This is a genomic window from Ligilactobacillus pabuli, from assembly GCF_022836475.1.
GTDB lineage: Bacteria > Bacillota > Bacilli > Lactobacillales > Lactobacillaceae > Ligilactobacillus > Ligilactobacillus pabuli.
This window is the reverse complement of sequence record NZ_BQXH01000006.1, coordinates 1689-59359: the sequence shown is the minus strand read 5'-3', so window position 1 is coordinate 59359 and position 57671 is coordinate 1689. Positions and strand designations below refer to the sequence as shown.

The 57671-nt window shown below is 40.9% G+C and carries 46 protein-coding genes, 2 tRNA genes, 2 pseudogenes, 1 CRISPR repeat array and 1 other annotated feature (1 of these 52 only partly in view); of the genes and pseudogenes, 41 read left to right on the top strand and 9 right to left on the bottom strand.

The genetic code is table 11. From position 1 onward, the window contains the following. The 8 genes and pseudogenes from LPAF129_RS04335 to LPAF129_RS04300 all read left to right on the top strand — a co-directional run. Window positions 1-941: pseudogene (locus LPAF129_RS04335) on the top strand (PTS sugar transporter subunit IIC) (it extends 416 nt beyond the left edge of the window). A gap of 174 nt (window positions 942-1115) precedes the next feature. Further along, window positions 1116-1535: a DUF3284 domain-containing protein gene (locus tag LPAF129_RS04330; RefSeq protein WP_244054934.1), complete on the top strand. Its 420-nt coding sequence runs from the start codon at window positions 1116-1118 to the stop codon at window positions 1533-1535. A 172-nt stretch (window positions 1536-1707) separates the two neighbouring features. Next, a complete protein-coding gene (locus tag LPAF129_RS04325; RefSeq protein ID WP_244054933.1) occupies window positions 1708-2802 on the top strand; it encodes a DUF871 domain-containing protein in 1095 nt (364 codons plus the stop codon). A 281-nt stretch (window positions 2803-3083) separates the two neighbouring features. Then, entirely contained in the window at window positions 3084-4268 is a 1185-nt protein-coding gene (locus tag LPAF129_RS04320) for a GNAT family N-acetyltransferase (protein ID WP_244054932.1), read from the top strand. 157 nt (window positions 4269-4425) lie between these two features. Further along, window positions 4426-4875, top strand: coding sequence for a DUF3290 domain-containing protein (locus LPAF129_RS04315; RefSeq protein WP_244054931.1), 450 nt, complete (start codon window positions 4426-4428; stop codon window positions 4873-4875). 4 nt (window positions 4876-4879) lie between these two features. Next, window positions 4880-5518 (top strand): DUF421 domain-containing protein, encoded by a 639-nt coding sequence (locus LPAF129_RS04310; protein ID WP_244054930.1) that lies wholly within the window; start codon window positions 4880-4882, stop codon window positions 5516-5518. Between the two features lie 293 nt (window positions 5519-5811). After that, on the top strand, window positions 5812-6678 hold the full coding sequence (locus LPAF129_RS04305; RefSeq protein ID WP_244054929.1) for an FAD synthetase family protein: 867 nt from the start codon (window positions 5812-5814) through the stop codon (window positions 6676-6678). Between the two features lie 75 nt (window positions 6679-6753). Continuing rightward, window positions 6754-7659: a LysR family transcriptional regulator gene (locus tag LPAF129_RS04300; RefSeq protein ID WP_244054928.1), complete on the top strand. Its 906-nt coding sequence runs from the start codon at window positions 6754-6756 to the stop codon at window positions 7657-7659. A gap of 123 nt (window positions 7660-7782) precedes the next feature. On the opposite strand, the gene LPAF129_RS04295 is transcribed toward LPAF129_RS04300, so the two are convergent. After that, window positions 7783-8280, bottom strand: coding sequence for a DoxX family membrane protein (locus LPAF129_RS04295; protein WP_244054927.1), 498 nt, complete (start codon window positions 8278-8280; stop codon window positions 7783-7785). A 431-nt stretch (window positions 8281-8711) separates the two neighbouring features. On the opposite strand from LPAF129_RS04295, the gene glpK reads away from it, so the two are divergent. From glpK to LPAF129_RS04280, 3 genes are all read left to right on the top strand, one after another. Further along, window positions 8712-10232 carry a glycerol kinase GlpK gene (gene glpK, locus LPAF129_RS04290; protein ID WP_244054926.1) on the top strand — a complete coding sequence of 507 codons (1521 nt, stop codon included), beginning with the start codon at window positions 8712-8714 and terminating at the stop codon, window positions 10230-10232. Window positions 10233-10285: 53 nt separating this feature from the next. After that, window positions 10286-12043, top strand: coding sequence for an FAD-dependent oxidoreductase (locus tag LPAF129_RS04285; RefSeq protein ID WP_244054925.1), 1758 nt, complete (start codon window positions 10286-10288; stop codon window positions 12041-12043). Between the two features lie 73 nt (window positions 12044-12116). Next, window positions 12117-12515 carry a flavodoxin family protein gene (locus tag LPAF129_RS04280; protein WP_244054924.1) on the top strand — a complete coding sequence of 133 codons (399 nt, stop codon included), beginning with the start codon at window positions 12117-12119 and terminating at the stop codon, window positions 12513-12515. Window positions 12516-12976: 461 nt separating this feature from the next. Here the strand turns inward: LPAF129_RS04280 and LPAF129_RS04275 are convergent. Then, a tRNA-Lys gene (locus tag LPAF129_RS04275) sits at window positions 12977-13049 on the bottom strand. Window positions 13050-13350: 301 nt separating this feature from the next. Between LPAF129_RS04275 and LPAF129_RS04270 the strand changes: the two genes are divergently transcribed. The 5 genes and pseudogenes from LPAF129_RS04270 to LPAF129_RS04250 all read left to right on the top strand — a co-directional run. Beyond that, a complete protein-coding gene (locus LPAF129_RS04270) occupies window positions 13351-14175 on the top strand; it encodes a transporter substrate-binding domain-containing protein (RefSeq protein ID WP_244054923.1) in 825 nt (274 codons plus the stop codon). A gap of 97 nt (window positions 14176-14272) precedes the next feature. Then, window positions 14273-14968 (top strand): amino acid ABC transporter permease, encoded by a 696-nt coding sequence (locus LPAF129_RS04265; RefSeq protein ID WP_244054922.1) that lies wholly within the window; start codon window positions 14273-14275, stop codon window positions 14966-14968. A gap of 24 nt (window positions 14969-14992) precedes the next feature. Then, window positions 14993-16162, top strand: coding sequence for an aminotransferase class I/II-fold pyridoxal phosphate-dependent enzyme (locus tag LPAF129_RS04260; RefSeq protein WP_244054921.1), 1170 nt, complete (start codon window positions 14993-14995; stop codon window positions 16160-16162). Window positions 16163-16177: 15 nt separating this feature from the next. After that, window positions 16178-17182 carry a D-2-hydroxyacid dehydrogenase gene (locus LPAF129_RS04255; RefSeq protein WP_244054920.1) on the top strand — a complete coding sequence of 335 codons (1005 nt, stop codon included), beginning with the start codon at window positions 16178-16180 and terminating at the stop codon, window positions 17180-17182. Between the two features lie 148 nt (window positions 17183-17330). Then, window positions 17331-17429: pseudogene (locus LPAF129_RS04250) on the top strand (AbrB/MazE/SpoVT family DNA-binding domain-containing protein); the annotation flags it as partial. A gap of 218 nt (window positions 17430-17647) precedes the next feature. Here LPAF129_RS04250 and LPAF129_RS04245 read toward each other — a convergent pair. Then, window positions 17648-17720 (bottom strand) — tRNA-Lys (locus LPAF129_RS04245). A 210-nt stretch (window positions 17721-17930) separates the two neighbouring features. Between LPAF129_RS04245 and LPAF129_RS04240 the strand changes: the two genes are divergently transcribed. Next, the gene (locus tag LPAF129_RS04240) at window positions 17931-18404 is read left to right on the top strand and encodes a GNAT family N-acetyltransferase (protein ID WP_244054919.1); all 474 of its coding nucleotides are present in this window, start codon (window positions 17931-17933) and stop codon (window positions 18402-18404) included. A gap of 87 nt (window positions 18405-18491) precedes the next feature. Here the strand turns inward: LPAF129_RS04240 and LPAF129_RS04235 are convergent, their stop codons facing one another. Next, complete coding sequence (locus LPAF129_RS04235; RefSeq protein WP_244054918.1) at window positions 18492-19058, bottom strand: ECF transporter S component; 567 nt, start codon at window positions 19056-19058, stop codon at window positions 18492-18494. Further along, window positions 19048-19908 carry a pyridoxamine kinase gene (locus LPAF129_RS04230; protein WP_244054917.1) on the bottom strand — a complete coding sequence of 287 codons (861 nt, stop codon included), beginning with the start codon at window positions 19906-19908 and terminating at the stop codon, window positions 19048-19050. The genes LPAF129_RS04235 and LPAF129_RS04230 overlap by 11 nt, the downstream gene beginning before the upstream one ends. Window positions 19909-20593: 685 nt before the next feature. On the opposite strand from LPAF129_RS04230, the gene yycF reads away from it, so the two are divergent. The 4 genes from yycF to LPAF129_RS04210 all read left to right on the top strand — a co-directional run bounded on the left by yycF (window position 20594) and on the right by LPAF129_RS04210 (window position 25681). Beyond that, window positions 20594-21307, top strand: a complete 714-nt coding sequence (yycF, locus tag LPAF129_RS04225; RefSeq protein WP_309296497.1) for a response regulator YycF — start codon at window positions 20594-20596, stop codon at window positions 21305-21307. Between the two features lie 378 nt (window positions 21308-21685). Beyond that, window positions 21686-23563, top strand: coding sequence for a cell wall metabolism sensor histidine kinase WalK (walK, locus tag LPAF129_RS04220; protein WP_244054916.1), 1878 nt, complete (start codon window positions 21686-21688; stop codon window positions 23561-23563). Next, on the top strand, window positions 23547-24872 hold the full coding sequence (locus LPAF129_RS04215; protein WP_244054915.1) for a YycH family regulatory protein: 1326 nt from the start codon (window positions 23547-23549) through the stop codon (window positions 24870-24872). Before walK ends, LPAF129_RS04215 begins: the two co-directional genes overlap by 17 nt. A gap of 14 nt (window positions 24873-24886) precedes the next feature. Next, window positions 24887-25681 carry a two-component system regulatory protein YycI gene (locus LPAF129_RS04210; protein ID WP_244054914.1) on the top strand — a complete coding sequence of 265 codons (795 nt, stop codon included), beginning with the start codon at window positions 24887-24889 and terminating at the stop codon, window positions 25679-25681. A gap of 216 nt (window positions 25682-25897) precedes the next feature. On the opposite strand, the gene LPAF129_RS04205 is transcribed toward LPAF129_RS04210, so the two are convergent. Beyond that, window positions 25898-26275, bottom strand: coding sequence for a DUF1634 domain-containing protein (locus tag LPAF129_RS04205; RefSeq protein ID WP_244054913.1), 378 nt, complete (start codon window positions 26273-26275; stop codon window positions 25898-25900). Beyond that, on the bottom strand, window positions 26276-27121 hold the full coding sequence (locus tag LPAF129_RS04200) for a sulfite exporter TauE/SafE family protein (RefSeq protein ID WP_244054912.1): 846 nt from the start codon (window positions 27119-27121) through the stop codon (window positions 26276-26278). 218 nt (window positions 27122-27339) lie between these two features. On the opposite strand from LPAF129_RS04200, the gene LPAF129_RS04195 reads away from it, so the two are divergent. The 8 genes from LPAF129_RS04195 to csn2 all read left to right on the top strand — a co-directional run bounded on the left by LPAF129_RS04195 (window position 27340) and on the right by csn2 (window position 37574). Beyond that, complete coding sequence (locus LPAF129_RS04195) at window positions 27340-28155, top strand: MBL fold metallo-hydrolase (protein ID WP_244054911.1); 816 nt, start codon at window positions 27340-27342, stop codon at window positions 28153-28155. Window positions 28156-28458: 303 nt separating this feature from the next. Then, window positions 28459-29781: a S1C family serine protease gene (locus LPAF129_RS04190; protein WP_244054910.1), complete on the top strand. Its 1323-nt coding sequence runs from the start codon at window positions 28459-28461 to the stop codon at window positions 29779-29781. A gap of 520 nt (window positions 29782-30301) precedes the next feature. Further along, window positions 30302-30781, top strand: a complete 480-nt coding sequence (gene rlmH, locus LPAF129_RS04185) for a 23S rRNA (pseudouridine(1915)-N(3))-methyltransferase RlmH (RefSeq protein WP_244054909.1) — start codon at window positions 30302-30304, stop codon at window positions 30779-30781. A 51-nt stretch (window positions 30782-30832) separates the two neighbouring features. Then, window positions 30833-31180 carry a DUF1516 family protein gene (locus LPAF129_RS04180; RefSeq protein ID WP_244054908.1) on the top strand — a complete coding sequence of 116 codons (348 nt, stop codon included), beginning with the start codon at window positions 30833-30835 and terminating at the stop codon, window positions 31178-31180. 237 nt (window positions 31181-31417) lie between these two features. Then, the gene (gene cas9 / locus LPAF129_RS04175; protein WP_244054907.1) at window positions 31418-35506 is read left to right on the top strand and encodes a type II CRISPR RNA-guided endonuclease Cas9; all 4089 of its coding nucleotides are present in this window, start codon (window positions 31418-31420) and stop codon (window positions 35504-35506) included. A gap of 214 nt (window positions 35507-35720) precedes the next feature. Continuing rightward, a complete protein-coding gene (cas1, locus tag LPAF129_RS04170; RefSeq protein WP_244054980.1) occupies window positions 35721-36626 on the top strand; it encodes a type II CRISPR-associated endonuclease Cas1 in 906 nt (301 codons plus the stop codon). Further along, window positions 36604-36909, top strand: a complete 306-nt coding sequence (gene cas2, locus LPAF129_RS04165) for a CRISPR-associated endonuclease Cas2 (RefSeq protein WP_244054906.1) — start codon at window positions 36604-36606, stop codon at window positions 36907-36909. The genes cas1 and cas2 overlap by 23 nt, the downstream gene beginning before the upstream one ends. Further along, on the top strand, window positions 36906-37574 hold the full coding sequence (gene csn2 / locus LPAF129_RS04160; protein WP_244054905.1) for a type II-A CRISPR-associated protein Csn2: 669 nt from the start codon (window positions 36906-36908) through the stop codon (window positions 37572-37574). The genes cas2 and csn2 overlap by 4 nt, the downstream gene beginning before the upstream one ends. A gap of 51 nt (window positions 37575-37625) precedes the next feature. Further along, window positions 37626-39244: direct repeats of the CRISPR family, unit length 36 nt; unit sequence GTTTTAGAAAGACGTTAAACCAATAAGGTACTGATC. A gap of 123 nt (window positions 39245-39367) precedes the next feature. Here csn2 and LPAF129_RS04155 read toward each other — a convergent pair. Further along, a complete protein-coding gene (locus LPAF129_RS04155) occupies window positions 39368-40726 on the bottom strand; it encodes a threonine/serine exporter family protein (RefSeq protein WP_244054904.1) in 1359 nt (452 codons plus the stop codon). A gap of 170 nt (window positions 40727-40896) precedes the next feature. On the opposite strand from LPAF129_RS04155, the gene LPAF129_RS04150 reads away from it, so the two are divergent. From LPAF129_RS04150 to spxB, 6 genes are all read left to right on the top strand, one after another. Then, on the top strand, window positions 40897-42459 hold the full coding sequence (locus LPAF129_RS04150) for a ClC family H(+)/Cl(-) exchange transporter (protein ID WP_244054903.1): 1563 nt from the start codon (window positions 40897-40899) through the stop codon (window positions 42457-42459). 405 nt (window positions 42460-42864) lie between these two features. After that, entirely contained in the window at window positions 42865-43143 is a 279-nt protein-coding gene (locus LPAF129_RS04145; RefSeq protein ID WP_244054902.1) for a hypothetical protein, read from the top strand. A gap of 259 nt (window positions 43144-43402) precedes the next feature. Further along, complete coding sequence (locus LPAF129_RS04140) at window positions 43403-43951, top strand: NADPH-dependent FMN reductase (protein ID WP_244054901.1); 549 nt, start codon at window positions 43403-43405, stop codon at window positions 43949-43951. A 282-nt stretch (window positions 43952-44233) separates the two neighbouring features. Next, window positions 44234-44821 carry a pentapeptide repeat-containing protein gene (locus LPAF129_RS04135; RefSeq protein WP_244054900.1) on the top strand — a complete coding sequence of 196 codons (588 nt, stop codon included), beginning with the start codon at window positions 44234-44236 and terminating at the stop codon, window positions 44819-44821. 251 nt (window positions 44822-45072) lie between these two features. Continuing rightward, window positions 45073-46017: an AraC family transcriptional regulator gene (locus tag LPAF129_RS04130; protein ID WP_244054899.1), complete on the top strand. Its 945-nt coding sequence runs from the start codon at window positions 45073-45075 to the stop codon at window positions 46015-46017. 360 nt (window positions 46018-46377) lie between these two features. Beyond that, complete coding sequence (gene spxB, locus LPAF129_RS04125) at window positions 46378-48210, top strand: pyruvate oxidase (protein ID WP_244054898.1); 1833 nt, start codon at window positions 46378-46380, stop codon at window positions 48208-48210. A 568-nt stretch (window positions 48211-48778) separates the two neighbouring features. Here spxB and LPAF129_RS04120 read toward each other — a convergent pair. Further along, window positions 48779-50134 carry a DHA2 family efflux MFS transporter permease subunit gene (locus LPAF129_RS04120; RefSeq protein WP_244054897.1) on the bottom strand — a complete coding sequence of 452 codons (1356 nt, stop codon included), beginning with the start codon at window positions 50132-50134 and terminating at the stop codon, window positions 48779-48781. A gap of 549 nt (window positions 50135-50683) precedes the next feature. Beyond that, window positions 50684-50927, top strand: a binding site (T-box leader). A gap of 85 nt (window positions 50928-51012) precedes the next feature. Here LPAF129_RS04120 and LPAF129_RS04115 point away from each other — a divergent pair. From LPAF129_RS04115 to LPAF129_RS04090, 6 genes are all read left to right on the top strand, one after another. Then, the gene (locus LPAF129_RS04115) at window positions 51013-52455 is read left to right on the top strand and encodes an APC family permease (protein ID WP_244054896.1); all 1443 of its coding nucleotides are present in this window, start codon (window positions 51013-51015) and stop codon (window positions 52453-52455) included. Window positions 52456-52468: 13 nt separating this feature from the next. Next, entirely contained in the window at window positions 52469-53806 is a 1338-nt protein-coding gene (locus LPAF129_RS04110) for an aspartate aminotransferase family protein (RefSeq protein WP_244054895.1), read from the top strand. Between the two features lie 197 nt (window positions 53807-54003). Further along, entirely contained in the window at window positions 54004-54225 is a 222-nt protein-coding gene (locus tag LPAF129_RS04105) for a hypothetical protein (protein ID WP_244054894.1), read from the top strand. Window positions 54226-54353: 128 nt separating this feature from the next. Continuing rightward, complete coding sequence (locus LPAF129_RS04100) at window positions 54354-55292, top strand: nucleoside hydrolase (protein WP_244054893.1); 939 nt, start codon at window positions 54354-54356, stop codon at window positions 55290-55292. A 969-nt stretch (window positions 55293-56261) separates the two neighbouring features. After that, window positions 56262-57455 (top strand): quaternary amine ABC transporter ATP-binding protein, encoded by a 1194-nt coding sequence (locus LPAF129_RS04095; protein ID WP_244054892.1) that lies wholly within the window; start codon window positions 56262-56264, stop codon window positions 57453-57455. Beyond that, the coding region (locus LPAF129_RS04090) for a glycine/betaine ABC transporter permease (protein ID WP_244054891.1) at window positions 57455-57671 on the top strand (217 nt) is incomplete at its 3' end. The genes LPAF129_RS04095 and LPAF129_RS04090, both read left to right, overlap by 1 nt.

The following is a 57671-nucleotide window of genomic DNA, read 5'->3' as shown; positions in this document are numbered from 1 at the left end:
GGCCTTAACTGATGCTGGTGCCGCTGTGACTGGCAAAGATGTCTCCATGTGGGGGTTACTTTAACTTCGGTCAATTTTTTGGCTCAACCGGCTTCTTTACAGTCATGATCATGGGGGCAATTTCTTCCACGATTTATATCTGGTTGATGAAGAAAAATATTACGATCAAGATGCCTGATTCAGTTCCGCCTGCAGTTGCGAATGCCTTTACTGGAATCATTCCAGCAACAGCCGCTTTATATGTTTCCGGAATCATTGGTTACATCTTTAGCAAAGTTGGCACAACAGTGATTGAATTTGTCGCTAAGACTTTACAAGATCCATTGTTGAATCTGAGCCAAGGCTTTGGTGCGGTGATTTTGATGGTGATTTTGGTCCAAATTTTCTGGTTCTTTGGAATTCACGGAACCAACGTTTTGGGTCCAGTTATGGACAGTATTTGGTTAACAGCTCAGTTAGCTAACATTAATGCTTTCCAACAAGGCAAGGCCTTACCATACTTGTGGACTAGAAACAGTTTTGACCTTTACGGCTGGATCGGTGGTGCTGGTTCGACCTTACTATTACTATTGGCTATTTTGATGTTCTCGAAGCGTGATGATCAACGAGCAGTTGCCAAACTGTCACTTGCGCCAGGATTTTTTAACATCAATGAACCAGTGATGTTTGGGATGCCAATTGTTTTAGACCCAATTTACTTTATTCCATTCATTTTGGCACCAACAGTAATGGTTTCAATTGCCTACGGTGCAGTGACACTTGGTTGGGTCGAACCAATCAAGAACCAAATTATTTGGTCAATGCCACCAGTGATCAACGTTTTGATCGCTACGATGGACTGGCGTGCGGTGGTATTGCAGCTCTTTAATATGTTTATTGGCTTTATGATTTATGTACCATTTGTTAAGGCAGCTAACAAATTGAGTCCAGCTAAAGGATGAAAGCAGTCAAAAACTTGCTAGTTTTCGCACTGGGAATAAGTTTAGCACTGATCTTTTGCAGTTCCATGTTTAAGCTGCCGACCCGGTTGTGGGTCCTTGGAATTGGAGTAGTTTGTACGATGATCACGGGCTGCTTATTACACAGCGTTCGAAAAGAGGAAGGAAGAGACAAGCATGAAAATTAGCATGACTTTAGATGCGCCGGCGGAATTTTTGTACCATGAATTGATCGAATCAGCATTAGAGGATATTCGTTCACAGGTGGGTAAGAAGATTTCGTGGCGTGATTTACCTGGCTATACCTATGAGAAAAAATGGTCAACTGGCAAAGTAGCGCAGATGCACATTGATTCTGCGACACCAAGTCAAGTCTATGGTTATACCATGACGACTGGTGACCAAGAATTTGTCGTTGAATATCGGTTAGAACCGAAAAACGAGCGGCAAACGCAGTTAGAGTATTCCGAGGATAATCATGCCAAAGACGCTAAAGCCGGTGCTAATCAAAGAATCGGGACCTTTGCCTTTGGCTGGCTGCATAAAAGAAGATTCAAAAAAATGGCCAGAAAGATGGCAGAGCAGTATTATAAGTAGTGAACGACCTGAAACGGAAGGCCACGAGCATTATCGGGCTTGCTGTTTAAGACGGTTTAGGTCTTGAGCAGCAAGTGGGATAAGCGGAATGGCCTGTTTCAAGGGAGTTGTCCTAGTAGTGAACGACTAGCAGATGCACGAGAGATGATTAGCAGAGATGAGAGGTTAAGCAATGAGACAATTAGGTGTTTCGATTTACCCAGAGCAAAGTACGTTTGAACAAGATCAACAGTATTTAAAGTTAGCCCAACAGTATGGCTATTCTCGGATTTTTACTTCCCTATTGCAGTTAAAGGGTGAAGGCGGCGCAGATATTTTAGCGCAGTTTAAAAAGACTGTGGCTTATGGTAATGAGCTAGGCTTTAAAACTGTAGTGGATGTTAATCCGGAACTCTTTGCGGAATTGGGCTTGGAGTATACCGACTTACATGTTCTCCGTGATTTAGGTGTTTGGGGCATGCGGTTAGACGAAGGGTTTACGGGCAGAGAAGAAGCACAAATGACGCATAATCCCTATGGTTTAAAGATTGAGTTGAATATGAGTCAGGGTACGAATTACCTGGATAGCATTATGGCATATGCGCCTGAATTGGATAATTTGATTGGCTGCCATAACTTTTATCCGCAAGAATATACTGGTTTAAGCGATGAGATTTTTATGGATTATTCGCAAAAATATCGGCAATATTCCTTGCATACGGCTGCGTTTGTTTCATCTCATGAAGCAAGCTTTGGACCATGGCCAGTTAATGAAGGTTTGCCAACCATGGAAAGTGACCGTCATCGTCGTCTAGCTAGCCAAGTTACTCACCTGCAGTTAACAGGGATGATTGATGATGTCATCATCGGTAATGCCTATGCTTCTGAAGCTGAATTGGCAGAAGTCGCAGCCGCATTTAAGACTGACTACCCAACGCTCCACGTGCGGTTAGCAGCTGATATAACTGCTTTGGAGCAAAAGATTATTCTAACTCCAGCTCATTTGTACCGTGGCGATGCATCGGCTTACTTGTTGCGTGATACTATGCCACGTGTGGTTTATAGTGCAGAAAGTATTCCGGCTCATGGCGAATTTACTCAGTTACACCGGGGACAGCTGGTCGTAGTTAATGATGGCTATCCACGTTATAAGGGTGAGTTGCAAGTAGTATTAACTGACATGCCAAATGATGGACGCAGAAATGTCGTTGGTCAACTGACGACTGATGATTTATTATTATTGGACTTGCTTAAACCATGGAGTACATTTAACTTGGTTGAAGCATAATTGAAGATTGAATTCAGAAAAGCAGTTTTAGTCGAAGATGACTAAGGCTGCTTTTCTGAATAGAGACCTCTGCCAAACTGGGGAATTGGCTGTGGATGATGACAAAAACTATCATAGTTACTCTAACGATGTAATGAACATGTTGTACTATTTCTTTGTAAGGACTTGATTGATTTTAATATAGAATATGGTATTGTAAATTCGTAGGAACAAATAAGCAAATAGTCGCCAAAGAAGCAGCAGAAACCCAGCAGTAAGCTATTTTTTAGGAGGTTTTAATTGTGAAAGAATCTCGGTTGTATGGTACAGCTGATTTTGAAAAATTTTACCAACTGTACTTGTATGTTTTTAATGCACCAGATGAATCAAGGCGACGACAGTATTTTTTTGAACGATGCCAACATGGATTAGTTTATGGCATTCAAACTGATAAAAAAATGACGAGCGCCTTATATAGTTTGCCATTTCAAATTGATTTTCATGGTCGTCAGTTTGCGATGAACGGCATTGGTGATGTAGCAACTGCTCCCGAGAGTGCGGGACAAGGCGGTGCTGGGAAATTACTGCAGTCAGCCCTGGATGAAATGAGCATAAACCGGGTGACTTTGTCATATTTAGCACCGTTTTCGTATGAATATTATCGCAAGTTTGGGTATGAACAAGTCTTTAACCACATTAAATATACGGTGAAAAATACGGCTGTACCTAGATTTACACCACAACAGCGCCAGGGCCGAGTAGTACGGGGAAAATTGGCCGAGAATTTGCCAGCCGTTGCTCAATTTTATGAAAGGCAGGCCAAGAAGGGGCTGAAAGGCGGATTATTACGTGAGGCATGGTGGTGGCACTATTTACCACTAAAAAATAATTGGTCGGTTGGTATTTATTATGATGACTATGATCTGGTTCAAGGTTATGTGATTTATGAGTTGAGCACCACTGAGTTGGTGGTCAAGGAACTGCTAGTGGAAACGACGGCAGCTTTTGAACACTTGGTGAAGTTTATCTTTAACCACCAAAATACAGTGAGACAGCTGGTTTTTGATGCACCTGATCCACGCTATCATGGAGACTGGTTGTTAGATCCAGAAAAGGTCAATGCTGAAATCTTACCATATATGATGGTGAGAATTGTTGATTTGTATGATTTCTTACACAGATATCCCTATGTCAAAGCTGAATTTGGACCAATTATTTTTGGAGTAGTTGACCAGAGCTTGCCGCAAAACAGTGGAGTGTGGGAAATTAGTGCGACTGGTGGAGTAGTTCAGGTTAAGCAAAACTTGCACCAAACAGTTGAACCTGAGAATCAAATCACTATTCAAGAACTGACGAAAGCTTTATTTGGCAGTGAAAGACTGACTAATATTGTTTTTAGTGGTAAAGCTCATTTAAAAGCGGAGACAGTCAGCCAGTTGATGGAAGTTTTGGTGAATGAGCCGCCAGAGTTAGTTGATTATTTCTAATACAGAGTGGCAAAGCTAAGTTAGAATCAATTAAATAAGCAACATCTAGAATCCCGCGTAAACAGTAATTTGATGTTTAGTGGGATTCTTTTCTGTTGTCAATCGTCATTTGCGAGTATGATAGAAGAATATTAATCACAGAAATCAGGGGAGAACCATGCAATTTTATACTTATCAATATTTGGTAGAAAATCAAGCGAAGTTTCCATATTTGCGAGTTGTGATCATTACTGTTTTAGCATTAAGCGTGTTGGGATTGTCAGTTCGTTATCTCAGAAATAAGGGTGAAATCAAGTATAAGGACTTGGCAGTAATTGCTGGGACAATGCTGATTTTATTTTTAGCACTGCAATTTAATGACTATACCAATTTTAAGACGAGTGTTCAGCAAAGCGGACAACAAGTCGAATTAGTTAAAAAAATTGCTCATAGTTTAAAGGTCAAGCCGGAACGTTTGAGTGTGAATCAAGCACAAACAGGCAACGGTGACCTGTTAATTAAGAGTCCTAAGGGCTATTATCGGGTGCTGTTTAGCAGTGATAATTCGGGTTATATGCTTGAAAAAGTCGAATTAACTGCTGGTAAAATTGAAGTTAAAGGAGATTAGGCAGATGTTTTCATATTCAGATGTTTTTTTCAAATTGGTGATTGGCTTTGTTTTTATCACGTTATTGATCAAATTTAGCGGAAAAGGTAGTTTAGCTCCCACGTCTCCGCTGGACCAATTACAAAACTATGTCTTAGGTGGAATTATTGGTGGAATTTTATATAACCAAGCAATCACTGTGGCACAATTTGTGGTGATTCTTTCAATTTGGGCTTTATTGATGTTAGTGACTCGTTATCTAAAGATCCACATCCATTTACTAGGAAAGTTTATTGATGGTGAACCGATCACGATTATTAAAAACGGTCAATTGCAGGTTGAAAGTTGTTTGCGCGCTAATATGTCAGCCAAAGAAATTGATTTTAAGTTGCGAGCCGCTGGGGTGATAGACGTTAGTGAGGTCAAACGAGCTATTCTTGAACAGAATGGGAGTATTACTGTGTTGGGTAAAGATGATGAAGATGTTCGTTATCCAGTGATTGTCGATGGTCAAATTGATCCAGATGTGTTGGAAGTGATGGGACATGATCAAGAGTGGTTGGAAAATGAACTACGTGCTCAAGGAGTAACAGATTTGCGTGATGTATTTATGGCAAAATATCGCCAAGAGCACTGGGAAATTGCACTTTATTCTCAAAAGTAAAGAATTGGCCTTAAATCTAGTGTAAGCTCGTCAGAGACGTTTGCAATGGCCTTGTGATTGGTGTATTGTGGAAGATGTACTTAATAAAATCGCTTGCATACGGTGGCTGTAGTGATTTGAGCCCTGAATATTAGCGAAACTGGCTAGATCGGCCAGTTTATTATAATAGCAGTCCTACAGATATATTTGCTGGGTTAGCTGGCAAGTATATTTTTTCTGAAATCGTACTGCTGTGTACATAATAAGGTGTATTGAGAGAGAAATTTAGGTTTCATGAGAATGGAGGAGAAAGAGTGGAAGTTCACTATTTAAAATCTGGAACTTTTAAGGCAGAAGACTTTGCCCAGCCGATGGTAATGGCACTGGGTTTTTTCGATGGAGTTCATCGTGGCCACCAACAAGTTATTAACACTGCCCGTAAGTTTGCCCAGGAAAAACAGCTTCCTTTAGCGGTCATGACCTTTGACCGTCATTCATCAATGTTATTTACAGATCCAGAGACGACGGAGTTTCGTTATTTGAATACTCTGGATGAAAAAATTCGGTTGATGGGCCACCAACAGGTTGACCAGTTGTTCGTGGTTGAGTTTTCGCGAGATTTTGCAGGGTTGAGCCCTGAAACGTTTGTCCAGCAATATTTAGTAGACTTGCAAGTACAAGTGGCAGTCGCTGGATTTGATTTTACCTTTGGCAAATTTGGCTTGGGTAATATGGAATTGTTAGAACAGTTGAGCCAGGGTCAATTCCTGACGATCACTGTGCCTAAAAAGGATGAACTAGCTGAAAAAATCAGTTCAACACGGATTCGTAAAGTGATTGAACTGGGAGAAATGGATGCAGCCGTTCGACTATTAGGACATGAATATGTCGTGACTGGGCAGTTACAAGCTGATGGAACGGTGACGATCACGAACCGTTACCAGCAGTTACCACCTCAGGGTGAGTATACCTGCCAAATTGAAATTGATGGAGAAGTTCACCAGAGCTTGATTGCGGTTAAAGAACCAGATGTTCAGCCAGTCCCACAAAATTTATGGGTTGACTTGAGCGCATTTTCTGCAGAAAGCCTTAAAAATTATACTGAAGTAAAACTGACGTGGTTGGGTCAAGCGAATAGCTACCAGGAAGTTTTACCCACTGATCAAGCAGAATCCTGCTAAGTTGCCAAATGTCAAAATTGAGGAATTATTAGTTGTTGTGACCACCAAGCTTTCAAGTTAAGGGTGTGAATTGGTGTGAATTATAATATTTTACCATTTAAATACTTTGTTGATGTTGTGGAAACTCAGGGGTTTACTTCGGCTGCTAAACGGAACTTTATTTCGCAGACCGCGATTAGTAATTCTGTCAAAAATTTGGAAAAGCAGTTGGGTGTTAAATTGGTCGACCGTTCAACTTCCCACTTTTTTGTGACGCCAGCGGGAGAAGTTTTATATCACGAGGCAATTAAGTTGATTAAAGATTATCAATCATTTGTGGATAATCTCAGTAATTTAAAGCATTCGGAAAACCAGAAACGAGTCATTAAAATTCGTTACTTGCGGGGCTTCGGTTACTGGGCAACGGTTTTAGCCAATGATCTTAAGAAAATAGATCCAAATATGGAGGTTCAGTTGGATACTGAATCATTTTCTGATAGTATCACTCGGCTAGATTCGGGAGACTATGATATTCTAATCAGTTTTTCGACGGCTGTCAGCAAAATCAAAAATATTAACTCGACTCCGATTGGTATGGCTAATTTTTGTATCTTAGCCAACAAGGACATTTTTGATAAAGAGGGTCAAGTTAAGACAAAAACTGTTGCGAAGAAGCCGTTATTTTTACAAAAATGGACGGCGACTGATAGTAATGATGTTCAACAAAAGATCCGGATTATTTTGAAGAAAATGGGGATCAGCTATTCTGAAGTAGTCTATCTAGATAGTTTTGATTCGGCGACAGCCAATGTTGAATTGTCTAAAGGACTAGCATTATATCCCCGAGAATTTTCGATCCCGGACTTCTATCCGAACGTTTTGAAGTACATTCCGAAGTTTCCAGACTTGCAGTATGATGTGGTTGCCATTCATCGGAAGCCAGAAATTAATCAGTTATTGAAAGATTATTTGAAATACATGAGCTCGACTAAGAAAACATAGCATAACATTTGACGATAAAAAATAGCACTTGGCCAAATTGGTCTAGTGCTATTTTTTAGCTTAAATTTTAGAGAATACTTATTAGAATAATAAATTATTGCAAAAATACACGTTGAATTAAATTTATTCGACTGAGCGTTTCAGCCATGGCATTTTGTCACGGAGGAATGGTACTACCCAGTGATCCAAACCAATCTTACCAGCATTGTAACCAGCAACTAAGATAATGAAACCAAGAATAATATAAGTTGGGTTAACTGAGATCGTGCCAGCAAAGATGTAAGCAAAGTTCATCATTAAACCGAAGAATGCTGCAGCTGTTGTTAATGTACCAAGTAATAAACCAAGACCAACTAACAATTCACCCCAGGCAACCATGAAACTAAAGAAGCCCATGTTTGGCATAACAAAGCTCTTCAAGAAAGGTGTATACCATGGGAAAGCTGCTGCACCGTGAGGATCCATAACAGGACTTGAAATTGCGTGAGCAACGAAGCCTTTAGCACTGAAACCGCCGGTAACTTTGCCCCAGCCATCCATGAACCATTCGTAACCTAAATAAAGACGAATAATTGTAACAACCCACATACCACTTTTACTATTGCGTAACCATTTAATCATCAGTAATTCCTCCTAGGGAAAATAGATTATTTGTTAATACACAAATTATAATAGCACATTAATTTATTTTTAAAAGCACAATTTTAGCTAATTGACCCAAAATTCACTGATTTTTAAGTTGCACGAAACCGTTTTAAGCCATGATGGTAAAGGGTTTTGGTCAACTAAAAATATTTGTGAAATTTTTTTGAATTTTTTTATTTGAAAATTTTGTTAACTCCACCTAAAAATCCCTAAACAGTTTATAATTTTTTTAAAATGTTGAATATAAGGTTTATGTATCAGGATATTATTTTAGGTTATAACCTCAAGTTATGAATAAAAACTATTATATGTTACCGTTTTCTTATAATGGAGCGTAAAATTATGATTGTGAAGAGAAGAGAGAGTTTAGAGAATGATGACTGAATATTAGGTCAGGAGGAATCACCATGGCGCAAAAATATCTGTTAGCGATCGATGAAGGAACTACGAGCACACGTGCGATTATTTTCGATCATGATGGCCAGAAAGTTACCGAATCTCAAAAAGAATTTCGCCAGTACTTTCCGAATCCTGGGTGGGTTGAACATGATGCCAATGAAATTTGGAACTCAGTTCAGTCCACAATTGCAAACGCTTTTATCAATTCGGGCATTAAGCCGGATCAAATCGCAGGGATCGGAATTACTAACCAGCGGGAAACTGCAGTCGTTTGGGATAAGAAAACTGGTTTACCAATTTACCATGCAGTTGTTTGGCAGTCACGACAAACAGCACCGTTGGCTAACAAAATCATCGCTGATGGATATCAAGACATGATTCACGCAAAGACTGGGTTAATTCCAGATGCTTATTTCTCGGCAACCAAGATTCGTTGGATTTTAGACCAAGTTCCCGGATCACAAGAAAGAGCGGAAAAAGGCGAGCTGCTATTTGGAACCATTGATACCTGGCTCGTTTGGAAATTAACTGGTGGTCAAGTGCATGTCACTGATTATTCCAATGCAAGTCGAACGATGCTATTTAATATCTTTGACTTACAGTGGGATCAGGAAATTCTGGAATTACTCAATATTCCAGCAATCATGTTACCGGAAGTGCGGTCGAACTCAGAAGTTTATGGGAAAACGATCGATTACCATTTCTACGGTAGTCAGGTGCCGATTTCAGGAATGGCAGGGGATCAGCAGGCGGCCTTAGTTGGTCAGCTAGCGTTTGAACCGGGGATGGTTAAAAACACCTATGGAACTGGTGCTTTTACCGTCATGAATACCGGGACTAAACCACAGTTGTCAAACAATAATTTGTTGACGACAATTGCTTATGGAATTAACGGCCAAGTGAATTATGCTCTTGAAGGTAGTATCTATGTGGCTGGTTCCGCTATTCAATGGTTACGCGACCAGATGGAAATGATCGAGGCTGCGCCGGATTCTCAGCAAGCTGCTGAAAATTCTAGCAGTAATAACGAAGTCTTTGTCGTTCCAGCCTTTACTGGTTTGGGTGCACCATACTGGGACTCGAATGTTCGCGGTGCTGTTTTCGGGTTGACGCGTGGGACCTCACGCAACGACTTTATCAAAGCAACATTGCAATCATTGGCCTATCAAAGTCGTGATGTAGTTGACACCATGCAAAAAGATACTGGCATTGAGATTCCGAAGCTGAAAGTTGACGGCGGCGCTGCTAAAAATGATTATTTAATGCAGTTCCAAGCGGATATTTTAGGCATTGAGATCGACCGGGCAGCTAACCTAGAGACGACCGCTTTAGGCGCAGCATTCTTGGCTGGTTTAGGCATTGGTTTTTGGGATAGTATTGAGGAAATCAAGCGAATTCAAACCGGCGGCAGACAGTTTGAACCAGCCATGCAACCAGCCGAGAGAGAAACATTATATGCTGGTTGGCAGTCAGCAGTTACGGCAGCACAGACCTTTTCATTTGAACCATACTCCCCCGAAGAGGACTAATATTCGGACCAAATGTTAGCACTTACAGCTTACCCACAAAAGGAGAGAGATTTATGTCATTTTCAATCGAAACAAGAAAGCAAGAAATCGCCAGTTTAAAAAACGCAGACCTTGATTTATTGATCGTTGGTGGTGGTATTACGGGTGCCGGTGTTGCTTTACAAGCAAGTGCCGCTGGGATGAAAACAGCTCTGATCGACATGCAAGATTTCGGAGCTGGAACTTCTTCTCGGTCAACTCGCCTAGTCCATGGTGGAATTCGTTACTTGAAGAATTTTGACGTGCAGGTCGTTTCAGACACGGTTAAGGAACGGGCAATTGTTCAACATATTGCACCGCATATGACACAGGCTGATCCGATGATTTTACCGATTTACGACGAACCAGGGACAACGTTTACGATGTTTTCTGTGAAAGTTGCGATGGATCTTTATGATCATTTGGCAGGAATCGAAGGCGACTCTCCGTTGATGAGATATGCTAACTACATGATCGACAAAGAAGAAGTCTTGAAACGTGAACCACAGTTGAACCCAACTAACCTAGAAGGTGCTGGAGTTTACCTGGATTATCAAAACAATGATTCACGTTTGGTAGTGGAAAATATTAAAAAGGCTCACGATGAAGGCGGAATGATGTTAAGTCGCATCAAATGTATCGAAATCTTACATGATGAAGCTGGCAAAGTTAATGGTGCTTTAGTGAAAGATATGCTGACAGGTGAAGAATTTGAGATCAAGGCTAAAATTGTGATCAATACTTCAGGCCCATGGTCAGATTTGGTTCGCGCTACTGACTCTAAGAGTTCGAAGCGCAAAGAAATGCGTCCAACTAAAGGGGTGCATTTGGTAGTTGACCAATCAAGACTAAGCGTACCACAACCAACTTACTTTGGCTCAGGAACAGACGATGGCCGGATGATCTTTACGATTCCACGGGAAGGCAAGACTTACTTTGGGACAACGGATACCGATTATGAAGGCGATTTGGAAAATCCTAAAGTTGAAATGTCAGATGTTGAGTATCTCTTGAAGATCGTCAACAAGAAGTATCCAAGCGCACATCTGACGATCGATGACATTGAAGCAAGCTGGGCTGGCGTTCGTCCGTTGATGGCGGCGGAAGAGACTGACAAAGATGAAGAAGTCGACGCAGTTTCAGGCGCAAGCGATGCAGGCGATACTTCAGCACCATCTGCTGTTTCACGTGGTAGTTCTTTGAAAGTTGCTGAGGACGGCTTGATCACTTTGGCCGGCGGAAAACTGACTGACTACCGTGTCATGGCTGACGGAGCGATGGAATTGATCGTTGATACTTTGGCAGACTCATTTGATAAGAAATATGTCTTACGTGATTCTTCAAAAATCAAAGTTTCCGGTGGGGACTTCGATTCAGACCATGCTGAAGATGAAATTGATAGATTTGCTTCATTCGAAGTTAAAGTGGGCATCACGCCAGAAGAGGCTCATGAAATTGCTAGTTTGTACGGCTCCAATGCACTGAATATTTTCAAACGTGCAGAAGTTATTCAACCAGCAGAAGGCTTGAGCTTGGGTGAGACAGTCGCATTAGATTATTCACTAGACGAAGAAATGACCTTATCATTGGTTGATTACTTGATGCGGCGGACCTACCACATCTTGTTTAAGAGTGATAATTTAGATAATGTTGTTCCTGGCGTCACTAAAGTAATGGCCGATTACTTGGACTGGGATGACGCAGAAATTACTCGCCAGCAACAGGAATTAGCGGATGTGATCGCTGAATCTGAACTGGTTGAGCTAAAAAAAGAAGCACTCGTTGTTGAATAAATGAGTGTTAGAACTAGGCACGAGAGAGAAAAAATTTATAAAAAAGAGAAATTTGGAAAAGGTGGAGAGTTAATTGATCGCTGTTAGATATTGTTCTAAGTCAGGTAATACGGAAAAAGTTGCTAAGTTAATTGGTGAAAAACTAGGGGTGGAAGCAGCCTCTGTTGAAACACCACTTGAAGGCCAAGTGGAAAAATTATACTTGGGTGGAGCTGTTCACGGTAAGATGTACGCTGAATTGAAAGACTTTGCAACAAATCTTGATCCGCAACAAGTCGGTGAAGTATACATGTTTGGGACTTCAGGCGGCGTATTCTCAATCAAAAAAGAATTAACTTCTGCTATTAAAGCAAGCGGCGTGAAGGTCGGGAAAGAATCAATGTTCTTACACGGTTTTGCACCGAAAGTTAAGTCAGATTTGAATGACAAACAACTTGAAGAAGTTGATAAGTTTGTTGCAGCTACTAAATAAGTAAGTTCCCCCACTAGTCTTAGTGACTGGTGTCTAAAAAATGGTAACTCCTCATATATAAAACCCTTAGGATCTCGTCATGTAACGATGGCGGGGTCTTTTTTTTAAACAGAGCGGAGCAAAGCGGTAAGCTTCCGAGCACTATCGGAGTCTGCCTTTAATGCGGTTTCGGCATTGAAGGTGGACTTGGATAGGCGGAAGAAGCTGCTTTGAGTAACTCGACTAATAAAAACATGGCGAAGCAAACCGGTTAACTCCTGAGTGTGCTTATGTTTTGACCTTCAATGTGTCTTTAGCATTGGGATTTGGGTCAGAAACAGTGAAAAGAATTGGTTTGAGCAACTGACTATATTGGATGGAAAGGAACTTATAATATAGTAGGAAAGTCACATTAAAAATCAGTTTAACAAAAAACAGCACCCTTAACCGAAATTAAGGATGCTGTTTGTCGTTACTGATGATGGGTGGTCAGGGGCTCGAACCCTGGACCCACGGATTAAGAGTCCGTTGCTCTACCAACTGAGCTAACCGCCCATAAGTATCTGACGTGATACCAACACCAATTATAATACCAATAAATTCAAATGAATGCAAGCTTTTTTGGGCAATTTACGTGACAAATTTTTGTTAGCTCAGCAGCCTCAGAGAGCATAATTGTGGCTAAATCGACAATAAAATGCATAAAAAGGTGCTTATTCACTGAATAAATGAATAATACAGCTTTTATTTGTATAAATAGTCAAAAAGTGCTTGAAATATGAAATAAAATACAGTATGCTTATAAACATAGAAAACAACAGAAAATAAATCAGCAAAAACAAAAGGATGAGTGAAAATGAAGAAGAAAAAGAATTTGTACATATTAGTAGCGTTTATGGCATTATTTTGTGTGGTACTAACAGCTTGCGGCAAGAAGGATGCTGATAACAGTGTCCAAAAGATTAAGGACAAGAAAACCTTAGTGGTTGGAACTTCCGCTGATTATGCACCATTTGAATTTCCAGTTGTACAAAATGGTCAAAAGAAGATTACTGGTTATGACATGTTATTAGCCAATAAAATCGCTGATCAATTGGGCGTGAAACTCAAAATCGTTAACACCGAGTTTCCTTCATTAGTTTCAGAATTGAAAAATAACAAGGTTGATATCGTGATGGCCGGAATGGTTTCAACCAAGGAACGGAAAAAAGCAGTGGCATTCTCAAAGAGTTACTTTAATGTCCAAAACCAAGTTCTAGTTAGAAAAGGTGAAGGCAACAAGTTCCAGGATGCTGCAACTGACTTCAAGAATAAAGCTGTTGGTGTTCAACAAACAACAACTCAAGAAAAAATTGCTAAGGAACAGATGAAGGGTTCCAACGTTGTTTCTGAAGGTAAGGTAACTTCTTTAACGACTGAATTGAGAACTAACAAGCTCGATGCAGTCGTCCTTGAAAATACGGTGGCTGCTACTTATGTTAAAAAGTTCCCAGAACAGTATGAAATTGCTAAGGCTAAATTGAACACACCAAAAGACATTCAAAATATTAACGTTGCCACCAGAAAGTCAGACAAAAAATTAACGGCTGAAATTAATAAGGTGATCAACAAAGAAGAAAAGAATGGCGGCTTGAAACAGATGTTACAAAAAGCACAACAGCTTCAATTGGAAAGCAATTAGTCGGGTAACTAGATTAGGAAGAATCAGTCAGGTGTGACATTTAGTTCAGCACACTGGCTGGTTTTTCAACATTTAGGTGTAAGTAGGGAGGAAAAGTATGTTTGACTTTTTAGGACATTATTATCAACTGTTTCTACAAGGAACAGGCTTAACGATCATTATTTCAGTGATTGGGATCGTAATTGGGATTTGTTTAGGTTTGGTACTGGTCTTATTACGCCGGTCCAAGTTGAAAATTTTGCAATATATCGCACGAATTTACGTTTCAATCGTCCGGGGAACACCATCGATGATCCAAGTCATGTTAATTTACTATTCAATTTCTAAAGGCTTGGAAATTTCACAAGTTCAAATTCTTGGTTCAGGGTTGGACCGCATCATTCCAGGTTCAATTGCGTTGGGCTTAAACTCTGCGGCTTATACTTCAGAAATTTTCCGTTCAGGAATCATTTCAGTGCCAACTGGTCAAATGGAAGCAGGTTTGTCACTTGGAATGAGTGAAAAGACAACGTTGTTTTCCATTGTGTTACCACAGGCTGTCCGGAATATTTTGCCGGCCTTAGGCAATGAATTTATTACTTTGATCAAAGAATCATCCGTCCTTTTCTACATCGGGGTTCAAGAAGTGACTGCTCAAGCACTTGGTGTCGGCGGAACCTTATATGACTACGTGCCGCCGTTGTTAGTTGCCGCTGTAATTTACTGGATCTTGACCAGCTTAATGGCACAACTACTAGGTATCTTTGAAAAGAGAATGGGCAAAAAGTACAGTATTTCAGCTGATAATGACTAACTAGTCATAAATGGGGGAGAGAATATGGTAAAAGCACTGGCAAAATTATTTCAAGCACCAGAAAAGAACATTATGGCCGAGATCGGGAAAACGGCTGCTTTGATGACAGACGTGATCGATTTATCGATTGGAGATCCAGATTTGGCGACACCAGCACCAATCGTTAACGCAGCGGCAACAGCAATGTTAGCCGGTAAAACGCACTACACTGCTTCTGCAGGAGATCCTGAGTATTTACAAGCAATTTTGGACTTCCATCATCAAAACTTTGGTTCACACTACCAAATGGAAAATGTCCAAGCCACAGTTGGTGCCAGCCACGCAACAGACCTGGCCTTTGGTGCCTTGCTTGATCCGGATGACGAAGTAATTATTTTTGAACCATATTTTTCACCATATAAAGTCCAAGTTGAACAATATCACGCCAAGCCAGTCTTTGTAACTTGCCAAGCAGCGGATAACTTCCAACCGCAAAAAGCGGCGATAGCAGCAGCAATCACTGCTAAAACTAAGGCGATTTTAGTTAATTCACCCAATAACCCGACTGGTGCGGTCTATGACCAAGAGACTTTACAGGCTATTGCAGATTTGGCCAAACAACATGATCTCTATTTGATTGCCGATGAAGTTTATTGGCCATATGTCTATAATGACCATGAATTTGTGCCGTTGGAAAACTTAGCGCCCGAACGGACCTTAGTGACAGGTTCATTGTCGAAAGTCTTTGCGATGACTGGTTTTCGGATTGGCTATTTGTTAGGGCCCAAAGAAGTCGTGAGCGCGGCTGGTTTATTAAATGAAGGTGTGACTTATACCGCCCCTAGCATGGCGCAAAGTGCGGGCGGCTTCGGTTTGCAAAATGTGACTGAATTAGTTGAACCATTGAAAAATGAATTTAGCCAACGCTTAGCGTACCTAGGTGAAGAATTGAACCAGTTATCCTGGGCAAAAACAATTCCGGTCGCCGGCAGTTTATACCTCTTCTTGGATATTTCAGGTTCAGGGATGGATGACGTAGAATTTAGTGATTACTTATTGGAACAAGCAGGAATTCTAGTGATTCCAGGTCAGGCTTTTGGTACGAGTGGAAAAGGATTTGTCAGAATCGCTGCGACGCAAGAAATGGCTGTCCTCAAACAAGCAGTGGCAGGCTTTAAGTCGTTGAGCTTTGCGTCTCAGAAAATTACGGAATAAAAGGAGAAAATAAACGTGACGAAACTATTACTATTTAATGTTTTAGATGATGAAATCGGTGTAATCGATCAGTGGCTAGCAAAGAACCCTACTGTACAAATTGATACTAACCGAGTGACTTTGACGGCAGAAACTGTTGATTTGGCACAAGGTTATGATGGAATTGTGTTACAACAGGATAACCTCATTGATGATCCGGTAATTTACCAAAAATTACATGAATTTGGGATCAAACAAATTTCCTTACGAACGACTGGCTACGAAACGGTCGACTTAAAAGCAGCCGCTGCCAATGATTTGGTGGTCACCAATGTTCCTGCTTATTCTCCTCGTTCTGTCTCCGAACTGGTTTTGGCACATACCATGTGGTTATTACGCCATTTGAACGTTGCCGCCAAACGTGAAAGCCAGAACGACTTTACCTGGGAGAACTTGCAAGCACGAGAAATTCATGAATTAACGGTTGGTATTATTGGTGCTGGCAAGATTGGGAGCGAAGTGGCCCGCATCTTCAAGGCCCTCGGTTCTCACGTGATCGTTTCTGACCCAGTTCATCGCCCAGAATTAAATAGTGTTGTTACTTATGTTGACCAAGAAACGGTCTTTAAAGAGGCAGACATTATTACGATGCATACACCACTGTTGGATAGTACTTATCATGTGGTAAATGAGGCTGCCTTCCAAATGATGAAGCCAACTGCCATCTTTATTAATGCTTCACGTGGTGCCGTAGTTGATACCCCAGCCTTATTGTCGGCCTTAAAGACTGGTGAAATTGCCGCAGCCGGGATCGATACGATTGAAAATGAAGCCGACATTTTTAGTAAGGACTTCTCCCAGTCTAAACAACCCAATGAGTGGCTACAGGAATTATTGTCATTGGATAATGCCACAGTTAGCCCACATATTGGCTTTTATACTGATATTGCGGTTAAGAATATGGTTGAAATTTCTTTGGCTGATGCATTGACGGTTATCGCTGGCAAACATAGTGCTCACGAAATCTCCACAGAAGAATAATTAATTAAAGTCACCAAACTCTTTTGAAGGCACTTCAAGAGTTGGTGGCTTTTTTGAACTTAAAAACTTAGAAGCTTCCAGTGATACAAAGTGGAGTGGATCTGGTACACTATGTTTAGTTTAGAGTAGGAGGCGTTATTTTATGGAAGACTTAACGATCGAACAACTTTTTGCAGAGTATGAAACTGAAAGAGTTCATGTGGAGCTGCAAGATTTAGGTGAACCGGTAGGAAATGAACAATGGTAGGTTTGTTTGCGGGTCGGTTTGCTTTGTGTTTTGTTGATTTAAATGAAAACAGGCAGTTCTGTCACGGTGGTGAGTATCTTACACTATGGCGACAAAACTGTCCGTTAAATTTTGAAGTTAATTCTATCCCGAATTTTTGGCAAAAAAAGAGAAGCCAGCTTCGTTTTCCAAATGCATTTCGCACCAACAATGCTTCTTCTCATGGGTTTGGCACCCTATGGGTGGTCAGGGGCTCGAACCCTGGACCCACGGATTAAGAGTCCGTTGCTCTACCAACTGAGCTAACCGCCCAAATCATTAAAATGACCATCTACTATTATGCCAATTTTTTGAAGAAAAAACAAGCCTTTTTTCAAAAAAGTGCAAATATTTGTAATTTTAGTGCTAAATAATGGTTGGAACGATGTCTTTTGGCTATCAGGTGAGCCAAAAGCAGAAAGTTTATGTTCAGTAAGAGAGATGGAGTATAATTTTGGCTAAACAAGTGGTGGAGGAAAATGGATGGCAGTTAAAAAGCTAGAAATCAGAGAAATCGAGGTTCGTGATAATGCCGAAATTCAGGCGCTGATCAAACAAGTTTTGGAAGAATATGGTGACGCCAAGCCAGGGACAGCATATTTTGATCCAGAACTAGGAAGTTTGGCCCAGTTTTATGCAGCTAAAACATGCCGCAAGTATTGGGTCGTGACTGCAGCAGGACGAGTTGTGGGCGGCTGTGGGGTAGCTGAGTTTGATACGCAAGGAACGGCAGAATTGCAGAAACTCTATTTCCTACCTGAATTTCGTGGACTAGGTTTAGGAAAACGATTAGCGAATTTGTGTGAAGAGTTTGCGCGTCAAGCTGGGTTTAAGTCCTTGTATCTGGAAACACTCTCCAACATGCACGAAGCGGTGGGGCTATATCAGCATCTGGGTTTTGAACCACGGTCCACCCCCGTGGCGAAACGGAACATCCGACGTGTGATATTTGGCTAGAAAAACTGATTTAGAAGATCAGTGTAAAAAACAGGCACAACTACTGCAGAATTAACTGCTGGTAGCTGTGCCTGTTTGAATTGATCCTTAGTAAGTGCTATTAGGGTTTTTGCGTAAAGAAACATAAATCTTTTTGACGAATAAGTACAGAATTGGAGTAAGAATCGCCGTTGAAACTGAATTAACCACAGTTGCTGGTAAACTTAGGAATGAAGCAACTAGGGCAGCTTTGACAACCGAGCCAGCCATTAAGGCTTCAACTAGAGAAACACAGTAGGTGGTGAAAATTTTAGTGACCCCGGCCACGATGGCGATAATGATAATGTTACGGTTAGTATCGCGTGAACCTAGGAGTTTGAAAACGGCGGTGATGACGAATGCGATCACCACAACTTCTAACATGGTTAACCATGAAGTAGCGGCATAACCGTTTAAGATATCAAAGCCGCCTAAGCCGATGATTCCGGCCAGCATTCCGTTTCTGTGGCCTAAAAATAAGATGGCGACAGCAGTCAAAGTGTTACCAAAATGAATGAAAGGCCGACCAACTAAGGCAGGGATGGGAATTCGTAAGACCCAAATTCCGATATAAATAATGGCTGCAAATAAGCCGGTTAAAATAATTGCGCGTAATGAATTTTTGTTATCTCTCATTAAAGTGAGCTCCTTTATTAATTTGTTGAAGAAATTGTGGTAATGCCTGGGAATAGTTAATCCCCAGCCGTGGATCGATTTCTGGTTCAGACTGACGTACAGTGATAGCGTGGCTTAATAGATCCATCGCTGCAATACTAGCCTTTTGGGCAGACAAACCGTGTAGTAGGCCTGCAAACAAAGCAGCAGCAAAGATATCGCCCGTTCCAAAATAGTTGGCTGCGATTCGTGGACGGATCTCAGTCCAAAGTGGTTGCTCTTTTGTTTGACCGACAACGGCGATTTCTTGCTCGTTGACTGGGACACCAGTAACTAGGACTACTGGTACTTGAAACTGGTCGTGCAGCTCTTTAACGGCTAATTTGGCAGCAACTAGCCCGCCATGACTTAGTTCAGGTTGGCCTAATAGAAAAGCTGCTTCGGTCAAATTAGGAGTTAAAACGTGGGCTTGTGGCAGTAGTGCGCGCATGTCAGTGACATAGCTTTGGTCAAACCCTTGGTAGAGTTTGCCGTGATCACCCATCACTGGATCTAACAAGATCATTGAATCAGGGTCAGTGATCTTAGGTAATCGTGCTAGTAATTGGCGGAGCGGTTGCTGCCCCAGATAGCCGAGGTAAACTGCAGAAAAAGTTAAGTTTAGTTCGTGCCAGTGGTTAATGATCTGCCCCATTTCGTGGCTTAAATCAAGGTATGTATTCTGGCCAAATCCACCAGTATGGGTGGAAAGCAAGGCAGTTGGTAAAGCAGTCACATTGAGGCCACTGGCACTAAGTAAAGGTAAAGCAGTTAGCAAGGAGACTTGTCCAAAACAAGAAAGATCTTGACTAACTAGAATATTTTGCGACAAATAAATTCTCCTTTCAAACACAGAGCGAAGGGAGGCGTTTAAGAGATGAGCATTAACAGGCTTCCGTGCATGATGCGTTTTAGGCATCGTGGCAGAAACAGGTTAAGCGGAATCTCTTGCCTCACATAGCTCGACTACAAACACAGAGCGAAGCAAAGCGGTTAGTTCCCGAGCATATCAGAGCCCAGCCTTTAATGCGGTGTCGGCATTGAAGGTTGAGCTTAGATAGGCGGAAGGAGCTGCTTTGAGTAGCTCGACTACAAACACAGAGCGAAATCTCCAGCCAGCCACTCTGGCTTCTGAGCCGGTTTCAAACATTATAAAATAATGAACACTTTTTAGTATTATAAGGCGAGAACTAAATCAGTACAACCTTTATAAAAGTCAGAGCTTGGTAGGTTCAGGGTTAATTGGCTAGTTGGAAACTGGATGTTTACTAATGATACTTTAACTTTTAGTATAGCACCTTTGAGAATAAGAACTGGGTAAAATGCACTGTTTGTTGGAAAAAGGAGTGAAATTGGTAGAGAGATAAAAAGCAATATTTGGCATAAGCTTATTAGTGGTTTATAATGAAATGGAGTAACACCTGAAATCGCTTAGCGTGATTAGAGTGTTGGACCTGCTAGTAATTGGAAGAAAAATCAACGACTGGTGAGAAAGTGCACCAAGGAGGATTATAGACATGAAGAAGATTTTAGTGGTAGATGATGAAAAACCGATTTCTGATATCATTAAATTTAACTTGAATAAAGAAGGTTACGATGTTTATGTAGCCTACGACGGTGAAGATGCCATTAAACAGGTTGAAGAAGTTGAACCAGATTTAATTATTTTAGATTTGATGTTACCGAAAATCGATGGGTTAGAGGTTGCGCGTGAAGTGCGTAAGACTCATGATATGCCGATCATTATGGTGACAGCTAAGGATACTGAAATTGATAAAGTTCTCGGACTAGAAATGGGTGCTGACGACTACGTTACCAAACCATTTTCTAACCGGGAATTAGTTGCGCGGGTTAAGGCTAACTTACGGCGTCAAAGCTCGGTCGCACTTGCTGCTCAAAATGAAGAAAAAGAGCAAAACAGCGATATTGTGGTTGGGGACTTAATTGTCCATCCTGAGTCATATACTGTTTCACGGCATGGTAAAAAAATCGAGTTAACACACCGTGAATTTGAATTGCTGAATTATTTGGCTAAACATATGGGACAAGTAATGACTCGTGAACATTTATTACAAACTGTATGGGGTTATGATTACTTTGGTGACGTGCGGACAGTCGATGTTACGATGCGTCGCTTGCGAGAAAAGGTGGAAGATAACCCGAGTCGTCCGGTGTGGTTAGTCACACGGCGTGGTGTGGGTTACTATTTGCGGAACCCTGAAAATGATTAGAAGATGGGGCTAGCTGATTTTAAGCTGAGCTGACCGAAAAAGTTGAGCGCTGGCGTAGAAATACAGCCGGCGCTTTTTATACAGAGCGGAGTGAGGCGGTTAAGAGACGAACATTATCGGGCTAAGCCAGAAAATCACGTTTCTCAGTGATGTACTGGTTTGGTTGGATAAGCGGAATCTCTTGCCTCACGTAGCTCGACTAAGAAAACAGAGCGGAACATCCCGGTTAGAAGACGAGCACTAACACGCTTCCGGGCAGAATGCGGGTTAGGCATTGTGTCAGAAAGCAGGTTAGGCGGAATCTTCTGGGGTGTGGAGCTCGACTAAAATGATCTCACTCAAAAAGTAAAGAACATGACATGATATTAGGAGAAAAAGTTGAAAAAAAGACTGCGTATTTTTCAATCCATTCATTTTAAAATAGCTTTGGTATTTGTACTATTATTGCTGCTAGCCTTTCAAATTGTTGGGGCAGTTTTTGTGCAACGCCTAAAAAGCGAAAACCTGAAGGCCTTTAAACAACGGGTCGAATTAACTCCCTATGTGGATAATTCATTGATCACAAGTTTAAGTTTGGCAAATTCGGATAAAGGTGACCAGCGGATCAACTCGGCCTTAACGGGCATTAATAACCAAAATATTTCGGATGTGCAAGTTGTGGACGCTAAAGGAAATATCCGGGGAGAAACAAGCGCCAATGGTCATGCAATCGTGGGTCAAAAGAACACCGATAGTCGGGTCAAACGTGTCTTGTATTCCGGACGTTCCTTTAGCGAAACGACCTTTAATCGGGCAGATAATAAACACTATTATATTTCGATCACACCCTTATTTAGCTCAAGTGGTAATAGTAATACCCTGGTAGGTGCCGTATATTTGCGGGCAGATTTAGAGTCGGTGTATGATTCAATTGATGGTGTAACGTTGATTTTTGCGACAGCTGCGATCGTGGCAACGGTAATCGGGATGGGCTTGGCGATTTTAATTTCCCGGGCAATTACTCGACCAATTGATGAAATGAAGAAACAAACTGCCAAAATTGCCGATGGAAATTATTCTGGACATGTCCACGTTTATGGTAATGATGAGTTGGGTGAATTAGCGCAAGCAGTCAATAACTTGTCAGTGCGTGTGGAAGAGTCGCGGGAACAGTCGGAATCAGAAAGGCGGCGACTGGACTCAGTGTTGACTCACATGTCAGATGGGGTTTTAGCGACAGACCGCCGAGGAAACATCACAATCATTAATGACATGGCTGCTGAATTTTTAAACATTTCGTCTGACTACCAAGCAAAGGGTAGTTCAATTTTGGATGTGTTAGGAATCAGAGAAGATTACACGCTGCGTGACTTGTTGGAAAACCAGGATACGATCGTTTTAGATACATCAGATCAAGAACATGGTCAGGTCTTAAACGCTTATTTCTCACTGATTCAGCGAGAATCTGGCTTTATTTCTGGTCTAGTGTGTGTGTTGCATGATATCACGGAACAACAAAAAATTGATCGTGATCGAAAACAATTTGTGTCTAATGTCTCGCACGAGTTACGGACACCGTTGACAAGTATGCGGTCCTACATTGAGGCTTTAAGTGATGGTGCTTGGCAAGATCCAGAAGTTGCTCCAACTTTCTTGAAAGTGACACAGGATGAAACGGACCGGATGATCAGGATGATCAACGACTTGCTGAGTCTGTCGCGGATGGATTCTGGAACAGCGAAATTGGATCTAGAGTTAGTTAACTTAAATGAGCTCTTTACTTATATCTTGAACCGGTTTGATATGATGATCAAAACTGACCAAAATGATGCTCAAACTGAACAAGTTAAACGTTATTCAATCAAGCGTGAGTTTACTAAACGTGAAGTTTGGACAGAAATTGACCCGGATAAGTTTATCCAAGTCATTGATAATATCATGAATAACGCTATCAAATATTCTCCTGATGGCGGTGTAATCACTTGTCGATTGGTCGATACCCACCAACACGTAATTTTAAGTATTGCTGACCAAGGCCTGGGAATTCCGAAGAAAGACTTGAATCGAATCTTTGACCGTTTCTTCCGCGTGGATAAAGCACGTTCACGGGCACAGGGCGGAACTGGTTTAGGCTTGGCAATTTCACGTGAAGTGATTGAGATGCACCATGGCAGAATTTGGGTCGAATCAGTCGAAGGCAAGGGGTCAACTTTCTATATTTCCTTGCCATATGAAGAATACGGAGAAGAGGAGTTGTGGAATGAAGATCAAGGATAGTATTTTACATTACACTTTAACGGCTGCTGTAACTTTGAACATTTGTTTATCTGCACTGCTCTGGGTCAATCCGACTTATCTCCAAAATACGACGAGAAATGACACGGATACAGCTAAAAATAAGCAAGGCAGCGCCGATACCGCTAAGTCGCGGATCTCAGACGTCTACCAACCAACAAGTATTACTTATAATAGAAACGGGCAGAGTTTACGGCAAGCGAGTTTGAAACTGGATTTAACTGAAAATATCCGCCATGATATTCAGACCTGGAAAATTAAGCGGGTCAGTCCGGTGAAACGCTATGCCAAAAAAGATTATGAGACCTTTTTGCAACAAGAACAAATGGTGTTGCTGGCATTTCCAGATGAAATTGCCCCAGGACAGTTGGCGGATATGTTAACGATCCCGGAAAAGGCTTCAACAGGTCGGAAGTTTAATCGCATCGCAGTCCGACTCACACAAAAGCCCAAAGTGTATTTGTTAAATGATAATAACTTTCAGGTAACACAACTGTCTTTGAAAAATGGGCAGTTTAAGAATTTACGGTCGATGGTCAAGTCTAAAGATGTGACCCAGACACCGGTCAAAATTAAATATTTAAATGGTAGATATATTAGTTTTTACACTAATCACGTCAAGGTCCAACAATATTCATATTTGGCTAATAAAGATAACGTCAATACTTTCGTTACCCGTTTGTTAGGCAATACTAACTCTTCAGTTAATTCTCGTAAAGAGGACAAAGAAACGGTCTATTATGATAATTCGGGGCAACGACTGACAGTTGAAAATGAAACAGGCTTGATCCACTACTCTAATTATTCGCATGATACTTCGGATAACGAAACCTTATCTAAGGACTTAACTCAGGGCTTTGCACATCTGCAAGAAACGGGTCGGCTCTTGGATGATGTTCGTTATGATGAATATAATTCCAATGAGCATCAGGTTATCTACCGGTCCTATATCAATGCTTTTCCAATTTTGGCCGACAATAATTATGGGACTTACCATATCAAACTGGCAGGGACGACAGGCGAACGCCTTGATTTCTCACTATATTCCCTACAGATTCCGGTCCCCGCTAAGCAGCGAACGACTGATTTGCCGCCAACTCAACAAGTTTGGGACCAGCTGGTTAAAAGTGGAATTTCTCCAGCCAAGATGAAGAGTATCCGGGTCGGTTACCGGGCAGAGGTCAATCGCTCGACAAAGCAGGTCATTGATTTGATACCAACATACTTCGTGTTATATAACGGTAGTTGGGTTGATTCGCAAAAAATGTTGACCGGCGAAATATCTGAATAGAAAGGCGGAAAGTTATGAATTTTAGAAGAATCGAATGGATCTTTTTAATTGCTTTTATCGCCTTGGATATTTTCTTGATTGGTGCTTACTATAATCAAAATGGGGTAGAAATGGAGCGTAACGCCAGTGGTTCTAAGACAACGACCTCGGCCTTGCGAAGTTTGAAAGATGACCAGATCACTTATCCAGCGAATTTGTCGACTAAAGAAGATGATGGTTATTATTTGGCAAGTCCAAATGATGATTATTTAGCTAGTCGAATTGCGCAACTAGGCCAAAATAAGGCGGAGTATTCCCGCACGGATAAGAAGCTCAGCGTTATTTTGGATAAAAAGGTGAAGGTGAAAAGTCCAGAACAACCACAAAAAACGATCGATGAATTAAAAGATAACCCTAAAATTGTGATCGAAGGCAAACAGTACCAGTATAATGCCAATTTTTCGAATAAAACTGAGATTATTTACACCCAGATGGTGTATGGCAAACAAGTTGATTCGGACCAGGGCTTTTTGAAGTTTAATCTTTCTCATGGCTATGTGACGGGCTATTCGCAAGCCTACCTGCAAGACATTGAAATCTTGCGAGAAAAGAAGACGACCATTAGTCAGAAGCGGGCACTGGTGTGGCTGTACCAGTATAATAAACTCCCGGCAAATTCTAAGGTGCGTTGGGGCACGTTAGGCTACACGAAGCTCTTAAGTGTGAACGGCAGTACAGTTTATATTCCAACCTGGAACTTCTCAGTTAAAACGGGTGGAACGACTGTTTACCGACGGATCAATGCCTTTAATGGCGCGGTTATGGACTAAGAAACACAGAGCGGAGCTTTCTGTTTCAAGTAGCTCGACTAAAAACCACAGAGCGGAGTGAAACGGTTAAGGTCCATTGTTGGCTCGACTATGGCTCAAACTGTTTGTTTCCCAAAAGCTTTTAGCACTTCAAACAAAAAGACTGTCACAGACTGGCAATGTGAGTTATCGCAACTCACTGTCAGTACTGTGACAGTCTTTTTTAGTTTCTCAGTCTTAACCGTGGTAACCGATCCACATGGCAAATAACAAAATAACTAGGACCAAAGTTGTGATCCAGACATACATCTGGTCATTTTCCTTGGCGAAGGCATAAATTGAAACGACGACGCGTAATACGGGGGTCAGAATCAATAAGAAGAGGCCTAACATGGTAATCGCAAAGGGTTTGAAAGCTAGCACCCCTTGGAAAATCGTCGTGAATGTCGTTGGAAAAGTGTCGGTTGGATAGCCGGTTTTCCCTGTAATTAGTGCTAAAACGAGTCCGAGAATAATCACGATTGCTGCGGTGATCACACCAACTCGTAAGACATGGCCGATCACTAATTCAATTTCGTTCATTTCGGCATGGCGTTTCTTTTCTTCATCTGTCATTTAGAAGCTCACCCCAAATCCTTTCAGGAACATTTGTAAGCCAATCAAAAAGAGAACTGGAATAAAAATTTTCCGTAATAGCTTAGCTTGCAGGTGCTGCATAATGCGCGAACCGAGTGTTGCTCCAACCAGGATCCCAATTGCCAATGGAGCAGCAATTTCTGGTTTAATAGAACCGTTAAAGAAATACACGGTCGCACTGGCTGCTGCGGTGACACCCATCATTAAGTTACTAGTAGCACTAGAAGGCTTGAGGGGCATCTTCATAATCGTATCCATGGCGATCACTTTGAAAGCACCGCTCCCGACTCCTAGCAGTCCACTAGCAAGTCCTGCGCCAAACATCATGGAAAAACCACCAGGCACATTAGCGACCTTATAGTCGACTTGTTTTTTGGAGGCTTGGTCATAATAGGTACTGTTGAGTTGTAACTTATTGGACAACATATCAGTCTTCGTGTTGACCTCTTCATCTTTGCTGGCACGTAGTTTGCGTACCATGTTCCAGGATGAAAAAATCAGCAACATGCCGAATAAGACAAATAAGGCCTTGGAGGGTAAGACGCCAGTTAAAACTGCACCCAAAATTGCCCCAACTGTGGTGGCAATTTCGAGAAACATCGCCACACGCAAGTTCAGCATATCGTCTTTCAAATAAGCAATCGATGCACCGGAACTAGTCGCGATGACCGCAATGATACTGGCACCGATTGCGTACTTAATATCGAGGCCTAAGCCAATCGTTAAGACCGGTGTTACGATCATTCCGCCGCCGATACCAAAGATTGCGCCGAAGATGCCGGCAAACAATCCAACAGCGGCTAAAAGTAGAATTGAATTGATCAAGGTAACTCTTCCTTTCAAAATAGCTATTAAGTAGTACTCAATTTATTATACCCTAATGAGCAAAGGGGGCAATGAATTACGCTGAAAGCGCCTTAAATTTGGCAAATAAATTGAATGTCCTAGGCCAAGTGGGTCAAATTAACTGGCAAATAATGGAAAAAGTGGACTGAAGCTGGTAGTATAGAAAACGGAAACTTCAAGAAAGGGATCACCTTAAAATGCCTCAAACTGAAAATGAAGATAATTTAAAAGTTAGTATTTTAGCCAGTGGAAGCACGGGAAATGCGACCTATGTGGAAACACCCGACCATAAAATTCTAATCGATGCTGGTTTATCAGGAAAAAAATTAGAAGAATTAATGAATTCAATTGGCAGGACGTTGAAAAATGTTGATAGTTTATTTGTGACGCATGAACACACTGACCATAGTAAAGGTGTTGGTGTTTTGGCGCGCCGCTATGGTTTAGATGTTTACGCCAATGAAGGAACTTGGGAAGCGATGGGAAGTCGCATTGGGAAAATTGCAGTCGAGCAAAAGCACATCCTGGAACCAGGACAGGTTCAGTCCTTGGGTGGTTTAGACGTTGAAAGCTTTAGTGTTTCACACGATGCACAAGACCCACAGTTTTATGACGTTCACTATCATAATAAATCATTTGCGATCGTCACGGATACTGGTTATGTGTCTGAACGTTTATTGGGGACGATCAGTGATGCCGATGGTTATTTATTTGAATGTAACCATGACGTGGAAATGTTGCGGATGGGCGGCTATCCCTGGCCATTGAAACAGCGAATTTTAAGCGACACCGGTCATTTGTCCAACGAAGATGGTGCTAACGGCTTGATGAAAGCTTTGGGTAACCGGACTAAGCGGATCTACTTAGGACATTTGAGTCAAGAAAACAATGTTAAATCATTGGCTCATTTAACCGTGCAAACCATGATGCAAGGTCATGATTTCGCCGTCGACCACGACTTTGCCCTGTTGGATACTGATCCGACCCAGGCAACTGATCTGACGATTATCTAAAATAATTCAGCGAGACTAAGCAACTGCTTGGTGTCGCTTTTTTTGATTAATGGGGCTGATTCATGCTGTCTTCTTAGTCGAGCTCCGTGAAACAGAAAGTTCCGCTTATCCAAACTTGTCTTCAATGCCGAGCCCGCATTAAAGGTCGAGCTCCGATAGTGCTCGGGAGCTAACCGCTTTGTTCCGCTCTCTTTTCTTTTTCAGAAGTTTAAATTTATGGTAATATTTGTATAATCCCATCATTTAAGTGGGAGCGATAAATTATAATTAATAGTAAATAATTGTGATGAGAGGAGTTTGGGCATGAGTCAAAATGAACAGTTCGATGGTGAATATCAAGAAGTTGAACCAGGCCATGGTACACCACAAAATACAGGAGGCCCACGGGGTCCCAAGCTGTGGCAAACGATTATCGTGGCGCTAGTTGCTGGAATTATCGGTGGTGGTGCCGTTGTAGGCGGGTATGCCTATCATGAAAATCAGAGTAAGCCAGCCCCTAAACAGACCCAGAAGGTGAAAAAGGCAGAGGCTAAAACGAAAGTTAGCCACTTGAACGTGAAGGTCAGTTCTGATGCCAGCGATGCCTTCAATAAAATTAAGAATGCAGTCGTTTCTGTTGAAGCATATGCCAAGGAAGATCCAAATAGCTCGATTGCGGGGATGTATGGTGATTCTGGTAAGGAGACTGAATCAGAAGCGGAACAAACTAGTGAAGGTTCAGGTGTGATTTATAAGAAGACGGGTAATACAGCCTTTGTAGTCACCAACAACCATGTGATCTCGGGCGCGGACCGGGTCGAAATCTTGATGAACGATGGTCATAAGTTGAGTGCCTCAGTCGTGGGTCACGATTCAGTCAGTGATTTAGCTGTCTTGAAAATCGATGCCAAATATGTGACTCAAGTCGCTGAATTTGGCAACTCCGATAAAATTACGGTGGGTGAAACAGCCTTAGCAATTGGCTCACCACTTGGTTCAGATTATGCAACTTCTTTGACGCAAGGAATCGTTTCTGCTAAAAAACGGACAATCGATGTGACTAATAGTGCTGGAGTGGCGACTGGACAAGCGACAGTTATTCAAACTGATGCAGCAATCAATCCTGGTAACTCTGGTGGCCCGCTAGTTAATGTTGCGGGACAAGTGATTGGGATCAACTCCATGAAGCTTTCCAGTGCTGGTTCAAGCGGCACCTCAGTGGAAGGGATGGGTTTCGCAATTCCAAGTAATGAAGTGGTCGAAATCGTCAACCAGTTAGCTACTAATGGGAAAGTTAGTCGTCCAGCGCTCGGAATTTCGTTATTAGACCTCGATTACATTTCCTCGTCTGACCGGAAAAAGACGTTGAAGCTGCCAGAAAATGTCACGAGTGGGATCGTTGTAATGAAGGTCAACGATGACTCACCATTAAAGGCTGCTGGAATCAGCCGGTATGACGTGATCACCGGTTTGGGTGATAAACAGGTCAAAGATATTGTCAGCTTGCGTGAAGCACTGTATGCGCATAAGATTGGTGAGACTGTTAAAATTAAGTACTATCACAATGGCCAAGAAAAAACAGCTAACGTGAAGTTGTCGCTAGAGGCGAATGACGCCAATACTTCAACGGCATCAAATGAAAGATAAGTTTAATTAAGAAGTTTGTCAGAGGGCAAGCTTCTTTTTTTGACCAAATTAGGGCAGTAATTGTGCGTGAGATTTGCTGGCAAGCTGACTCACAAGTGAGGTGAAAGCCGAACTAATTTGTAGTGAGGAAAGCAGAAAATCTGACTTATCAACATCGTTTTGACAAACCATGTGAATAACTTTTGTGTTTTTCGGGAAAACATGCCAAAATAAAGGAGTAGTCAGCAGAGATAAAGGAAAAAGTATGTTCACAAGTTATCCACAGCACCGGTGGAAGATGTTGATAACTACAGATTTTAAAGAAATTATAAAGCGTTTTTGCGTTTAATTATAGGGAATGCAGTGACTCTTTTATAAAAAATATAAACTGGACAAGTTTGTTGATAACTGTGGATAAGTCCAAAAAACGGTAAACAATAAATCTTGTGACGAAAATTAGTTCGTACCAAGATGTAGTACTTTTTTCTGTGGATACTGTGGATAACTCTGTGGATAAATTGTTATTAGGATGTGATTTGGTGTGAATATTAAGATTATTGGTGTGGGTAAGTTAAAAGAGAAGTATTTGAAACAAGGAATCGCAGAATACGCGAAACGTTTGAGTAAGTTCTGTAAGTTTGAAATTGTGGAAGTTCCCGATGAAAAGGCACCAGAGAAGTTAAGCCCAGCTGAAATGGAGGGTGTCAAAGAGCGTGAAGGTGAACGAATCTTGGCCAAAATCAAAGACCGGGAGTATGTGTTTGCCTTAGCAATTGAAGGTCAGGAACGTACATCAGAAGAGTTTGCCAAAGAAATTGATGCGCTCACCACTTATGGACATAGTGATCTCACCTTTGTAATCGGTGGGTCGCTAGGGCTGAGTCCAGCAGTGATGAAGCGGTCTAATACCCAGATTTCCTTTGGCCGTTTTACATTGCCGCATCAGCTAATGCGCTTGGTTTTGTCTGAACAAGTCTATCGGGCGTATATGATCAATGCGGGGAGTCCATACCATAAATAGCCTGAAAGTGTATAATAAAAGGTGAATTAATATTTTGGGAGATGGATTTTAATGGCATGGTTTCATTTAGTATTTGGAATAATTTTGTTAGTGGCGGTTGTGGCTGGACTGGTTGGTTCAGCGCAAAAAACTAAAATTTGGGCGATGATCGCGCGACTATGTTATGTGGTTTTAATCGTGAGCGGCATCGTGATGTTTAAGTACGCTTGGGACGGGAATCCTGTGTTAACGATTGTGAAAATCGTTGCGGCGATCCTAGTCATTGGTTTGATTGAAATGTCATTTGCTAAGAAAACTAAGGGTGAAATTTCTACAGGATTAATTTGGCTTGTAGGTATCTTGGTTGTAGTGGTTGCAGGTTTAGGCCTGTGGTTAAGCGGCGGCTATCCAATTAAATAGTAATAAATTTGAAAGACTCAGTTCCGAAAAATAGGAACTGGGTCTTTTTTATAGCATCTAACAATTTTTATTGATATACAGTATACAATGCATATTTTTTTAAAGATAATAATTTCAAAAGTAGTATCAATGAATATTTAAAAATTGCTATGAAAACGTTTAGTTGGTAGTATAATTGAAGTGTTATCCGGTTTTTGTTTCCAAATAATTTGACAAAATTTAGGGAGGACATCTTTAGTGAAAGTTGATAAGTATAATGTAGGCTTAGATATTGGAACATCTTCAATTGGTTTTGCTGTGACTGATGAACTTAACAAGTTGGTTAGGGTTAAAGGTAAGAACTATATTGGCGTTAGATTGTTTGAAGAAGGGGAAACTGCGGCTGAGCGCCGTGGTTTTCGAACAACTAAGAGAAGATTAGGTCGGCGTAAATGGCGTTTGAGCTTATTAGAAGAAATTTTTGCGCCATATCTTGCTGAAACGGATCAATATTTTTTGGCACGATTAAAGCAATCAAGTATTTCACCTAAGGATAGTAAAAAGAAATTTACTGGTTCGCTATTATTTCCAGAGACGAGTGATTCTGACTTTTATAATAAATACCCTACGATTTACCATTTGCGCCAGAAGTTGATGACGGAAGACAGAAAGTTTGATATCCGAGAAATTTATTTGGCAATCCATCATATTGTAAAGTATCGGGGAAACTTTTTGGTCCATACTTCAGTGAAAGATGTACAACAAGGAAAATTTGATTTTAACCAGGGCATTCAAGAGTTAAATGAGTTGTTCTTACAATTACATGGTGAGACTAAGTTCCAATTAGAAGACGAAAAGATCGCTGAGGTAGCACAAATATTATTAAATAATGACCTTAGCCGATCGGACAAGCAAAAGCAAGTTATTAAGTTATTAACAGTAACTGATCAGAATAAGGATTTAGCGAAAATCAATAAAAAAATTGTTAGTGAATTTTGTAAGGCAATTTTAGGTAATAAAGCGAAATTTGATGTCGTTTTAGGTTTAGAGACGGAAGACAATGAAGCGAATTTCAAGTTAGATGCTGAAGACGCAGATGATAAAGTTGAAGCATTAATGGGCCAATTGACTAGCTCACAACAAAAAGTGTTAGAGACTATTAACCAGTGGCATTCACAAATTGTGTTAAACGGAATTGTGCCTGATGGTAAGACAGTTTCTGAATCGATGGTTGATAAATACAATGCTCATCACGAGCATCTTGCTTTATTAAAACAACAGATTGAAATTACAAAAGATAAGAAGAAAGCCAAACAATTACGTGCCGCGTATGAGCAATATATTCATGGTGGCGGTAAAGAGGGCAAGCAACAAGCCACTTTTTATAAGACAGTTGAAAAAAATCTGGAAGCATCTGCTTTTTCTGCTGAAATTAAGAGCTTAATTGACATGGAAACCTTTATGCCTAAGCAAAGAACTTCGGCTAATGGTGTAATTCCTCATCAGTTACATCAGTATGAGCTAGAGAAAATTATTGAAAATCAAGGGAAGTATTACCCATTTTTATTGGAACTAAATCCAAGCCATAAGAGCCAGGCTAAGTATAAATTAAGTGAATTAGTGGCTTTTAGAGTGCCATACTATGTGGGACCATTGATTACGGCGGAAGACCAATTGAAAACGTCAGGTAAGAGCTTTGCCTGGATGATTCGAAAAGAACCTGGACGGATCACTCCGTGGAACTTTGATGAAAAAGTAGACCGAATGGCATCTGCAGATAAATTTATTCGGAGAATGACAACCAAGGATAGTTACTTACTGGGTGAAGATGTCTTACCAGATGAAAGTTTATTATATCAAAAATATAAAGTTTTAAACGAATTGAATGTTATTCGGGTGAATGGAAACAAATTAAATAAGCATGACAAGCAAGAAATATATCACCAGGTTTTTGAAAAATACAAAACAGTTAACGTTAAAAAAATTCAAAACTATTTTACGTCTGAAGGTAGATATAGCATCAATCCGAAGATTACTGGCTTATCAGATCCACAGAAGTTTAACTCTAGTTTATCCACGTACATTGATTTTAAACACATTTTTGGTGAATCAGTGGATGATCCAAGTAAACAGGTAGATTTTGAAAGAATCATTGAGTGGTCAACAATTTTTGAAGATAAACAAATTTATGACGTTAAACTGGATGAAATTAGCTGGTTGACTGAGGAACAAAAGAAAAAGTTGGTTAATAAGAGATATCGAGGTTGGGGGAGACTTTCAGCTAAATTACTAACTGACATTATCGATGACAATGGCTATTCCATTATGGATCAACTTTGGGATACACAGAAAAACTTTATGCAAATTCAAGCAGAGGAAGGCTTTAGTAGAACCATTCATGATGCAAATAATCGCTTCTTTACCGATAATCAACAGGAACAACAAGGCGATGGTATTAGTCAACAACTGGTAGAGGATATTTTAGACGATGCATACACTTCTCCGCAAAATAAGAAAGCAATTCGTCAGGTCTTTAAAGTAGTTGACGATATCCAGACGGCGATGGGAGTAGCTCCACAAAAAATTTCGCTTGAATTTACGCGTTCACCTGATAAAAACCCACGGAGAACTATTGACAGACAGAGAAAAATTGAGTTAGCTTACCAAGAAGCGGCTAAAGAATTGGCTGAAGCAAAACAAATGCAAGGAACATTAAAGAGCTTTACGGATAGCAAACAAGTAATGACAGATAAGTATTTCTTGTATTTTACACAGCTAGGAAGAGATATCTATACAGGAAAGCCAATTAATATTGATCAAATCGGTAATTATCAGATTGATCATATTCTGCCACAGGCCTTTATTAAGGATGATTCACTTGATAACCGCGTGCTGGTTAGCGCAGCTGTTAATAATAAAAAATCGGATAGCGTTCCGTTAGCTAACTTTTCGGAGCATCGAATTCAGGATAATTCTGTTAGAAATCTGTGGAAAAAATTAGCTGAGAATGGATTAATTTCGCAGAGAAAATTAGTCAACTTGACTACTGATCCAGAGTCGATTGGTAAGTATACGGCGCAAGGCTTTATCAAACGGCAATTAGTGGAAACAAGTCAGGTAATTCGGTTAGTCGCTGAAATTTTGAATGAAAAATATCAGGGTCAAACAGAAATTATTGAGGTCCGAGCAAAGATGAACTCGCAGCTTCGGAAGGATTTTGGCTTAATTAAGAACAGAAATGTGAATGATTATCATCATGCACTGGATGCTTATTTAACGACCTTCTTGGGTAATTATCTCTATCGCCGTTATCCAAAACTCCGTTCGTACTTTACCTATGGACATTTTAAGAAGATTGATGATGTCCAGCTGAAACAGTTTAACTTTTTACATGATATTGAAAATGAACAGACTACTAAATATGTAGATGGCAATGGTGAATTGTTATGGAGCCGTGAACACGATATTGCTTATTTCAAAAAAATTTATAACTTTAAGTATATGTTGGTTTCGCATGAAGTTACGACACATCAAGATGCAATGTTTAAGCAAACGGTTTTGCCAGCTATTGCGGATGCGAAGAGTACATTGATTCCGATTAAAAATGATAAACCAACGGAAATATACGGTGGCTATACCAATAATAAAGATGCATATATGGCTATTATAAAAAATATAAATAGCAGTGAGTATAAGGTTGTGGGGGTACCCCGTCGCGAAGCCGATTTATTAAAACGTAAGAAGCAAGAAGGAGTTGATGCTTTTAATGAAACACTACATGAAGTTTTGTCTAAGAGATTATCTAATGGAAAAAAGAAAAAAATTGTGAACTTTGATGTAGTTATTCCGAAAGTAGGATATCATCAGTTGGTTTTAGATGGAAAACAAAAATATATGATAGGTAGCTCAACCATGAAGCATAATGCAAAGCAGTTAGTATTATCTGAAAAATCGATAAAATCTATGAACGAATTTGATTCTAAAAAATTGGATGAAGTTTATGATGAAATATTGAAACAGATGGACAAATATTTTGAACTGTATGATAAAAGTGATTTTAGAAATGCACTTCATAGTTCTCGCGAAAAGTTCATTGAAATTCCAGTTAAAAATGAATATGAGGGGAAAAAGGTTAAACAAATTGGAAAATTGGAAACTTTAAGCAGAATATTGGTAGGGCTACACGCTAATGCATCATATGTGAGCCTAAAATATTTGACAGGTGTAGGAACAGAGTTTGGAAAAATGCAATTTAAACCAAATATAAAATTATCTGAAAATGCAATTTTGTGTTATCAATCTCCAACTGGAATTTTTGAACGAAGAGTGGCATTAAAAGATTTATAAGGGTACAAAAAAGGAATCACTCTTCAATAGGGTGATTCCTTTTCTAATATGTAGTGTCCGTTAATAGAACGGATCAGAAGTATAAACTCAGCAATTAATGCTTTGTTTGATTTTAAAACAAGACGTTAAACCAATAAGGTAGATCTAGTCGGGAGCTACCCGACAAAATAATTATATAGCATTACCAATCTAATGACAAGGAGTGTTTTTGAAAATGGGATGGAGATCTGTGATTATTACTCAGCATGCGAAATTATCCTATGCTTCTCGGATGATGACGGTGCAGACCAGGGATGGAATTAGTCAAATTCCGCTAGAAGATATTAGCTTATTGTTAATTAATACAACACAAGCGGTGATTACAACGGCTTTGATTAGTCAATTAACTAAAAATGAGGTTAAGGTGATTTTCTCGGATGAGATGCATGAACCAGTTTGTGAGACGGTAGGCTATTATCCGAATACACGTGATGTAGATTCAATAGAGCAACAGATGACCTGGCCAGTTTCAAGGCAAGCTAATTTATGGACAAAAATTGTCTTTGCCAAAATTAAGAATCAAATGCAAGTTTTAGCACTATATGGAAATGAGGTTAATGAACTTAACCACGAGTTAGAGAAAATTGAAATTAATGACCTGTCTAACCGCGAAGCTACAGCTGCGAGAAAATATTTTCCGTTATTATTTGAAAAAAATTTTACGAGGAGGAAAAAATCTCCAGTTAATGCAGCACTGAATTATGGTTATTCAATTTTATTATCAACTGTTAATCAAGAAATTGTGTCCAGTGGATACTTAACTTATATTGGAATTCACCATCATAGCGAAGAAAATAGTTTTAATTTAGGGTCAGATTTAATGGAACCGTTTCGACCAATCATTGATTACTGGGTTGCAGGACAAAAATTTAATGAATTAACGCCTGATGTTAAATATGGACTAGTTGAAATGTTGAGCCTAGAAATTAAGTTTAATGATAAAAAGATGTTGTTAAAAAATGCAATTAGCGTACACGTACGTAACTGTTTAAACTTTTTAAATGAAGATAGTGATCAGGTTAAGATTGAGGTGGAGTTTACTAATGAGGTACCAAGTCATGCGATTAATGATAATGTTTGATTTACCAGTTGAAACAAGCCAGCAACGTAAGGCTTATCGAACGTTTAGGAAGTCACTAATTAATGAAGGCTTTGTGATGGTGCAATATTCTGTTTATGTCCGGGTCTGTATTAATCGAAAGTCAGCCACATTTATGGAAAAGAGAATTGAGAAGTTTTTGCCAGCTAATGGCTTAATTCAAACATTTATGCTGACTGAAAAGCAGTATAATGATTCCCATTTCTTAGTGGGAAAGCCAGTTGAGGATGTGCGTAATAGTTCAGATCGGACGCTGATTTTGTGAAGTTATCATACGCAACCCACAAACCATTTAATATCGAACCAGGTAAGATTACGGTCATTGCAACCGATAGTTCAGTAGTTTATAGTGATTTAATTCTAAGTCTTAAAGGACAAAAAGATTTGTTGAGGTTTTTGAATGATGAGATGGAACTAGTGGAAGTAAATAAATCAATTGATTGGTTGGGAGATTTAATGATTCAGCAAGATATTAGTAAGCGATACTTGCCAATAGTTTTAAAGAAATTGTTTGCTGCCATGCCGGATGTTCAACGTAACAAAATTCATGAAGCTACAGTTAGACTAGATAATGTAATCCAAGAAAGCTTGTATTTAACGGATTTACCAATGAAAATTACCTACGATTTTGATTTGAAAAAGGTACTGAAGTTTACTGATACACATCTTGATTCTAAGACTTTAACAGATGCGTATGATATAATAAAAACGATTATTCAGATTCATGAAATGTGTGAACTAAAGTCTTGCTTGGCAGTAAATAATGTCGCTCATTATTTAACAGCTGGTCAGATTGAGGAATTAGCTGAATTTCTACAAGACGTAATTCAGCCAATCATTCTCATTGAGTTCACAGATATGTCTCAAGCTAATTTTTATTCAAATTGCAACTTTTACTATATCGACAAGGATTTTGTTGATTGGTATTGAGACCTTTGAGTGCTTGACGTCTCTTTATGAAACTATTATTAAAAAATAACGGTTTTAGAAAGACGTTAAACCAATAAGGTACTGATCTTTGTACAAGTGTGGGCATTGTTGGAGTTCGTTTTAGAAAGACGTTAAACCAATAAGGTACTGATCAGTTGTTGTTTTCGTCGCTTGGAAAGCTTTGTTTTAGAAAGACGTTAAACCAATAAGGTACTGATCAGCATCCCAGTATACTCTGATGTGTTCCCAGTTTTAGAAAGACGTTAAACCAATAAGGTACTGATCTTCCTTCTGCAACTTCAACAGGTTCACGATGTTTTAGAAAGACGTTAAACCAATAAGGTACTGATCAAGTTACCGCACAATATACAGGAACAAAGGGTTTTAGAAAGACGTTAAACCAATAAGGTACTGATCTGCTTTATATGATACCAACGATTGGGACGAGTTTTAGAAAGACGTTAAACCAATAAGGTACTGATCTGATGACAACAAGAAAGCTATCTTTAAAGCGTTTTAGAAAGACGTTAAACCAATAAGGTACTGATCTAAAGGCTGAAATTAAACAATTGAAAGGTGGTTTTAGAAAGACGTTAAACCAATAAGGTACTGATCGAGCGTATTAACCCGATTCAGTCAGTACCTGTTTTAGAAAGACGTTAAACCAATAAGGTACTGATCACAGACGCACGTTCATTTTCCAAATAAGCTGTTTTAGAAAGACGTTAAACCAATAAGGTACTGATCCGCTACTGGTTAAACGTTCACGTTTCATGTGTTTTAGAAAGACGTTAAACCAATAAGGTACTGATCCCAAAGAACACTAAGAACCCATCATCCTTAGTTTTAGAAAGACGTTAAACCAATAAGGTACTGATCGCATTCGCCCGTGGTAGTGTCTGTGACCCTGTTTTAGAAAGACGTTAAACCAATAAGGTACTGATCGGGCATTGGTGTTATAATCCGCCTTATCGTGTTTTAGAAAGACGTTAAACCAATAAGGTACTGATCAGAAACGTATTAAAGCCGAACAGAAGTACAGTTTTAGAAAGACGTTAAACCAATAAGGTACTGATCCACATCTTTCTTACACTCGATGTGTGGGGGGTTTTAGAAAGACGTTAAACCAATAAGGTACTGATCACGTTGAACTATCGAGAAATTATAACAAGTGTTTTAGAAAGACGTTAAACCAATAAGGTACTGATCCTTATCCCAGCTGACTAATTAAATTATGTGGTTTTAGAAAGACGTTAAACCAATAAGGTACTGATCATACTTTTGAGTAACAACCCAGTTTCCAACGTTTTAGAAAGACGTTAAACCAATAAGGTACTGATCCAACATCATTATTTTTAATAGCTAGATCTCGTTTTAGAAAGACGTTAAACCAATAAGGTACTGATCAATGCAGTGACTAGAATTTAATTAAATATAGTTTTAGAAAGACGTTAAACCAATAAGGTACTGATCAAGAATTGCCACTGGCAAAAAGGTACGGTAGTTTTAGAAAGACGTTAAACCAATAAGGTACTGATCTTCAAGTTTATCAAACAAGCCAAAATCTTTGTTTTAGAAAGACGTTAAACCAATAAGGTACTGATCAATTTTGAACGGGTAGCGGGCTAGTTAGAGTTTTAGAAAGACGTTAAACTAATGAGGCATGGATTTAAAATCAAGGATTGGTAGATGCCAACTTATTTTTTAGAAGACCTCAAATAGTTTTTTTATACTAATATCGCAGCTAAAAAAAACAATGCCTCTCCTTTTTCCAGGAAAGACATTGTTTTTTATTAGCTAGAATGGCGCCAGTCGGGATCCATTAAAATCCGAGCGACAATTAATCCGAGTGGTAAAAACAAGACGATCATCGCGGCGTTGATGAACCATTGGGCTCCACTGGCAATCGTACCAATCCCCACGTAATACATTGCCCGGTACATATACAGTCCGGGTACCATGATCACAATGGATGGAACTGTCAGCGAAATACGGGGATAACCCATTTTGCGATGGACCATCGAAGCTAGTAAGCCAGCTGTTAACGCTCCGATAAAAGCAGCGGCAGCGGGTGGCATACTTGTTAGATCAACTAATTCCAAACGTAAGGTATTCGCGATGGCACCAATCACTCCGGCTGTGGCAGCCATTTTTTTAGGACTGTTAAACATGATCGAGAAGCCGAAGACTCCACAGAAACTAGCAGGGATGCGCAATAACATCAATGCTAGTGGACTTAACCCAAGCGGGATAAAGCTGTCCGGTTTTAAATCGCTGGCTAAGGCCACGATCCAACCCACTAATGTCGCGACAATAATAATCGTAACTGCGTGGACTAAGCGTTCAATGCCGGAACGCAGGTCAGTTTTGGCAATATCCAGTCCACTCGTGATAAATGGAAAGCCTGGGATTGCAAATAACATTGAACCAATATAGCCGGCTTCATGACCGACGTTAATGTCAAATGTGAGCTCTAACCCGCGTGAAATTAACAGGTAGGTCAAACAAGCTGTGGCAACTCCTGCGGCTAAGCCGGCGAAGAGTGTCATGTGTTTGCTGTTCATCGTTGCTTTGAGCCAATTGCCGAGTCCTGCACCGAAAAAGGAACAAATCATTTCGATGGGACCGCCGCCCAAGAGAAAAACGAAGGCACAACAGGCAAAAGCCGCTGCTAATCCTTGGTAAAAGGGGCGGTAGTTGGCCTTTTTTTGCATAATTTGGTCTAACATTTGGTGAACTTCTGCGACACTCAGAAAGGCACCTTCTTTTTCAAACGCACTGACGAAGTATTCCATGTCAGCTAGTTTGTCAGTGTTGACTCCGCTTGAAACGAGTGAAAGTGAATTAGTAATGCTATCCTGGGTGTCAAAACAAGTATATTCGATCGTGACTAATCCAATATCTGCTGAACATGAGACACCTAAGATGCGCGCTAGTGAATTCATTGAGTCACGGACACGCCATGCCCCTGTTCCACAGGATAATAGGATCAAGCCAGTGCGGCCAATAATTGTCGCTTTTTCCTTCAACGACGACTGAATCACTGGTGTTTGGCCGTGTTCGCCAATGACTTTAGCCCATGGAATGGACATGTGGTTTTTAGTCGACGAGGGACTGTCGCTATTTTTCGGCATATATTTCTCCTCCATCATAGATTATTAAGTAATTTCTGAAATTAACCGCTATTTTCAACGTTTTTCATTATAGCACATGCAAGCCCGTGATTTAAGCTTTCATAACTGACGGTCAAAGTTCGGCTGAGAATGCGCTATAATAGAAAGAAGATTAGTTTCAGGATAATATGAAGTTAATGGAGGTTACAATGGAAAGCAAGAATAAGAAGCTGATCAATTCAGCTCATCTGATATACATATTAAAAGGAGTTTTGATTGGAGCAATCGCAGGAGTCGTTGTGGGGACCTTTCGCTGGTCGATTGAAAAATCTTTAGGATTGTGGCAACAAGTCTATCGTAGTGCCCACTCACAGCCATGGTATCTCGTGGGAGTTTTGGCAATATTACTGGTCATAGGGGTGGTTATTGGCAAATTAGTCACACAACAGCCCCATATTTCAGGCTCAGGGATCCCAGAAATTGAGGGTCAGTTGGCAGGGCAGTTTAAGTTTAAGTGGTGGTCAATTTTATGGCGCAAGTTTGTCACGGGAATTTTGGCGATCGGTTCCGGCTTGTTTCTGGGACGGGAAGGTCCATCGATCCAGTTAGGTGGAGCTGTCGGTCAAGGAGTCGCCGAACTAACCAATGAATCAGAACGAGGCGGACGAGTTTTGATCGCTAGTGGTGCCGCTGCCGGGTTATCGGCTGCTTTTAATGCGCCCATCGCTGGCACGCTATTTATTTTGGAAGAAGTTTACCATAACTTTTCGCCGTTAGTGTGGATGGGTGCCTTATCAGCGTCGATCACGGCCGATGTGGTTTCGATGAATGTTTTCGGTTTAGAAACAGTTTTGCACGTGGGACCAGTGCCAGGCTTACCCTTGCGTTATTACTGGCATCTGCTGCTATTAGGCGTAGTCTTGGGCTTACTTGGTTACTTTTACCAGCGAGTGTTGCTGAAAAGCTCTGTCTGGTACCAGAAAATTTTGGGACGGATTCCTCGTGCTTTTCATGGAGTCTTTCCGTTACTGTTACTACCAATTGTCGGTTATTTCTTTACGGACGTTTTGGGTGGCGGCAATGGAATCATCATCAACATGGCACAGGTTCAGCCGTTGATTGGGGCTTTGGCGCTCTTATTAGTGGTGCGTTTTGTGTTTTCGATGGTCTCTTATGGCTCTGGTTTACCAGGGGGCATCTTTTTGCCGATTTTGACATTGGGTGCGGTAATTGGCATGCTATACGGAGCAGTCATGGTTAAACTAAACCTTTTGCCGGAACAATACCTAGTTGACTTATTGGTGATGGCGATGGCTGGCTATTTTGCTGGCATTGGGAAAGCACCATTTACCGCAATTTTGCTGGTGACCGAAATGGTTGGTTCGTTACAACATCTGGTACCACTGGCTTTGACCTCATTGGTAGCTTATATCGTGGTGGACTTATTAGGTGGAGCACCAATTTATGAGTCATTGCTAGGCCGAATGACGGTCGATCAGAAATTACATGTGATCAGTGGTAAAAACGACCAAGTTGAATTGCCAGTTTTTGATGATAGTCGTTTTGTTGGTCAACAAGTCCGAGATATTAACTGGCCAGAAAACACTCTACTAATTGGTGTCCGACGGGGTGAGAAAACGGCGATTCCAAATGGTGAGACGTTGATTAGACCAGGCGATACCTTGATTGTGTTGGTAGATAGTAATTTTAGTGCACATGTCCGGGAACAGCTGAAGAAATTAAACCAGCCAATTAATAACAGAGCGGAGTGAAACGGTTAGAAAGTGAGCATGATCGGACCCCGAGGACTAATGCGGTTTAGGCATTGGTTCCCGGGTTTAGATAGGCGGAACTTGCTGTTTCACGGAGCTCGACTAAAATAACAGAGTGGAGTAACTCGGTTAGAAAACGAGCATTAAGGAGTAAGAATCTTTAATGCGCACTTGGCATTGAAGGTTCTTGCTTGTTAAGCGGAATCTTCTGAGTTACGGAGCTCGACTAAGAAAGCAGTTCAAAGTGCTCCATTCTGTTGCATTAGTTGGAAATGCACATAAGTCAGGCAGACTTATGTATGCAAACCAGAAATTTCAGCAAAATCCCGGTGAATCTGTTAAACTAAGAGATAAAGTAAAACTCGAAATAAAACAAACGTCAACACAGGAGGTAAAGTGACCATTATGGATCCTGAGTACGAAGATGATTTGACAGGGTACCGCTTGTTAGCGGAATTTCCCGATTATGATCTGTATGTTAACGATGAAAATTCTGTGATCCAACGTTTTAACGAAGGAATCGCAAACAGCTGGGAAGAATTTGACTTAGATTTTTCATTTGACCAGCAGGAGATGGCTAATTTAAAACAAGCAATTTTGCTGTATGAGCATAGTGATCCCATTCAAGCCAAGAAAATCCAAAAAGAAATTGAAATGCAAATTTTAGGCGAGATCGACGAATAAGGATACGGCTAAAAGAGGTGAGACCAGCGGATTTTGCTGGCCTTTTTTTGTTGAGGGAAATTTCTTGCAGTCCATGTTTGTTAAATGGTATATTTTAACTGTAATCGGTTTCACTGTTGGTCTGACGGTGGTTTAAGTTAGGGAAAACAAAAAAGATGAATTATTTTTTTAAAAACACTTGCTTTTTGTAAGTAAAGTGCTAGAATAAATGTATCGACAAATTTAGTTATTTTTTGTAAGGAAAAAGGAGATTATAAATATGACAAAATATGGTGTAATTGTAGGCTCAACTCGTAAAAACTCTTATTCAGAAGGCGTTGCTAAAGCTATCGCTGCCGGTTTGCCAGAAGGTTCAGAAGTTAACTTCTTAAACATTGCAGATCTTCCATTGTACAACCAAGATCTTGATGCAGATTCTCCTGCAGTTTACGAAGAATTCCGTAAGAACGTTAAGGACCAAGATGCATTCATCTTTGTCACACCAGAACATAACCGTAACATCCCAGCTGCATTGAAGAACGCTTTAGACGTTGCTTCACGTCCATGGGGCCAAAGTGTTTGGGCAGGCAAGCCAGCATTGGTTGCTTCTCAATCTATCTCTGGTATCTCTGGTGTATTGGCACATCATTCATTGCGTCAATCATTAGTATTCTTGGACATGCCAACAATGCAACAACCAGAATTATACATCGGCAACACAGCTGACCTAGCTGACGAAAATGGTAACATCACTAACGAAGGCACAAAAGAATTTTTGGCCGGCGCTGGTAAATCATTCAGCGAATTTGCTGCTAAATTCATCGGTTAATTAAACAAGATATTTTAATAGGTTAAATACCACACGAGTCGCATTCTTGATTAAAAGAATGCGGCTTTTTTGTACACAGAGCGAAGTCACCCGGTTAGAAGGCGAGCATTAACAGGCTTCCGGGCATGATGCGGTTTCGGCATTGATCCTGAGTTTGGATGGTGCTCGAGTTCTAGTTTGAGCAGCTCGACTATGAAGCAAGTTCAAGTCCTCCGCCTTTGATTTCCCCTGACAGTCAGGTAAGATTAAAGAAAAGTCGCAGAAATAATGGAGGTTGTTAAGATGATCGAACAACAAACGCTGAGCTTAGATGAAGTTCAGACAGGGGAAACATACGTGGACTGTCACTTTTCATATTCATCAGAAGCTTTACGATTTGATAGTGTGACCTTTAAGAATTGTAGCTTTGAACAAAGTGATTTTTCCCACAGTGAATGGCTGGATTGCCAGTTTGTCAGCTGTCAATTTTTGAATAATGACTTTAGCGAGAGTTTCTTTTTCCAAACAATCTTTGATAAATGTCAGTTAATGGGAACGAACTTTGCGGATAATAGTTGGAAGAAAGTTAAGATTATTGATTCAAAGGCTGATTACTTTAATGTGTCTGGTTCTAAGCTCACTGATTGCCAGTTAATGGCAGTTGGACTGCATGAAGCCTACTTTCAAGAGTTGAAAATCGTGGGTGGGCTGGTTTTTGAAAAGTGTGACTTAAGCGGAAGTGATTTCTTGCAAACACCTTTGAAAAATGTCGACTTTTCCAGCAGTTATTTTGAGACCTTGTTACTAAGTGCTGACAAACTTAAGGGTTGTATTATCTCGCCCATGCAGGCCCAGATCCTGGTTGGTATATTAGGGGTGAAGGTAAAATAATTAGTTTGATTAGGCCTAACTTTCTTTGTGATAAACAATGCATAATAGTTACAACTAGTTAGAAAAGGTACTGCTTTTAGCTTGAATAGAAATTAAACTTGCCAGAAAAGCGCGAAGTGTTAAAATAAAGAAGGTTATTTCTAGGAAATGAGCACTCGACGAATTAATGACATTTTTTTGCTCAATTACTAACAAAGACGAAATGGCTATTTGACAGACGAAGTTGAAATTAGAAAGTAGGCAAGAATTTAATGGATCAGACTAAAATTGGTGAATATGTCTTCAAGCAGTTAATGACACAAGATCAGCTGCCGGGTAAGGATGAATTCATCTTGAAACCGATGAGTAAAGTCAGTGAAAAAAGCTCGAGAATGACCATCAAAATTGAAAAAACTAATGATCAAAAAACACATCAGCATCAAACGTTGATGCCAGAAATATTGTTCGTTTTTAGCGGGAAAATGGCAATCAACATTGAAGGACAGGAGTTTCCAGTGGCAGGGGGCAACTTTGTTTTCTTGGATACTGGAGTCAATTATCGCATCTTACCACTACAATGGGGTGACGTTTTGGTGCGGATCCAGATGGACGGCTCGTTTGAATTACAGCATTTTTTAAAAAATGTCTATAACACACGGTCTGCGGTGGCTAGCATCATCAATCAAATTATTGAGGTTTATCGTGACCAGCACTATGTCGTCTTTAATGCTCCTAAAGTGGACAACACCAGCTATGTGATCGACCGCGTTTTGATCGAGTATGTGGAGCCAGGCCTCTTATACTGTGAGAAAGTCTCACATCTCTTGGCAGTCTTGGTCTTGTTATTGTTAGAAAACGACTGCTATGTTGATCCTAGCAGCATTAATTTGCAATCAAAATACCAAATTGCGGACTTCACGGAATACATTAAGCGAAACTTCCAAAACATTACCCTGACCTCAATGGCAAGCTTTTTTGGCTATAATCCAAGCTATTTATCGACAGAGCTCAAGAAAACCACGGGCTACTCGTATAAGGAATTAGTTGAGAATGAACGGATGGCGCAGGCAACAGAATTACTAAAGAATCCGGCTTACACGATCAACGATGTTGTCAACTATGTAGGTTATACTTCAAAGTCTTTCTTTTACAAAAAGTTTAAAGCTCACTATGACATGTCACCTGCACAAATGCGGACGAAACTGCTTTCAAAATAATGTTGTGCACAACATAACAAAGATTTATCCGCTTTTTAAATTTTTTTTACAGCAAATTTAGGGTGAAAATGACCATTTCATTAACCTAATAAAACGTTGATATGGCAATGATTGTCCACAATTTTTTACCCGTTTAATAGGTGATTTATTTCGAGCACCTAGGAAATGAGTACCTCACAAACAATAAAAACAACCTTGCTGATTGTGCGTAAACAAATTATGATGATTATGGTTAATGAAAACGTTAGCTTGTGTGGCTGGCGAAAAGAGAAACGTTTTACCTAGGAAGATGTTGCTCGAATTGCAAGATATTTAACAAGCCGATGTTAAATTTTAAACATGAAAGAGAGAGATTTTATTATGGCTAATAAAATTAGTGGTTCAGATGCAGTCTTGAAAGTTATCGAAGATTGGGGCGTTGATCGTATTTATGGTTATCCGGGTGGTTCATTTGATTCAACAATGAACGCTTTGTACAACCAAAGCAACAAGATTAAATTTGTTCAAGTTCGTCACGAAGAAGCTGGTGCTTTAGCTGCCGCTGCTGATTCAAAACTAACAGGTAAAATTGGTGTCTGCTTCGGTTCAGCCGGCCCTGGTGCTGTTCATTTGATGAACGGTTTGTATGATGCAAAGCATGATCATACACCACTTTTGGCAATCGTTGCCCAAGTTCCATCAGCTAACATGAACATCGACTTCTTCCAGGCTTTGAACGAACAACCAATGTTTGACGACGTTGCCGTTTGGAACCGGACAGCTATGACAGCTGAAAGCTTGCCTGGTATGATCGACGAAGCTATTCGTCAAGCTTACAAGCACAATGGTGTTTCCGTTGTTACAATTCCTAAGGACTTCGGTTGGGCTATGATCGATGATACTTTCGAAACAAACGCTAAGAACCACCAAGCTCCTCTTTATCCAGAACCACAAGCTGATAAGATCGAAGAAGCAGTTAAATTGATCAAGGCTGCTAAAGCCCCAATGATCTACTTTGGTATTGGTGCCAAGAATGCTGCTCCTGAATTGAAAGCTTTATCTGAAAAATACAAGATGCCATTAGTTTCATCTGTTTTAGCTAAAGGTATCCTTGATGAAAAATACCCTGCATACCTTGGTTCATCCGGCCGTGTTGCTCCAAAGCCAGGTGCAGAAATTGGTTTTGCAACTGATTTGATGGTTTGGGTTGGTACTGACTCTCCATTTAGTATCCACTTGTTCAATCCAAAAGCTAAAGTTATCCAAATTGATATTGATAACGAAAAGATCGGTAAACGTCACTCTGTTGATGTTCCTGTCTTGGCAGATGCTAAGAAGGCTTTGGCTGCTTTGGCTGAAGCTGGCGAAGAATTAGAAGCAACACCATTCTTTAACGCAGCCTTGGCTGACAAGAAGAACTGGCGTGAATGGCAAGATAGCTTCAAAGACAGCAAAGAAGTTCCTGTTCGTCCAGAACCAATCTTTGACATCATTGACAGAACTGCCAGCGACAAAGCTGTTTTCGCCGTTGATGTTGGTAATGTTAACATCAACTTTGAACGTTTGATCGACATGCATGGTGACCAAAAGTGGACTACTTCTGGCCAATACGCAACAATGGGTTATGGCTTGCCAGCTGCAATCGCTGCTAAGGTTGCCTTCCCACATCGTGACGTATACAGCTTGAACGGTGACGGTGGTTTCGCAATGTTAATGGAAGAATTGTTGACACAAGTTAAGTACAACTTGCACATTGTTAACATCGTCTTCAGTAACGAAACACTTGGCTTTATCGAAGCTGAACAACGTGATGATTCACATCAACCATTATCTGGTGTTGATATTCAAGCTACAGACTGGGCAACTGCTGCTAAAGGTCTTGGCTGTGAAGCTTACACTGTTGAAACTGTTGACCAGTTCAAAGATGCTATGGCTGCTGCTGCTCAAACAAGTGCTCCTGTTTTGATCGACGTTAAGTTAACTCACGAAATGCCTTTCACAACACAACACATGTTCTTAGACCCAGCAACTTCATCAGAAGAACAAGTTAATGCTTTCGTTGAAAAATACCAAGCACAAAGCTTGAAGCCTTTCGGTTACTTCTTAGAACAAGCTGGCGGCGAAGCTGATGTTGTCAGTGGTGCTTCTGCTGATACTGAAGAACCAGAAGAGGAAGAAGAAGCTGACGTAACAAGTGGCGCTTCTGCTCACTAATTAAATTGAAATAAACACTAATAGTCGACTAAGTCACTGTTAGTTGGTCCCCATCTTCCTTGAATAAGGCAGGTGGGGACCTTTTTTTGGTTTGAGATAAGTTGTAATTAGTTGAGACTGGTTAAAAGAATGGCAGAGTATTAACCAGTTAGCGAGAGACTGGCTAAAAGAATGGCAGAATATTAACCAGTTAGCGGGAGACTGGCTAAAAGAATGACAAAGTATTAACCAGTTGATGGGAGACTGGATCAAAGCCAGAAAAAAGAACTTCAGTATGAGTCTGGCCCCAAGATCAAGGAAAGAGGGACCAAACGAAAGTAGTCTGGCCCCAAGATTAATGAAAGGGGGGCCAAACAGAAATAGTCTGGCCCTACGATTGCAAGAGGAAGGGTCAAAACCATCCATCTGGAGTCAAGCCAAGCAAAGTATGTTCCCGAGCCAGCACTGTCTGAAACAAGAACTGTGAGAAACCTTCCTACAAGCGAGAGGACTGTCTGCTTGTTTGCCAAGACAAGAAATAATGGTATTAAAAAAGCCTAGTCACAAAGAGCGACTAGGCTTTAATTAATTATTTAGCTGTTTTCTTTTCATTAAAGGTCAATGCGATCAATAGACCGACGATAGCTAATGCTAAGGTGAAGTACAAACCATAGTGGACACCGTTAGTAAAGGCTGCCGCATGGTTAGATCCAGCGTATGCGTGCTGACCAAAAGCTAAGAAACTTGTAGCTAAGGCAGTAGCAATCGCACCAACAACTTGTTGTAAGGTGTTTAAAATGGTACTACCATCAGCTGATTCAAAACCAGTTAAGGAATTCAATGCAAAAGTTTGTGAAGGTGACATCGCTAACGGTGCACCGATCATCAAGACGATATGTGCTGTAATGACATAGGCGATCGAGGAGTCTTTGTTGGCAAATAACAACATTAAGGCTCCAAGAGCGGCAATGGCGAAACCAATCACGGCTGGCTTTTTACCACCAATTGTGTCATACAAACGACCAGCGAAGGCAGACACAGCGGCGTTGACGATTCCACCTGGTAACATGATGATCCCTGTTAAAGCAACAGCCAACAACATCCCGCTTTGGATGTATTGCGGCAAGAGGTACATCGATGACAAGATGATCGAGAAGTCGATCATGACACAGGCAGTCCCCTTAGCGAAAGCTGCTTTTTTGAAAATACTTAAGTTCAAAATTGGTTCTGTTAGTGATAGTTGACGACGAACGTATAAAGTCAAAACGATGATACCAACTACCAATAAGCCTAAAACAACTGGAGAAGTCCAGCCAAGACTTGAGGCAAAGCTGACACCCATTACTAAAGTTGAAAAGGCAACGGCTGATTCAATGATTGATAAAACGTCAACGTGCGGCTTAGTTACGTGGCCAACATTTTCTAGGTTAAATAAACTAAAAATCAAAGCCAAGACTAAGAATGGAATAAACATCCAAAAGATCCAGTTCCAAGATAACTTACCTAAGATCAAACCAGTGACAGTTGGTCCGATTGCTGGGGCAAACATGATTACTAGCGCACACATTCCCATCGCTGCACCAAGTTTGAAAGGTGGGAAAATTGTCATTACGACCGTAAACATTAATGGAATGATCATCCCAGTTCCGATTCCCTGAATCATTCGTCCGGTTAAGAGTAAGGCGAAGTTAGGAGCTAGGGCTGAAATGACAGCACCGACAATAAAGTCAATTAAAGCGAAGATGACTAATTGGCGAGTTGTAAACCATTTGGTCAGCAAACTTGAGAAGGGTAAGATGATCCCAATTACAAGCATGTAACCAGTGACTAACCATTGAACGGTACTTGGTTCCAAACCAAAGACCTTCATTAACTGGGGTAAAGCAATGTTTAGGGATGTTTCTGATAACATTCCGACGAAGGCACCAATCATCATACCGGCCATTGTCAGCCAGGGGTGCTTAACTTCAACGCGCGGCTTTTGTGCCGTAAATTTTGATTCTGATGAGTCTACTAAAATAAAACCTCTCTTTTCTAAACTGTCTAATTAACATCAATTTGCATCAGCGCTGACAAACGATGATCTGGTTGGCCTCATTTTTACATTTAAATAAGTAGGAATAAATTCAAAAATCCAGTAATTTCATTAAAAATGAGGGAGGAAAAGTTTGTCATGGCGCTTTTTGCGCAATGAAATTATCATAGCACAAAAAAATTAGCTCGTGTAAGTCCTTTTTTGAAAAAAATAAGTGGAAGCGCTGTTAATCTTTCAAAAATTCTCCCTAATTTTGAAGGTGAGCGTGCTGGAAAACTTTTTGTAATGTTGCATTAACTTTTTTTGCAGTTTATGAATAAAGGCTCATTATCCCCGTAAACTAGGCCTTTGTTGACTTAGTTACTGTTTTTAAAAAAATAGGTAACGGTTACCTAAATGAAAAAGAGACTTGACTTTCTCATTTTAAGGGTATAAATTAGGTTATAATTAAATTAGAATGAAAATGTGTTGAAGAGGATCGTCATAGCCTAATACTCTGTCAGAGAGGTTTCGTTAGCTGAAAGAAACCGAGTCTGGCTGTGACCTCTCACCTCTGAACAGTGAAAGTGAAATTAATGTAGCTTTTGATGGCCGTCCACCATTATTTGGAACGCTCGTTGTCGTTGATCCGACAAGTGATGTGAGATTTCGCAAATTAATGCGAAATAAAAGATAGGTGGTACCGCGTCTACACGCCCTATGAAGTTGAAGTGCTTCATAGGGCCTTTTTTTATGGTTAAAGGCAACATATTTAGTTCTAGGTACATAGGAAGTAGGAGGAGAATATCATGGTGAACATTTGGAAAAAAATGACCCGTAAGGAAGATCCCGAGGTCTATAAAAGTAAGGATAAACACTTGCTGCAGGTTTTAGAAGTCAAGGATTTCTTGGCCTTAGGGGTTGGGACAATCGTGTCGACTTCGATTTTTACCTTACCTGGTGTCGTGGCTGCTAAACATGCTGGCCCGGCCGTGGCTCTGTCATTTTTGGCAGCGGCGCTAGTAGCGGCTTTGGTGGCTTTCGCTTATGCCGAAATGTCATCGACCATGCCATTTGCTGGCTCGGCTTATTCATGGATCAACGTTATTTTTGGGGAAGGTTTTGGTTGGATCGCCGGCTGGGCCTTACTGGCGGAGTACTTTATTGCGGTCGCCTTTGTTGGGTCTGGTCTTTCGGCTAATTTGCGCGGGTTATTGACACCGTTAGGAATTGAGCTGCCACGCCAAATTTCGAATACTTTAGGCACGAATGGCGGCTGGTTTGATTTGTTAGCCATTGTTGCCATGCTGATTGTCTCCTTCGTTTTATCACGGGGAGCATCAGAAGCTGCGCGGGTTGAAAACGTCTTGGTGATTTTAAAAGTTTTGGCAGTGATCGTCTTCTTGATCGTGGGTGTCACTGCAATCAAAGCACAAAACTTTACACCGTTTATTCCAAAATACCATCCCAATCCTGATGGCACTGCCTTTGGGGGCTGGCAAGGAATTTACGCCGGAGTTTCATCGATTTTCTTATCTTACGTTGGGTTTGATTCCATTGCGTCCAACGCAGCGGAAGCCAAGAATCCTTCGAAGACGATGCCCCGTGGAATCTTGGGCTCATTAGTGATCGCTGTGGTCTTGTTTGTTGCCGTAGCCTTGGTCTTGGTCGGAATGTTCAAATATACGAACTACGTTGATAACGCTGAACCTGTTGGCTGGGCCTTGCGTCACGCTGGTCATCCAGTAGTTGCGGTAGTTGTCCAGGCCATTGCTGTTGTTGGGATGTTTACCGCCTTGATCGGAATGATGTTAGCTGGTTCACGTCTGCTGTACTCATTTGGTCGCGATGGCATGTTGCCAAAATGGTTAGGTCAATTGAACAAGAATAATTTGCCAAACCACGCTTTGTTGTTCTTGACGGTGATTGCTGTTGTGATTGGTGCCGTGTTACCATTTGTCACCTTGTCACAGCTGATTTCAGCCGGGACGTTGATCGCCTTCATGTTTGTTTCACTGGGGATTTACAAGTTGCGTCCGCGCGAAGGTAAAGATTTACCAGAACCAGGCTTTAAGATGCCATGGTATCCAATTATGCCGGCGCTGGCCTTTATTGGCTCATTTATCGTCTTTATGGGCTTGGACAAGCAAGCTAAGGTTTATTCCTTAGTGTGGTTTGTGGTTGGAATCTTGCTTTACCTGTTTTATGGAATGAGAAATTCAAACTTAAATAATGAGGAACCAAAAGACTAGGGAGGTTATTTTCATGGGGGAAAACGAAAAGATTTTAGCAAATGAAAGCAAAGTTCTATCACCACAACGGGTGCAATATTACGATATTGCGATCGAATCAGGCAAGGGAGCTTTGTTACGCGACGCTAACGGCAAGGAATACATTGATTTGTTAGCGAGTGCTTCTTCAACAAATACAGGACATGCGCATCCACATATCGCTGCTGCAATCAGCGAACAAGCCAACAAGTTGATTCAATATACACCGGCTTATTTTGCCAATGTTCCAGCAGCTAAATTAGCGGAACGGTTGTGTGCTTTGGCACCAATTTCTGGTCCAGTTAAATTAACTTGGGGAAATTCCGGTTCCGACGCTAATGATGCGATCATCAAGTTTTCGCGGGCATACACAGGCCGCCAATACTTAGTGAGCTTTACTGGTGCTTATCATGGTTCAACTTATGGTTCATTGAGTATGTCGAGCTGTAGTTTGAATATGGCGCGCAAGATGGGACCAATGTTGCCTGGCGTAGTGAAGGTTCCGTACCCAGATGCTTGGGCACAGTTGCCAAATGAAACAGAAGATGAATTTGTGGACCGGATGTTTGCGGCTTTCAAGCTGCCATTTGAAACCTATTTGCCAGCTGAAGAAACTGCAGTCATCTTGATCGAACCGATCCAGGGTGATGGAGGCATTACTAAAGCGCCACAAAAATTCATGGAAAAAATTTACCAATTTGCCCACGAAAATGGCATCCTATTTGCCGTCGATGAAATCAATCAGGGGATGGGACGGACTGGTAAATGGTGGTCGATTCAAAACTTCCCAGGCATTGAACCTGACTTAATGAGTGTCGGCAAGTCACTTGCTTCAGGTTTGCCATTGAGTGCTGTGATTGGCCGGGCAGAAATCATGGACAGCCTAGGCTCACCAGCAAACGTCTTTACGACAGCGGGGAACCCAGTGACAACAGCGGCTTCACTTGCAACTTTGGATGTGATTGAAGATGAACATCTAGTGGAGCGTTCTGCACGTTTGGGAAAAGTTGCTGCTGACTTCTTCACGAAGGAACAAGAGAAGTTCGCCTTTATTGGGGCCTTCCGGATGTATGGGCTCGATGGCGGGATCGATATTGTTGATCCGGCAACGGGTAAAGCCGACCGGGAAGCAACGACTAAGTTAATTTACCGGATGTTTGAACTAGGAGTTTTGATCATTAGTTTGAAAGACAACGTGTTACGTTTTCAGCCGCCATTGGTCATTACTGATGAGCAATTAGCACAGGCCTTTGAAATCATGGACCAAGCTTTTGCGGAATTACAGGCAGGAAAATTAAGCTTGCCAGCTAATGCAGCTAACATCGGTTGGTAAAAAATAGCAGCAACTCGCGTAGTTTGGCGGGGGGCTGCTATTTTTATGGGATGAGGTGGATGTGCCGGTCCAGGTTTGACAAAGTAAGACTGGCAATTACTTCTAGCGAACTGAAAACAAGTGACAGATGCTAACTATTTTGTTCTTTGCCAGGTATAATAGGAAAGAAAGCAAGTTTATCAGAAACGAGGCGTCATATGAAATTTTCTACGATAGCTATTTTTGCGTTTGTCTTTACAGTAGATGTTTGGGCAACCATTCATGATCTACAACATTTTTTCAGTCGGACTGATGAACAGGGGCAACCCAGCACACCTAAGAGAAGAACGATGACGAAGGTCAACCTAGGAATCGATATTTTTTTGTTGGTGATCATGATCGGGTACCTAATTACCGAGTTTGGCAAATTAGGCGGTTAACCTCCCAAAAGCGGATTTTTGGGACTTGACGGTCGGTTTAAACTCCCGTACTGTTATAGAAAAGAGGATGACAAACGGCGGTATTTTGCGCCAAATGCAGCCTAACAATATTAATTGGAGGTTTTAAAATGCGTAATTTCTACTTTAATCATGATGGGAACGTCGATGATCTAGTTTCTTTACTATTATTACTACAAATGCCAGAAGTTAATTTGCTAGGGGTTGGGGTAACTGATGCTGATGGATACGTGGAGCCAGCATCATCTGCTTCCCGAAAAATTATTGACCGCTTTGGTCACCCAGACAGAAAGCCAGCTGACGTGGCAAAATCAAATTCACGGGCTAAACACCAATTTCCAGATGCTTGGCGCTTGAGTGCTTTTTCTTTTGATGATTTCCCACTATTAAATGAACATGGTAATCAGCCACAAACACCAGTCGCAGCTTTACCTGGTCATTTGGATCTGATTGAAAAACTGCAAGGTTCAGCTGAAAAAGTAACTTTAGTGATGACTGGTCCTTTGACTGATTTGGCACGCGCCTTAGAAATCGAACCTACAATCGTGGAGAAAATTGACCGTTTGTACTGGATGGGTGGAGCACTTGGCAGTAAGGGGAACGTGGCTGCGCCTGGTGCGGATGACACGATGGAATGGAATGCTTATTGGGATGCTGAAGCTGTCAAAACGGTGTGGGATTCAGCGCTAGAAATCGTGATGGTTGGTTTAGATAGTACGGATCAGGTACCATTGACGGATGAGTTGCGCTTACGTTGGGCTAAACAACGGAAATATCCTGCACTAGATTTAATTGGTCAAGGCTACTCGCTAGTTCATTCATTTGAAGCTAATTCCATTTACTACTTGTGGGATGTTTTGACGACTTTATGTAGTGAATACCCAGAATTAGTGGAATCTAAACAAGTGAAGACGGATGTGATCACGACAGGCTTGTCAGAAGGCAGAACGTATGAAACGGCTAATGGCCGTGAAGTGACTTTTGTAACAAGTGTCGATGCCGCAGCCTTCTATGATAAGATCGATGAATTAGCGCAGGCAGCAAAATAACAGAGCGAAGTGAGGCGCTTAAGAGACGAGCATATCGGACTAAACCAGGAAATCACGTTTTTCAGTGATGTGCTGATTTAGTTGGATAGGCGGAATCTCTTGCCTCAAGTAGCTCGACTACAAAACACAGAGTTTGGAAGGGACTTTTAATGCATACGTGGCATTAAAGGCCCCCTTTTTAGATGCAACTGGGTGCAAGTCAAGTGAAGTTGGCCCCAGTCGAGTCACAACTGGGTGTAAGTCAGAGGAAGTTAGCCCCAGTTGAGGAGCAACTGTGTGTAAGTCGGGGGAAGTTAGCCCCAGTCGTGCAAAGGATGGACTAAACAGAACTCCAATCAGTAAAATATGTTTGTCCTTAGCTTGGTGACCTCCACTGCCAGACCTGCTGTCCTGCAAATGAAAGCGAATCAGTCGAATCAAAAAATAACTGATAAATAAAATTTCAGCTAGCATTAGTTTTATGTACCAAAATTTGACGATAGTAAATGGAATTAGTTTCAAAGGCCTTAAAAACTGGACTGGATTTTTGGTTTTTAAGCCAAGGTTAGCTATAAAAATCTAGCTAATTTAAAAGCTTAAAACATTAAGAAAACCTTAAGATGCTTTGAATTGAACCATATCATTCGGACAAAACTTAAATCTATGTTAAGGTGAATTTAACGATTCGGCTGTAACATTCTTGTAATTTTGAACCACATCATCGTTAGTGGAACAAAAATTGGTGGCCGATTAATGCTCTATCGAGTGATAAGCGGTCTTTTTTTATCCCATTAATCAGATGTGGTCAAGCTAACGAACAGTTCAAGTCTTTTTTAATCGAGCAGGAGGATACTAAAATGGTGTCCAACGAATTTCAACTGCTAGGGCAATGTTAACCGACCTAACTTTTTCAGCCGAAGGTTTTAATTGTTTAAGGGTCAGGCTAACATTTCGCAGCATAAGAAAGCACGGAATTATTGGAGGCATGTAATGACAGAAAAAGTTAAAGTTAAGCATTTAACTAAAATTTTTGGCAAACAAATTCCCCAAGCTAAGAAATTATTACAACAGGGCAAATCAAAAGAAGAAATCTTAGCTGCTACTGGGTGTACAGTTGGTGTAAGTGACGCTAACTTTTCCATCAATGACGGGGAACTCTTTGTTGTCATGGGACTTTCCGGTAGTGGTAAGTCCACTCTGATTCGAATGATCAACCGTTTGATTGATTCGACTGACGGAGATGTTGAAATTGATGGTAAAAGTGTGATGGGACTAGATAAAGAAGGTTTGCGTAAATTACGCCAGGAGAAGTTTGGTATGGTCTTCCAGAACTTTGCTCTATTCCCACATCTCACAGTTTTACAAAATGCAGAATATGGGTTGGCGTTAAAGAAAGTTGATCCAAACACGCAAGAAAAAAAGGCCAAAGAGGCTTTGGATTTAGTTGGCTTAAATGGCTATGATCAACAGTATCCGGACCAATTATCTGGTGGGATGCAGCAACGGGTCGGCTTAGCACGGGCCATTGCCAATGACGCGGAAATTTTACTAATGGACGAAGCTTTCTCAGCTTTAGATCCATTGTATCGGAAAGAAATGCAGGACCTCTTGTTACAAATTCAGGAAAAAATGCATAAGACCGTGATTTTTATCGGGCATGATTTGAACGAAGCGCTCAAACTAGGTGACCGCATTATGATCATGCGTGACGGGGTCGTTCAACAGATCGGTGAACCAGAAGAAATTCTGACCCATCCAGCTAATGATTATGTCGAACGCTTTATTGAAGGTGTTGACCGGACGCGGGTCTTGACTGCCAGCAGCGTCATGACTAAAGCCCATGTGATCAACATTGCCAAGGCTGGTCCACGGGTGGCCTTACGCCGGATGCGTGACAATGATATTTCTTCAATTTACGTGGTTGATAATGAAAACAAGTTCGTCGGCTTTGCGGATGCGCATGATGTGTCTGACTTGATCAAACAAGGCAGCAAGGACTTACGTTCAGTATTGAAAACTGATGTGCCTAAGACACTCGCTGACACACCAATCAATGATTTGATCAATGATATTTCGAAGACGCCGATCCCATATATCGTGGTCGATGAACAAGATCGTTTACAAGGAATTATCTTACGTGGGGCAGTTCTAGCTGCTATTTCTGGGGAAGAGGTGAACGCTTAATGGGTAGTATCAAAGCATTGCCATTAGCTGACTGGGTCAACGCAGGCGTTGATTGGTTAAGTCAATTTACTGGTTTTTTCAATAGTATTACGGCCTTCTTTCAGGCGATCATCGATGCCATTCAATGGGTCTTTGACCTGCTGCCAGAATGGCTGTTCATCATTGTGATCCTAGCTTTTACTTACTGGATCAAACGTGATCAAAAGAAACTCGGCT

Excerpts from the sequence above, each read along its gene's own strand:
- LPAF129_RS04330 (WP_244054934.1), top strand. The coding sequence starts at position 1,116 with ATGAAAATTAGCATGACTTTAGATGCGCCGGCGGAATTTTTGTACCAT.
- LPAF129_RS04325 (WP_244054933.1), top strand. The coding sequence starts at position 1,708 with ATGAGACAATTAGGTGTTTCGATTTACCCAGAGCAAAGTACGTTTGAA.
- LPAF129_RS04315 (WP_244054931.1), top strand. The coding sequence starts at position 4,426 with ATGCAATTTTATACTTATCAATATTTGGTAGAAAATCAAGCGAAGTTT.
- LPAF129_RS04310 (WP_244054930.1), top strand. The coding sequence starts at position 4,880 with ATGTTTTCATATTCAGATGTTTTTTTCAAATTGGTGATTGGCTTTGTT.
- LPAF129_RS04295 (WP_244054927.1), bottom strand. The coding sequence starts at position 8,280 with ATGATTAAATGGTTACGCAATAGTAAAAGTGGTATGTGGGTTGTTACA.
- glpK (WP_244054926.1), top strand. The coding sequence starts at position 8,712 with ATGGCGCAAAAATATCTGTTAGCGATCGATGAAGGAACTACGAGCACA.
- LPAF129_RS04285 (WP_244054925.1), top strand. The coding sequence starts at position 10,286 with ATGTCATTTTCAATCGAAACAAGAAAGCAAGAAATCGCCAGTTTAAAA.
- LPAF129_RS04270 (WP_244054923.1), top strand. The coding sequence starts at position 13,351 with ATGAAGAAGAAAAAGAATTTGTACATATTAGTAGCGTTTATGGCATTA.
- LPAF129_RS04265 (WP_244054922.1), top strand. The coding sequence starts at position 14,273 with ATGTTTGACTTTTTAGGACATTATTATCAACTGTTTCTACAAGGAACA.
- LPAF129_RS04260 (WP_244054921.1), top strand. The coding sequence starts at position 14,993 with ATGGTAAAAGCACTGGCAAAATTATTTCAAGCACCAGAAAAGAACATT.
- LPAF129_RS04240 (WP_244054919.1), top strand. The coding sequence starts at position 17,931 with ATGGCAGTTAAAAAGCTAGAAATCAGAGAAATCGAGGTTCGTGATAAT.
- LPAF129_RS04235 (WP_244054918.1), bottom strand. The coding sequence starts at position 19,058 with ATGAGAGATAACAAAAATTCATTACGCGCAATTATTTTAACCGGCTTA.
- yycF (WP_309296497.1), top strand. The coding sequence starts at position 20,594 with ATGAAGAAGATTTTAGTGGTAGATGATGAAAAACCGATTTCTGATATC.
- LPAF129_RS04215 (WP_244054915.1), top strand. The coding sequence starts at position 23,547 with ATGAAGATCAAGGATAGTATTTTACATTACACTTTAACGGCTGCTGTA.
- LPAF129_RS04210 (WP_244054914.1), top strand. The coding sequence starts at position 24,887 with ATGAATTTTAGAAGAATCGAATGGATCTTTTTAATTGCTTTTATCGCC.
- LPAF129_RS04205 (WP_244054913.1), bottom strand. The coding sequence starts at position 26,275 with ATGACAGATGAAGAAAAGAAACGCCATGCCGAAATGAACGAAATTGAA.
- LPAF129_RS04195 (WP_244054911.1), top strand. The coding sequence starts at position 27,340 with ATGCCTCAAACTGAAAATGAAGATAATTTAAAAGTTAGTATTTTAGCC.
- LPAF129_RS04190 (WP_244054910.1), top strand. The coding sequence starts at position 28,459 with ATGAGTCAAAATGAACAGTTCGATGGTGAATATCAAGAAGTTGAACCA.
- LPAF129_RS04180 (WP_244054908.1), top strand. The coding sequence starts at position 30,833 with ATGGCATGGTTTCATTTAGTATTTGGAATAATTTTGTTAGTGGCGGTT.
- cas1 (WP_244054980.1), top strand. The coding sequence starts at position 35,721 with ATGGGATGGAGATCTGTGATTATTACTCAGCATGCGAAATTATCCTAT.
- cas2 (WP_244054906.1), top strand. The coding sequence starts at position 36,604 with ATGCGATTAATGATAATGTTTGATTTACCAGTTGAAACAAGCCAGCAA.
- LPAF129_RS04155 (WP_244054904.1), bottom strand. The coding sequence starts at position 40,726 with ATGATGGAGGAGAAATATATGCCGAAAAATAGCGACAGTCCCTCGTCG.
- LPAF129_RS04150 (WP_244054903.1), top strand. The coding sequence starts at position 40,897 with ATGGAAAGCAAGAATAAGAAGCTGATCAATTCAGCTCATCTGATATAC.
- LPAF129_RS04145 (WP_244054902.1), top strand. The coding sequence starts at position 42,865 with ATGGATCCTGAGTACGAAGATGATTTGACAGGGTACCGCTTGTTAGCG.
- LPAF129_RS04140 (WP_244054901.1), top strand. The coding sequence starts at position 43,403 with ATGACAAAATATGGTGTAATTGTAGGCTCAACTCGTAAAAACTCTTAT.
- LPAF129_RS04135 (WP_244054900.1), top strand. The coding sequence starts at position 44,234 with ATGATCGAACAACAAACGCTGAGCTTAGATGAAGTTCAGACAGGGGAA.
- LPAF129_RS04130 (WP_244054899.1), top strand. The coding sequence starts at position 45,073 with ATGGATCAGACTAAAATTGGTGAATATGTCTTCAAGCAGTTAATGACA.
- spxB (WP_244054898.1), top strand. The coding sequence starts at position 46,378 with ATGGCTAATAAAATTAGTGGTTCAGATGCAGTCTTGAAAGTTATCGAA.
- LPAF129_RS04120 (WP_244054897.1), bottom strand. The coding sequence starts at position 50,134 with ATGGCCGGTATGATGATTGGTGCCTTCGTCGGAATGTTATCAGAAACA.
- LPAF129_RS04115 (WP_244054896.1), top strand. The coding sequence starts at position 51,013 with ATGGTGAACATTTGGAAAAAAATGACCCGTAAGGAAGATCCCGAGGTC.
- LPAF129_RS04110 (WP_244054895.1), top strand. The coding sequence starts at position 52,469 with ATGGGGGAAAACGAAAAGATTTTAGCAAATGAAAGCAAAGTTCTATCA.
- LPAF129_RS04105 (WP_244054894.1), top strand. The coding sequence starts at position 54,004 with ATGAAATTTTCTACGATAGCTATTTTTGCGTTTGTCTTTACAGTAGAT.
- LPAF129_RS04100 (WP_244054893.1), top strand. The coding sequence starts at position 54,354 with ATGCGTAATTTCTACTTTAATCATGATGGGAACGTCGATGATCTAGTT.
- LPAF129_RS04095 (WP_244054892.1), top strand. The coding sequence starts at position 56,262 with ATGACAGAAAAAGTTAAAGTTAAGCATTTAACTAAAATTTTTGGCAAA.